The sequence below is a fragment of the Pseudomonas sp. FSL R10-2964 genome (genome assembly GCF_009600035.1).
GTDB classification, from domain to species: Bacteria; Pseudomonadota; Gammaproteobacteria; order Pseudomonadales; family Pseudomonadaceae; genus Aquipseudomonas; species Aquipseudomonas bubulae.
Window position 1 is genome coordinate 1 of the sequence record NZ_WIWH01000038.1, and the last position, 56,280, is coordinate 56,280.

Genomic DNA, 56,280 nt, shown 5'->3' on the forward strand with positions numbered 1-56,280 from the left:
AGGAAGCCTTGGCTATGCGGCATGATGCTCCGGCTTCAATTCAATAACCGTGTTGCACTCAGCTCCTGCAACCGCCCTTGATAAAGATAGAACCAGTGTTCAGTACGCTGGCCCTATTAAGTCAGTCACTAAATCGCTTGAAGGTTATAAGTGGCTTGGTCAATCAGATGACATGAATGGTGGCGTGGTTTTTGAGCCGTATGCAAACCCTGATTTCGGTAAAAATGACACTGAAACGGGGGGTGCAATCATGGTGACCGCTACATTCTATCTTTATGATAAGCCAGTTAAAGAGGCTCTGATGATTGCTCGTCAAAGCGAGATTCCGGGTTTTGTTGAGTTTTACGGGTACGAATCAAGAGAGCTACAATTGCACGTGAGGATGGCTGATGATAATGCATTCCAAGCTTTTTCAAGTGCAGACGAATATCGTAGGCCGGAAAAGTTGATGGCATATAAAAAGGTTGAACAATTTAATAAGAGTAACTATGAGAGCACGTTGAAGTCTGCACTTGATGATGGAACTTTTTTTTAGTAACGGCGTCTAGAGAAAAGGCTGCCTTGGTGGTCTTTTTTATTTTTATGGTTTGGGATTTTTTGAAGTAGGGGGCTTGATCCAGGTTGGGGGATTGAATTGATCAGTTTAAAGTGTGTTTTGAACCGTGGTATAAATCAACTGTCTTAGGTGTTTATCAATTACTGGGGAGTACGCATGGAAAGCATGAGTTGGGACAAGTTGCTGAATAACACCCGTCTTGGCGGTCGTCCTCCTAAATCTGAGCTAGGCCGTTCACCTTTCCACTCAGACCACGACAAGGTTATTTTCTCCGGAGCTTTCAGACGCCTTGCCAGAAAGACTCAGGTTCATCCTCTTGCCACTAATGACCACGTTCATAACCGTCTCACACACAGCTTGGAAGTGGCTTGTGTAGGCCGTACCCTGGGGGTGAGAGTAGGCCAAGAACTTCTGAATGAAAGACTTATTCCTGAGCAACATTCAGCTTCTGATATTGGTGATATTGTCCAGACTGCTTGTCTCGCTCATGACATTGGCAACCCTCCCTTTGGGCATACAGGTGAAGAAGCTATTCGTCACTGGTTCACCAATGATGTTGGGGCGAAGATAATAGAACAATTGCCTTTTAATGAAGCTACTGATTTACGTAGATTTGAAGGCAATGCACAAGGGTTTAGGGTTTTAACGACCTCGGAATATCATCCCTATGAAGGGGGGATGCGTCTTACTTATGCGTCGCTTGGCGCTTTCATTAAGTATCCTTGGCTTGCTGGTGATGCTGTTAATGGGCAAAGACCTATTCAGAACAAATATGGTATTTCTGTTCTGAATTGGGTTTGTTCAATGAAGTGGCGGACGCTACTGGCTTGTTAAAGCTGGGTGATGGTTGGCGGTGTCGCCATCCACTGGCTAACTTGATGGAAGTGTCTGATGATTTTTGCTACGCCATTCTTGATTTAGAGGATGGTGTAGAGATGGGTATCCTTGAGTGGGATAAGGTCTTTGAAATACTGTGCCTTGTCCTTGATGATCACCAGAAGAATCAGTTGGTCAAAGAAATTCAAGGCATGAAGGTTGGCCGTAGGCTCTCTATGATTCGTGGGAAAGTTATTTCAGCTTTTGTAGATGCTGGAGCGACTGCTTTCATGAATAACCATAATGAAATCATGACTGGCAAGGTTCTAGGTATTTTAGAACTTTGTGATAAGAATGTCCGTGAGTGTGTAGCCGCCGCCAAAGGTCTTGCTCGCGATGAAATCTTCCAGCATCCCAGGAAGGTTGAGTTAGAAATAGGGGCTTATAGCACTATATCTACGCTGCTAAACGTTAGCTGCTCTGCTGCTTTGGAATATGTCAGAAAGGGCGGTGTAGCTGATTCGAAGACGAGAAGGGTGGTAGAGCTTCTTGGGCTGGACTTGAATAATTTAGACGCCAGTGGGGGTGTTTCCAAGGAGTACGGTGCAATGATGCAGGTTCTGGATTACGTGAGTGGCATGACCGATAACTATGCCATGCACTTGGCTCGACAGTTTAATGGTATGGGCGGGGAGCGTTGAGCCTGCGTGTACATAATAGCCAGCTGTTTTATTATGTGATTGCAAATGTGCTTCTCATTGAAAAGGCCACCTAAGTGGCCTTTTGTATCACAATTCAGCTTTTAATTTGTCGAATTCATTTTTTATTTCACGAAGCATTAACTTGCGTCCCTCATTTGCTTTGGAGTTTCCAATAATGGCAGAGATGGAAAATCCAACGGCAGTAAGGGCTGTTCCTACTACATAGCCAAACCATCCTTTGGCAATGTATACGCTAAGGGCAGTAACTGCGAGTCCGGCGGCGACAACAATTTTGTTGCCGTTATAGGTTTTGAATTCCCCGTGCTCGTAATACGTTTGCGTAACTGCAAGTGAGGCCAGGCTAAAAAAGGTGCCTACGCCCGGCAATGCAAACATTATAAAGTCTTGAAAAGTAAAAGTTTCTCTTTCGCTAATATACCCGAGTGTGTAAATCTCTCCATTCGGGGTCACTTGATAGGCGACGGGTTCACCACTTTTAAAAGCCATTAGAATTTTTTTGCCAACAGGAGCATGTAAACTCTCGTCAATGAGGATCGCTGGCAGCAAGTCACCGTTCTGAAACTCAAGCAATGCCTCAAGCTTGACATGAGTTCCTATATTGTTACTGACTGAAACGTTGTTGCCTTGCTTAGTGGTTGTAACTGAGCCGCTTGTGTGGGAGGTGACTGTTTTGTCCCTTAAAATGACTGCTGCACAATCGAACGCGGGCCTTCTACTCATGGCTATTCCTTAGCTTGCTAACAATAAAAACGACTAACTCAAAAAATTAAGCGGGAGGCTGGCATAATGCCATTATTTGATGAGGGCCAGGAACTTATCAAATTTCCAAAGCCTGATCAAGCGGCTGTAGAGGCTTCATTCTTTTATGCGTTCGTTAGAGGCTAACAGGATAGGGTTTCGCTGCTGCGCCAGAGGCGTAGAGCAGGTGACTTATAGGCAGGCGATGGCTAGTGTCTTTGTTTTGCTGGTGATGCAAACAACCGTAAATCCCTAGTCAGTTCGAACGGGCTGTTCGAAGGGTGGTGTATCGGCTCTATAATTGTCCTGACAAAAACCGAGGTTATTCCTAAGTGGTACAATTTCGTCTTCTTGTTCTTATATATTCTTATTTGTAACTAGTTGGCTGTTGACCCTGTAATAAGGTCGTTTTTGGCTGCGGAGCCTAAATACAGTTCGCTCGGTAGCCGCCGAACCGGTGCTTCTTGTCACCCAGGGAGCGGCCGACGCAACTGACTTCGAGGGAGTGGGTGAGGCGGGTGTGGATATGGTCGTTGCTGTTGACCGGATGGACCTGTGTTTTGCGCCCCAGCAGCTTCTCGTTTCAGAACGGATGACGCAAGTGGAGGCATGATCAGGGGCGCCATCTGTGGCAGCGGGCTTGCTCACGATGCAGGCAGCGCGGTGTTTCAGTCAAACCGCGTCGATGCCATCGCGAGCAAGCCCGCTCCCATAGAAGGAGGGGGGGCTTTCAGTTCAGGGCTTGCGCGAGGCCTGGATCACCATCTTGATCAGTGGTATCAAGCCAGTGGTCAAGCTGATCCAGCGTGACGTGCCCCCGGTATTTTTGCTTTTGGCGCCTCTGCCGGTCAGGAACCCGAGCAGGGTGACAATCCCCACACCCCACAAGGGTGCATGCTTGATCCCCAGGGTTTCCTGCCAGTTGCTGGTCATCCCGCGCATTTTTTGCAGGGGTTGCAGCAGTTGTTGCGACTCATGACGAATCTCCTGCCGGTGCATTTCCATGCGCAGGCGGATCAAGGTTTTGCGCAACTCCTGGCGTGAAGCATTTTTCGGCAATTCAGGCAGGCTCATGGCAACAAACGCTCGCGGTCTTTGGCCAGCTCTTCAAGCGTGGCATTGAAAGGAGAGGATTCATCGAATATCGCGGCGTTGAGGCGCAGCCCGCAGAACACCGCGGCCAGCGTATAAAACACACAAAGCCCGATAATGCCGGGGATGCGGTAGCTGTCCCAGAGCAGGATCATCACCAGCGCCGACAGTCCGATCAGCAGCAACAGCGCGAACACCAGTGCCAGCCCGGCAAACAACAACAGGCTGACGGTGCGTGCCTTCTGCTCTTGCAGTTCGATGCCCAGCAATTCGACATGGCTGTGCAACAGACCCAGGAATGCGGCACCCAAGCGCCGCGGTGAGGAACGGGGGGAACCGGATTCGTCTGTCATATCAGCGCCGGGTTGCCAGCAGGCCCAGAACAAAGCCGATACCGGCCGCGATGCCCACAGACTGCCAAGGGTTTGCCTGCACATAATCTTCGGTGGCCACCACAGCCGCCTGACTGCGGTCTTTCAACGATTCCTTGGTTTCTTCCAGGGTTGCGCGAGCCTTGAACAGGCTGTCCTTTATCTGGGCGCGCAGTTCTTCAGCCTGGTCACCGGCCAGGGACGCGGTGTGTTCCAGCAACTTTTCGGCATCGAGTACCAGCGTCTGGAAATCGGCCATCAGGATTTCTTGAGCATTCTTTGCTGTTTTACGGGCCATGATTCACTCCATTAGTGGCTTGATAATCGTTCGAGTGTAGGCCTTCGGTGAAGGTTCACTCGTTTCCTTGGCATTGCTTACGCGGTTGGATGGGCAATGCCAGAGATGTCTTTTGTGTACAGAGGCAAAACCTTACCTTAAATCAGTCGTTTTCGCGGGGGATTGCAGCTTCCCGCGCGTCTTCGCTTTCAAAACAGCCTTCGAGCAGGTGATAGCGGTCATGGCGTACCTGGTCGACCCGGCGTTGCACGATTTTTTCTGACAGGCCCAGCAAAATCAAGGCATGGGAGGCGAGCATCAGGCTCGACTCGAGCAATTCCGGTACCACTTCAGTTGCCCCGGCGGCCTTCAGCTCGGTGAGCTGGCTGTCATCGCGGGTCCTGACCAGGATAGGCACTTCGAGGGTAATCAGCCGGGCTTCCTTGAGTACGCTCATGGCCACCTCGGTGTTGTCCACGGCAATCACCAGCAGTCGCGCACGATCCAGGCCTACAGCGCGCAGCAGATCACCCCGGCGGGCGTCGCCGTAGTGCACGCAGCTGTCCGCTTTAGCTGCTTCCTCAATGCGATCGGGGTCGTAGTCCAGCGCGACAAAGTCCTTGTGTTCGCTGCGCAGGAAACGGCCAATGGACTGGCCCACGCGGCCATAGCCGCACATCACCACGTGCCCGTGCAGTTCGGCGTTTTGGCTGGCGATTTCTTCCAGCTCCGCCTCTTCATAGGATTGCCGGTGCAGGCTGGCTGCGATAAGTGGCGCGGCGCGCAGCAGCAGGGGCGTCAGCAGCATCGAGCAGAACGTGGCGGCCAGCAGATAGGCAGCCATATCCGCCGGGATCAGCGAGTTGCTCTGCATCTGCGCCATCAGGGCAAAGCAGAACTCACCGCCCTGGGCCAGGGCCAGGCCACTGCGCCAGGCGGTTTCTCCGTCGCTGCCACGCAACTTGACCAGAATCGCGACCACGGCACCCTTGATCAGCATCAGGACCAGGGTCAGGCCTAAAATCAGGAAACCGTGGTGAATGAAAAGCTGCAGGTCGATCAGCATGCCGATGCTGACGAAAAACAGACCCAGCAGAATGTCCCGGAAAGGTCGGATATCGGCTTCAATCTGATGTCGATAGTGGCTTTCACCCAGTAGCATGCCGGCCAGGAAGGCGCCGAGCGCAGGGGACAGGCCCAGCAGGTGGGTGAGCCAGGCGGTGAGCAGCACGATCACCAGCGCCAGCAACACAAACAGCTCTGCCGAACGCGACGCGGCCACCTCGTGGAACAGGCGCGGCAGCAGGAAGCGACTGGCAAACAGAAGCCCCAGAAACAGGATCACAGTCTTGCCCAAGGTAACCGGCAAGGCCCAATACCAGGCCTGGTCGCTGCTGCCGGCGAACACCGGCACCAGGGTCAGCAACAGTACCGCGACCACGTCCTGAAACAGCAGTACGCCAATGGCATTCTGCCCGTGACGACTGAAGATTTCCCCCAGGCTAGTCAGCTCTTTACTTACGATCGCCGTGGATGACAGGGCGAGTCCGGCACCGAGCAGGAACGCGCCGTTAAGGCTCATGCCAAAGGCATACAGCAGGCCGCCCAGCGCCACTGCCGAACACAGCACTTGCAGGCTGCCCAGGCCAAATACCACCCGACGCAGCTTGAGCATCTTGGGCAGCGAGAACTCCAGCCCCAGGGAAAACAGCAAAAACACCACTCCAAGCTCTGCCAGGTCAGGCAGATCGGGGCTGTCATTGATCCAGTCGAGGGCGGTGGGACCTACAAACAGGCCGACACACAGGTAACCCAGCACCGGCGGCAGCTTCAGGCGCCGGAACAGGGCAATGACCACCAGTGACGAGGCAAGGATGATTAACAGATTGGCAAACACGAAAGGCTTCCTTGGCAGGTCGGGAAAAAGGTCGCGAGCATCCGGCAAATACGAAGGTCTGTCGCTGATGTGGGTCAAGCGTAGTCGCAAGCAGGGGAATAGAGCGATTGTATTGGCAAATCAGGCATACGGCTGCGGCTATCTGCTACGGGTCGACGTCACCGGGCCAGGCTCTTAAGATAAACACTTTATTTCTAAGGTCGTTATTTATGCCTCCCGAATGCCAATTGTTCGGCACCCTGGGTTGTCACCTGTGTGAACTGGCCGAAGCGGTTTTAATGCCCTTGGTCGAGCATGGGTTGATGGTCGAGCTGGTCGATATTGCTGACAGCGACTCGTTGTTTGAAAGCTACGGCTTGCGTATTCCGGTATTGCGCCGGGTCGATACGGGCCAGGAGTTGGGCTGGCCGTTTGATACTGCGCAGGTGGTCAATTTTCTTGGATAAACCTGCATAATCACCGGCTGCATTTTCCGCTCGAGACCCTTTATGTCGTCCCAGCCTTTCATCGCCGCTGAGCATCAAGCCAGTACCTTGCACCTGCCGCCAGGCAGATGGTTGACGGTGCTCGACTGCCTGAGTGAACACTTCAGTGCCATCAGCCGCGAACAGTGGCTTGACCGTATCGCCCGTGGCCGGGTGCTGGATGCCGACGGTGCGCCTATCAGCCCGCAGCTGGCGTACCGGGAAGGCCTGCGCATTCATTACTTTCGCGAAGTGCCCAACGAAACGCCCATTCCGGTGCAGGAAACCATCCTGTATGCCGATGAGCATCTGGTGGTGGCGGACAAACCGCACTTCCTGCCGGTGACCCCGGGCGGTGAGTATGTCGAGCAAACACTGCTGCGGCGCTTGATCCGCACCCTGGGCAACCCCCATCTGGTGCCCCTGCACCGTATCGACCGGCACACGGCGGGCCTCGTGCTGTTTTCTGCCAATCCGGACACTCGTTCGGCGTATCAGTCGTTGTTTCCCACGCGCAAGATCGACAAACGCTATGAGGCCATTGCTCGCGCATTGCCTGAACTTGAGCTGCCGCTGGTGCATAAAAGCCGCCTGGTGGAGGGCGAGCCTTTTTTCCGCATGAAAGAAGGGTCGGGCGCCAGCAATACCGAGACCCTGGTCGACGTTTGTGAGAAAAACGGTGAGTTGTGGCGTTATGCGTTGTACCCCGTCACCGGGAAAAAGCATCAGTTGCGGGTGCATATGGCGGCGCTGGGGGCAGGGATATGCAATGACCCGTTCTACCCGGACGTGATCAGGGACGCTGTCGATGACTACGCCGAGCCGCTGAAACTGCTGGCCCAGAGTTTGCGCTTTGTTGATCCGCTCACGGGAGAAGCACGCTTTTTCGAGAGCAGGATTCATCTGGACTGGTAAAACAAAACCCGCACTAGGCGGGTTTTGTTTTAAGACCAGAGAGCGGTATTACAGCTCTTTAACGGTACGAATCTGGTCTTTGTTGATGCGGGTTTCTTTACCGTCCAGTTGCTTGAACTGGTAGAAGCCTGAGTCGTCATCGTATTTTGGCGCGTCGACAGTCTGGATTTCGCGACCGTCGTTCAGGGTGATCACCGAAGGCGAGGAGCAGCCGGCAAGGGCGGCCATGCCAGCAGCGAGCATCAGGGCGGCGAGAGTCCGGTGAGTCATTGTGTATCTCCAACAAGTGAATGTGCTGTTAATGATTACTGTCCTTGAGACGTATACATCGTCTGCAAGTTCCATTGCTAGCCCCAGGCAGACACTGGCGCGGATTATTTCAGCCAGTCCGGGGTATTGAAATTGGCCAGCCGCGGGTCATTTTCGGCGCATTGCCAGGCCCGTGCATTGAGCTGGAGCATGATTTTGCGCGGGCTGCGTTCACCTGCCTGCCAGGCGGCCTCGAATACATCTTTCAGTGCTGTGGGGATCACGCATAACAGCGGTTCCCAGTGCTCCCCGTGGCGCACCATCAGCGGCTGATCGGGATGTTGAGCGGCAGCGCCCAGCAGGGCATCGAGCAACCCGCGGTCGATTTTCGGTACATCGCAGGGCAACACCAGCAAGTGTGAGTGGCGGGCCACGGCCAGCCCGGCGCGGATCCCCGCCAACGGCCCGGCAAAGTCATCATTGCCATCACTGACCAGTTGATCGGCCAGGCGGGTGTACTGTTCGTGGTTGCGATTGCACGAAATGATCAGGTCATCGGTCAGCGGGCGGGTGACGCGCTGGGCATACGCGATCAGCGGCTGACCCTGCCATCTCACCAGCCCCTTGTCCTGACCGCCCATGCGCTGGCCACGGCCACCTGCCAGCAGCAAGATGGAGCATTGAAACCGGTTCATATGGAACTCCGCGCAACCAGGCAAAAGAAGCGCTGTGATATAACACCGGGCTGTTTCTCCTACAACTGGACCTCGTCTATGAAAGCCAAGGTTGATGCACCTTTCGTACCTTTGAATATCGCCGTTCTTACCGTCAGTGACACTCGAACCCTGGAAACGGACACTTCGGGTCAGGTTTTTGTCGATCGCCTGCGTGATGCCGGGCACAACCTGGCGGCACGGGTGTTGCTCAAGGATGACCTGTATAAAATCCGCGCCCAGGTCGCCACCTGGATCGCCGACGATGGGGTGCAGGTGGTGCTGATTACCGGCGGCACAGGTTTTACTGCACGCGACAGCACGCCAGAAGCCGTCAGTTGTCTGCTGGACAAGCAAGTAGATGGCTTTGGTGAACTGTTCCGCCAGATCTCCGTGGCCGATATCGGCACTTCGACCGTGCAGTCCCGTGCTCTTGCCGGCTTGGCCAACGGTACGCTGGTGTGCTGCCTGCCGGGTTCGACCAACGCTGTACGCACCGGTTGGGACGGGATATTGGCCGAGCAACTGGATTCCCGTCATCGCCCCTGCAACTTCGTCGCCCACTTGAAGCAGGCACCGGCCTGTGAAACCCGTGGATAAGCCGGGCCGAACTGGCGCGCTGATGCCCGTCGAGGTGGCACTTGAGCGTTTGCTGGCACTGGCTGAGTCGGCGCCGATCCTTGATACCGAATCGGTTCCGGTGGGCGCAGGGGATGGCCGCGTACTGGCCCACGACTTGATTGCAAGCCTTGATCTTCCCCCTTGGCCCAACAGTGCAATGGACGGTTATGCGTTGAACCTGGGCGACTGGTCCGGGGAACCGCTAACCGTTAGCCAGCGAATTTTTGCCGGTACTGCCCCGGAGCCACTGGCGCCAGGCACCTGTGCACGCATTTTTACTGGTGCCCCGGTACCTGCGGGCGCGGACTGCGTCGAAATGCAGGAAAATGCCGTGGTGCAAGCTGACGGACGAGTGGTATTTACCCATGCCTTGCGTGCAGGTCAGAACATTCGTCCTAAGGGGCAGGAAACCACCATTGGTGAGGTAGTCCTTACTGCGGGGACGCGCTTGGGGCCGATCGAGCAGGGGCTGGCAGCATCCCTGGGCTGCGCCGAGCTGCGAGTCATGCGACGGGTCAAGGTGGCGGTGTTATCCACTGGCGATGAACTGATCGAGCCCGGGCAGTCGTTGGGCCCGGGGCAAATCTACAACAGCAACCGCATAGTGCTGTGCAGCTGGTTGGCGCGCATGGGGTGTGAAGTGGTCGATGGGGGGATTCTGCCTGATGACTTGCCCGCCACCCGCCAACGCTTGGGTGAGTTGGGAACGGTTGACCTGATTTTATCCACCGGCGGAGTGTCGGTCGGTGAGGCAGACTTTTTGGGCATTGCGTTGCGCGAAGAGGGCGAGCTGGCGCTGTGGAAGTTGGCAATCAAGCCGGGCAAACCCCTGACCTGCGGGCATTTTCGCGGTGTGCCGGTGATCGGCCTGCCAGGTAACCCTGCCTCGACTCTGGTGACGTTCGCGTTGCTGGCACGGCCTTATCTGCTGCGCCTGCAAGGCGTGCAGGCTGTCGAACCGCTGAAGTTCCAGGTGCCTGCAGGATTTGTCTGGCCCAAGCCGGGCAATCGTCGCGAGTACCTGCGCGGGCGTTTGGAGCAAGGGCGTGCGGTGATTTACAAAAACCAGAGTTCAGGCGTGTTGCGCAGCGCGGCATGGGCTGAAGGGCTGGTGGAAGTCCTTGAGGATTGCACCCTGGCCGAAGGCGACCGGGTGGGGTTTATCCCGTTGAGTGAAGTGCTGGGCTAGCACTGTTGCGTCACCCGTGGGAGCGGGCTTGCTCGCGATTGCGGGTGATCGCCATCGCGAGCAAGCCCGCTCCCACAATGATCTCAGACAGGCGCGCGCCCATAGATATCAGTCAGGCGCACGATGTCGTCTTCGCCCACATACTCGCCGCTTTGCACTTCGATCATGACCAGTTCAGCCTCCCCGGTGTTGCCCAGCCGGTGTGGGCTGCCGGGTTTGATAAAGGTGGACTCGTTGGTTTCGAGGGTGAAGTCCAGGCCATCATTGTTCACTTCGGCCCTGCCACTGACCACAATCCAGTGTTCGCTGCGCCGTTGGTGCACCTGCAGGGACAGCGCGGCTCCGGGCTTGACCACGATGCGTTTGATCTTGAACCCCGGACCTTCCTCCAGCACGGTGTAGGTGCCCCACGGGCGGGTGACAGTGCGGTGCAGGCGATAGGCGTCGTGGCCCTGGAGTCTGAGTGTTCGGGCGATGTGCCTGACGTCCTGGCTGCGTCGGGCGTCGGCCACGAGCAGAGCATCCGGCGTATCGATAATGATCAGGTCGTTTAGTCCGACCCCGCCCACCAACCGTTTCGGCGAATCGATGTAGCAGTTGTGTACATCGTGCAGTACGTTTTCGCCAGTACACTGGTTGCCATTGGCGTCGGCCGGGGTCAGCTCGCGCACCGCCTGCCATGAGCCTATATCACTCCAGCCCAGCTGGCAGGGCACTACGGCAACTTTTTGCGAGCGCTCCATCACGGCGTAGTCTATGGAGATATCGGGCACCAGGGCGAAACTCGGGCTGTCCAGTTCGAGGTGGCGTTGTTGTTTGCCCTCAAACATCTGGCTGTGATCAAGGCAGTGGGTCACGGCATCCAGTACCAGAGGCGCATGGGCCCTGAATTCTTGCAGTACGCTGTCGGCGCGCATGCAGAACATGCCGCTGTTCCACAGATGCAGGCCGCCGTCGAGGTAGCCCTGGGCCGTTTTGGTGTCCGGTTTTTCAACAAACTGCGCCACTTCAAAGCCATCCTGGTTCAGCTTCTGGCCTTTTTCTATATAACCAAAGCCGATTTCGGCCCGGGTTGGCAGTATGCCAAAGGTCACCAGCCAGCCCTCGTCGGCCAGTTTGCGGGCGTTGTCGACGGCCCGGCCGAAGGCGGCAATATCGGTGATCAGATGGTCGGCGGGGAGCACCAGCAACTGCGTATCACCGCCGTAGCGCTGCGCAATCTGCAAGGCGGCTGCGGCAATCGCCGGGGCAGTATTGCGGCCAAATGGCTCGAGGATAAAGTCCAGCTCGATGCCGTCCATGCACTGTGCGCGGTAATCATCAAGCGTGCGAAAAAACACCTCCCTGTTGGTTACGGTCAGCAACGGGCCAACGTCACGCAGGCCGGTTGCGCGGGCAAAGGTCTTTTGCAGCAGGCTCTGACCATCGGGCAGGCACATAAAGGGTTTGGGCATGGCCTCGCGCGACACTGGCCATAGCCGGGTGCCAGCGCCACCGGCGATGATGCAGGGAACCAGTGTGCTCATACAGAACGCCTCTAGAATCATTGGACAACTTACAGGGGTTGAAGTCTGACCGGTTCTGCGCTTTTGATCGAGCCGTGAAGGTTAAATCACGGGTGCATGGGCCTTTTCGGTCTGGCTGTTGTCCAAGCAATCAGACCGTTATGTCGAGGGATGGAATATGAGTGCAGGTAAGGCTTTTTTGATTTTGCACGGCAAGCAGGCGCTCAACGAAGACGTGCGCGCTGCCGTTGAGCAGCAGCGGGCGGCGGGGTGGGAACTGGCGGTGCGGCTGACCTGGGAGGCCGGGGATGCGCAGCGTCTGGTACGCGAGGCGCTGGAGGGCGGCTACACCCGGCTGATTGCCGGTGGCGGCGATGGCACTTTGCGTGATATTTGCGAGGCGATGGCACTGGCCGATACCGAGGCCAGCCTGGTGCTGTTGCCGTTGGGCACCGCCAATGACTTTGCCCGGGCGGCCGGTGTGTCCCTGGAGCCCGCTCAAGCCCTGGCCTTGCTCGATGTGCCAGCCTGTCCCATCGATCTGGGTGAAGTCGACGGCCAGTTGTTTTTGAACATGGCCACCGGTGGCTTTGGTAGCCAGGTCACCGCCAATACCTCCGAAGACCTGAAAAAGGTACTGGGCGGCGCTGCCTATCTGTTTACCGGGCTGTCGCGCTTTACTGAGCTGCACGCGGCCTATGCCGAGCTACAGGGGCCGGACTTTCACTGGCAAGGCGAGTTGCTGGCGCTGGGCATCGGCAACGGTCGTCAGGCCGGGGGCGGGCAAGTCCTGTGCCCTGAGGCGCTGGTCGATGATGGCATGCTGGATATCAGCATTTTGCCTGCACCCACGGAAATCGTCGGCACGCTCAAAAGCCTGATGACCGAAGGCTGGGGGCTGGATAACCTGTTTGTCCGCGCGCGTTTGCCCTGGGTCGAGATCAAGGCCGCCGAAGGGCTGGCGATCAACCTCGATGGTGAGCCGCTTGCGGGCGATGCGATGCGCTTTGCCGTGCGCAAGGGCGCTTTGAAGGTCCACTTACCCCAGGGGTCGCCTTTGCTGGGCCAGTCAGAACTGCGGGTTGGTTGATAGCTAAACGATATCAAGGTCCTGGGAATCCGGCCGATAAGGTCAGGCATCAAGTACCTACCCCAGGAGTTACTCATGGCCGGCATTCTCGACACGGTAGACCAGCGCACTCAACTGGTCGGTGAAAACCGACTGGAACTTCTCATGTTTCGTCTGGCCGGCAGGCAGTTGTTCGCGATCAACGTGTTCAAGGTGCAAGAAGTCCTGCAATTGCCAAAACTGACCTTGATGCCGCACCGCCATCCCCATGTGTGCGGCGTGGTCAACCTGCGCGGTAAAACCCTGCCGGTGATCGACCTGTCCCAGGCCATCGGCATGCGTGCGCTGGTGCCGGGCCCGGACAGCACCATTATCGTCACCGAGTACAACCGCTCGGTGCAGGCCTTCCTGGTGGGCGGGGTTGACCGTATCGTCAATATGAACTGGGAGGCCATCCTGCCTCCACCCGCCAGTGCCGGGCGCAGTCATTACCTGACGGCCATCAGTAAGGTCGAGGAGCAATTGGTCGAGATCATCGACGTGGAAAAAGTTCTTGCCGAAATCGTGCCGTACAACGCCAAAGTCTCGCGCGAGAAGCTTGCCGATCCGATCTTCGAGCAAGTGCGCGGGCGTGAAGTGCTGCTGGTCGACGATTCCAGTGTAGCGCTGGCGCAACTGCGTGAAACGCTTTCGCAACTGGGGGTCAAGATGCATATCGCCAGCGATGGTTTGAAGGCGCTGAACATGCTCAAGGGCTGGGCCGATACCGGGCAGGTAATGACCGACAAGTTGCTGATGATCTTCACCGATGCCGAAATGCCGGAAATGGACGGTTACCGGTTGACCACTGAAATCCGTAATGACCCGCGTTTGCGCGCGCTGTATGTGGTGTTGCATACCTCGTTGTCCGGCAGCTTTAACGAGTCGATGGTGAAAAAGGTCGGGTGCGACAATTTTCTGTCCAAATTCCAGCCGGACAAGCTGGTGGATGTCGTACGCCAGCGCCTGATACTGGACCAACAACCTGCTTGAAGTCCCGCACCTTTGCATCAGTGATCGGCTCGTATACTGTGGCTTTTTTAACCCCGCAGGGAGCTGAGTCATGCTGCGTCTAAGCGCGCTTTATCGTTTTCCACTTAAATCCGGCAAAGGTGAAAGCTTGCCTCTGGCCACGCTGGACAAGCTGGGGCTGGTGGGCGATCGACGCTGGATGTTGGTGGATGAAGCCAGCGGGCGGTTTCTGACCCAGCGTGCCGACCCCAAAATGAGTCAGCTGTCTGCGCTGTGGAATGTCGCCGGTGGCTTGACCTTGAATGCCGAAGGGTTCGAGGCACTGGAGGTCGCAGTGCCGGATGCCGACACCGACCTGCGTGGCGTGACGATATGGCGCGACACCTTGCGTGTACCGGATGCAGGGGATGCTGCTGCTGACTGGCTAAGCCGCTTTGTAGAAAAGCCGGTGCGGCTGGTGCATGTGCCACTGCAAAGGGCGCGCACCACGGAGTCGGGCTACGGCCGGGATGATGACCAGGTTGCGTTCGCCGATGGTTATCCGCTTTTGCTGATTGGCCAGGCATCGCTGGATGATATTTCGCACAAGATCGGCCGGCCGATGGACATGCTGCGCTTTCGCCCCAACCTGGTGATCGAAGGCAGCGAAGCCTTTGCCGAAGACGGCTGGAAGCGTATCCGCATCGGCGATGTCGAGTTCCGCGTGGTCAAGTCCTGCTCGCGCTGCATCCTCACTACTGTTGATCCGCATACAGGGGTGCGTGATGAACAGCGCGAACCGCTGGCGACCCTGATGACCTACCGCAAGCAGGAAAACGGCACCATGTTCGGTCAGAACCTGGTTAACGAGGGTAATGGCGTTCTGGAAGTCGGCATGCCGGTAACAATCCTGGAGTAGCCAAGCCCTGTAGCAGCTGCCTCGTTCCTTCGGCAGCTGCTACAGGCTACCTGTCACTGATCATCAAAATAGCGCTCATGCCAGTCCACTACAGGCTGTGGCGCATTGAGCTTTTGCCCGTAGATCACCGAATAAGACAACACGTTCTGCACGTACTGGCGGGTTTCGTCGAACGGGATGCTCTCGATCCACACGTCGAAGCCCAGGTGGTTGGCACCCTTGAGCCACTGGCGCACACGTCCCGGCCCGGCGTTGTAAGCCGCTGAAGCCAGCACCCGGTTGCCGTTGAACTGGCCATGCACCTGGCTCAGGTAAGCAGCACCCAGCTGGATGTTCTTGTCGGGGTTAAGCACTTGCTGCGGCGAGGCCAGCGGGATGCTGAATTTTCGTGCGGTCTCTTTGGCGGTGGCGGGCATCAACTGCATCAGGCCGCTGGCGCCAACGCCGGAGCGGGCGTCATCCATAAAGGCACTTTCCTGACGGGTGATGGCGAATACCCAGCTGGAGTGCAAGCCGCGGAGTTTGGCTTCGCGCACCAGAGTATCGCGGTGGGCCATCGGGAAGCGAATGTCCAGGTCATCCCAGTACTGGGCCTGGCTGATGGTGCGGATAGCCGGGAAATACCACTTGAGGTCGTAAGCCAGCTTGGCCTGGGCGACCATTTCGTCACGGCTGAACAGGCGACTGACGTAATACCACTCACGACGACCATCGACCACCTGGCCGCGGTCATGGAATTCAAGTGCGCGCTGCACGCCTGGCGTATTGCGCACTTTTTTGATCAGTTGCGGGCTGAGCACCAGCGGCCGGTTGTTGAGTTGATAAGGGGTTTGCGCCCGGTCAGCGGCCAGGAACCCGTAGAAATCACGTTCGTTGGCGACTTTTTTGAACAGGACCTGAGCTTGCGGGTTTTTGGGTTCGGCCAGTTCAAGGCTGCGGGCCTGCCAGTAGCGCCAGCGGCTGGTGGTTGCCAAGTCTTGTGGGAGTTTGCGGGTGAGCTGGTAGGCATCTTCCCAGCGGCCCAGACGCAGCAGCAGACGCAGGCGCCACTCGGTGACGGTATTGTCCCGCAGTTCGGGGTCGTACTGGGTCATGATGTCCAGGCCGCGGCTGTCGTAGCGGCGGGCGAACGTCAGGCCGATTTCCCGGGCGATGGCGACTTTTTCATCGCGGGAAAAATGCATGTTGGTGGCGTAGGTGTCGAGCAGGGACGCGGTTTTTTCCGGGTCCTGACGTGCCAGGCGGCGCAGGCCCAGGCCTACGGCGTCAGACATGGCCTCGCTGGCCGGGGCAAAACGTGACGGCTGGCTGAGCATGTCGGGTTTTTGCGCCACGTCAATCATCAGCCGGGCTTGTGGGCCAAGCGTATTGAGGCCGTTGGCGAGTTGCGTGGCCAGGGCGTAATTACGTGCTTCAGCGGCCAGTTTGACCCGCTGCCAGCGTTTTTGCTCGGTCAGCTGGCCTGCCGCGGCCCATTGGCTGAACAGGGCATCGCAGGCGGCCGGTTGCGCCTTGCCGACCATCCAGAGTTTTTCTGCGCTGGCATAACCCTCGGCCTTGCGGTTGTGTTGCAACTCATATTGGCCGTTGAGGCAGTCCAGCTCGGTGAAGTTGAGCTTGGGGTCGTAGTACTTTGCGAAAGTGGCCCAGTCGCCACGGTCTGCCAGCCAGCGCAGCCAGCGCAGTTTCATCCAGTTGGCTTGCGGCAGGTCGCCATGTGCGGCGAGAAACTGTTCGATTTCTGTGTTGCTTGCGGACTTCAGGCGTGCGGTCAACTCGTCATAGGCCAGATACGGCGTAAGCGGGTAGCTGCGCAAGGCTGCGGAATTTTGAAAGTAAGGGCCGGAATCGCCTTTGGCCAAGGCGCGCTTGGCCTGGTCGTAGAGCTGGCGTTGTTGGGTCAGGTCTGCGCCATGGGCGGCTTGCACGGCGCAGCTGGTGAGAAGCAGGCAGGATAAAAAGTTGAAGAGACGACTGCGCATGAGGCTTCCGTACTGATAAAAAACGTGACGAGCGCAGGCCGAACCTGCACTGATTATTTCGTAGCTTAGCCTTTTGCCAGCGACGCGTGAACGTCTTGGCGGCCAACCATAGCAACTTGGCACTAAATGAAGGCAAGACGGCACCGTACAAGAAATACCCGGCCGCCCGGGGGTTCAAATCAGGTAGAATGCGCGCCCAGTTTTTGGAGAAGCTCATGACCCTGCTCAAATTCAGCGATGTGTCCCTTGCTTTCGGCTCTATGCCGTTGTTGGACAAGGTGTCCTGGCAGATCGCCCGTGGAGAGCGGGTGTGCATCATCGGCCGCAACGGTACCGGCAAGTCCAGCATGATGAAGCTGGTTAAAGGTGATCAAAAACCCGATGACGGCTCTGTTTGGCGCGCGCCCGGCCTCAAGATTGGCGAGTTGCCGCAAGAGTTGCCGGTTGCCGACGAGCGGACTGTATTCGACGTTGTGGCCGAAGGCCTGGACGGTGTTGGCGAGTTACTGGCCCAGTACCATCACTTGAGCCAGAACATCGTCACCGATGCTGACCTGGACAAGCTGATGCACGTCCAGCAAGACCTCGAAGCCCGTGATGGCTGGCGCTTGCAGCAATTGGTGGACAGCACCCTGAGCCGCCTGCAATTGCCTGCCGACAAAACCCTGGCCGAATTGTCCGGCGGCTGGCGTCGTCGCGTCCTGCTTGCACAGGCTCTGGTTTCCGAACCGGATCTGCTGCTGCTCGACGAACCGACCAACCACCTGGATATCGGCGCAATCGCGTGGCTGGAAGAGGCCCTCAAGGACTTCCAGGGCGCGGTTCTGTTTATTACCCATGACCGTTCATTCCTGCAGAACCTGGCCACCCGGATTCTGGAGCTGGACCGTGGCGGCCTGATCGACTGGAATGGCGACTACGCCAGTTTCCTGGTGCACAAGGAAGCTACCCTGGCCGCGGAAGAAACCGCCAATGCGCTGTTCGACAAGCGTCTGGCTCAGGAAGAAGTCTGGATCCGCCAGGGCATCAAGGCCCGCCGCACCCGTAACGAAGGCCGCGTGCGCGCCCTGAAAGAACTGCGCGTAGAGCGCAGCGAACGTCGCGAGCGTACCGGCAAGGCGAATATCCAGCTGGACACGGCAGACAAGTCCGGCAAGCAAGTGATGGTGCTGGAAAACGTCAGCTTTGCTCACCCGGGTGGTCCGTTCCTGCTCAAGGACTTCTCGATGGTGCTGCAGCGCGGCGACCGTATCGGTCTGCTGGGTGCCAACGGTACCGGTAAAACCACGCTGCTCAAGCTGATGCTGGGCGGCCTGGTGCCAACTGAAGGTACGGTTGAAGAGGGCACGCGTATCGACGTGGCTTACTTCGATCAGCTGCGCCATCAGCTGGATCTGGAAAAAACCGTGATCGACAACGTGGCCGAAGGCCGCGACTTTATCGATATCGACGGCCAGAGCCGTCACGTGCTCAGCTACCTGGGTGACTTCCTGTTCAGCCCTCAGCGTGCCCGCACGCCGGTCAAGGCGCTGTCGGGTGGTGAGCGTGCGCGTCTGTTGCTGGCCAAGCTGTTCAGCAAGCCGGCCAACCTGCTGGTGCTCGATGAGCCGACCAACGACCTCGACGTTGAAACCCTGGAGCTGCTTGAGGAGGTGCTGCTGACCTTCAAGGGCACTGTGCTGATGGTCAGTCACGACCGGGCATTCCTCGATAACGTGGTGACCAGCACCCTGGTTTTCCAGGGCGAAGGCAAGGTTCGCGAGTACGTGGGCGGTTATCAGGACTGGCTGCGTCAGGGCGGTTCACCGCGCCTGCTGGGCGTGACCGAGAGCAAGTCGGGCAAAGCCGACCTCAACTCGGCCGTGGTCGAGGCTGCACCGGCACCTGTGGCTGCTCAGCCTGCTCCTGCGGCGAAAAAGAAACTCAGCTACAAGCTGCAGCGTGAGCTGGAAGCCCTGCCGGCCGATATCGACGCCAAGGAACAGGCCATTGCTGCGGTTGAAGCAGAAATGGCTGACGCTGGTTTCTATCAACTGCCTGCGGCCAAAACCGCGGAAGTGATTGCCAAGCTTGAAACATTGCAAGCCGAGCTTGAGCAGCTGGTTGAGCGCTGGGCCGAGCTGGATGCCTGATTGACCCCGTGCTGAACTGAAAAAGCCCGGCCCTTTTATAAGGGGCCGGGCTTTTTTGTGGTTGCTGCAGATAAACTCAGTCAGGTTTTTTCAGGCTGACCGCCAGCACGTCGCACGGTGCACCATGCAGTACGTCGTTGGCGGTCGAGCCCAGCAGCAGGGCGAGGCCGTGGCGGCCGTGGCTGCCAACCACGATCAGGTCGCAGTTTTGCGCTTTGGCCAGGGCATGGATTTCCTGGCGCGGCTGGCCGTAGTTCAGGTGGCAGTAGTCCTTGTGCAGCTGCGGGTATTTGGCGATCAGGCGTTCAAGGCGTTCCTTGGCCTGGTCGAATTGTTGCTGCTGCAGTTGCGAGAGATCCATTGGCACATCGCCGCCGAACGCCATCGCCATCGGTTCGACGATATGGATCAGTGACAATTTGGCGCCGTTGGCCTTGGCGCTTTCACTGGCGCGGTTGATCACGGGGTCACATTCGTCGGTCAGGTCGACGGCGACCAGGATATGTTCGTAGGGCATGTGGGGTGCTCCTGTAGATGGCGATTAATTATGAGTATGGCCCTTTTCCAGAGCCTTGGTTCAAGTCTGGGTCATGCGTTTATCAAGCAGTGAGAGTACAGATATGACGGTATGGATAGTGGTGTCAATCCTGGCACTGGTTCTGAGTCCCCTGGCGTGGTTGCGCCCGTCCCGGGGGCAAAGTGGTCGGATGGACCTGCGCATGGAGGCGCGGCGCATGGGGTTGTCCATGCAGCTGGCGCCTCAGGAGTGGCCGCACTGGCTTGAGCCGCAACCGCCCGGTTCCTGCGCGCAGTACCACCGTCCGCGCCGCAGTACTAAACCTGATGTTTGGTGCTATTGGCAATCGGCACCGGGAAAATGGCTCAATCGCTGGCAGGAAGAATGCGAGGACGAGCGCCTGCTGGCGCAGTTTCGCAAGCTGCCAGCCAATGTCTACAAGGTTGAGGCCGATAAACAAATGATTGTGCTGGTCTGGGGCGAGAAGGGCGAGGCTCAGGTGCTCAAGGCCATTGACGAGGTGCTCAAGGCGCTGGCATGACCCTTGTGGGGGCGGGCTTCCCGCGATGGAATCGGCGGGGTGTGGCAGACAAACCGCGGCGTCTGAATCGCGAGCAAGCCCGCTCCCACACTTTTCACCTGCAAGGCGCCGCAATGGTTTCGGGCGCTCATAGCGCAGGTGTCTAAACTGACTGCCGGGTCGTTTTGTCATCATTGTTTTGGACAATTGACAATCGATCGCTTTTCCGTGAAGGTGTCGACACCCAAATCAAACGGGCGTATGAATTGAGTGTTTGTCGTGTCGGACGATGCTTGTTCAATCCCGATTATCGCGTTGGCGGGTGTGCCTGGCGGATTGGCAACAGCATTGACGCAAAGGTCAGTGACAGCCAGACGCTAGCTTCTGACGTGTACTGTTCAGCTTCCATATCCTGGAGATCAGTTGATGATTTACGAAGGTAAAGCCATCACGGTTACGGCTCTTGAAAGTGGCATCGTCGAACTCAAGTTCGACCTCAAGGGTGAGTCCGTCAACAAGTTCAACCGTCTAACCCTGAACGAATTGCGTCAGGCAGTAGATGCGATCAAGGCAGATGCTTCGGTCAAGGGTGTCATCGTTTCCAGCGGTAAAGACGTGTTTATCGTCGGCGCCGACATCACCGAATTCGTTGAAAACTTCAAATTGCCGGATGCCGAGCTGATTGCCGGCAACCTGGAAGCCAACAGAATCTTCAGCGATTTCGAAGACCTCAACGTACCTACCGTCGCTGCCATCAATGGCATCGCGTTGGGCGGCGGTCTGGAAATGTGCCTGGCAGCCGACTTCCGGGTCATGGCTGACAGCGCCAAGATCGGCCTGCCGGAAGTCAAGCTGGGTATCTACCCGGGCTTTGGCGGCACCGTGCGTCTGCCACGCCTGATCGGCGTTGATAACGCGGTTGAATGGATTGCCTCCGGCAAGGAAAACCGCGCAGAAGACGCTCTGAAAGTAGGTGCCGTTGATGCTGTGGTCACCGCTGACAAGCTGGGCGCAGCTGCCCTGGACCTGATCAAGCGCGCCATCAGTGGTGAGCTGGACTACAAGGCCAAGCGTCAGCCGAAGCTGGAAAAGCTCAAGCTCAACGCAATCGAACAAATGATGGCGTTCGAAACCGCCAAAGGTTTCGTGGCTGGCCAGGCCGGCCCGAACTACCCGGCCCCGGTTGAAGCGATCAAGACCATCCAGAAAGCCGCGAACTTCGGTCGTGACAAGGCGCTGGAAGTGGAAGCTGCAGGTTTTGCCAAACTGGCCAAGACCTCCGCTTCAAACTGTCTGATCGGCCTGTTCCTGAACGATCAGGAACTGAAGAAAAAAGCCAAGATCTACGACAAAATCGCCAAAGACGTGAAGCAGGCCGCCGTTCTGGGTGCAGGCATCATGGGTGGCGGTATTGCCTATCAGTCGGCCTCCAAAGGCACGCCGATCCTGATGAAGGACATCAACGAACACGGCATCGAGCAAGGGCTGGCTGAAGCCGCCAAGTTGCTGGTGGGTCGCGTTGATAAAGGTCGCATGACTCCGGCGAAAATGGCCGAAGTACTGAACGGTATTCGTCCTACTCTGTCCTACGGCGATTTCGGCAACGTCGACCTGGTGGTCGAAGCGGTAGTCGAGAACCCGAAGGTCAAGCAAGCGGTACTGGCGGAAGTGGAAAACCATGTTCGCGAAGACGCCATCCTGGCTTCCAACACTTCGACCATTTCCATCAGCCTGCTGGCCAAGGCCCTCAAGCGTCCGGAAAATTTCGTCGGCATGCACTTCTTCAACCCGGTGCACATGATGCCGCTGGTTGAAGTGATTCGTGGCGAGAAGTCCAGCGACCTGGCTGTTGCCACCACCGTTGCCTACGCCAAGAAAATGGGCAAGAACCCGATCGTGGTCAACGACTGCCCGGGCTTTTTGGTCAACCGCGTATTGTTCCCGTACTTCGGCGGTTTTGCCCGTCTGGTCAGTGCCGGTGTCGACTTTGTGCGCATCGACAAAGTAATGGAAAAATTCGGCTGGCCAATGGGCCCGGCGTACCTGATGGACGTGGTCGGCATCGACACCGGCCACCACGGTCGCGACGTGATGGCTGAAGGCTTCCCGGATCGCATGAAAGACGACCGCCGCTCGGCGATCGACGCTCTGTACGAGGCCAAGCGCCTGGGTCAGAAAAACGGCAAGGGCTTCTATGCCTACGAGGCTGACAAAAAGGGCAAGCAGAAGAAAGTCGTTGATTCCAGCGTACTTGAAGTGCTCAAGCCAATTGTTTACGAGCAGCGCGACGTGACCGACGAGGACATCATCAACTGGATGATGATTCCGTTGTGTCTGGAAACCGTACGCTGCCTGGAAGACGGCATCGTTGAAACCGCAGCCGAGGCCGATATGGGTCTGGTCTACGGTATTGGCTTCCCGCTGTTCCGTGGCGGCGCACTGCGCTACATCGATTCGATCGGTGTTGCAGAGTTCGTGGCCCTGGCCGATCAGTACGCTGAACTGGGCGCGCTGTACCACCCGACTGCGAAGCTGCGTGAGATGGCCAAGAACGGCCAGAGCTTCTTCGGTTAAGCGCCCCATTAGAGTGAGAGTGAAATTATGAGCTTGAATCCTAGAGACGTGGTGATTGTAGACTTCGGTCGCACCCCGATGGGCCGCTCCAAGGGTGGCATGCACCGCAACACCCGTGCTGAAGACATGTCTGCGCACTTGATCAGCAAAGTGCTGGAGCGCAACAACAAGGTTGACCCGAGCGAAGTGGAAGACGTGATCTGGGGCTGTGTGAACCAGACCCTGGAGCAGGGCTGGAACATCGCGCGCATGGCGTCGCTGATGACCCAGATCCCGCACACCAGCGCTGCACAGACCGTAAGCCGCCTGTGCGGCTCGTCCATGAGTGCCCTGCACACGGCTGCGCAAGCGATCATGACCGGCAACGGTGACGTTTTCGTGGTTGGCGGCGTCGAGCATATGGGCCGCGTGAGCATGATGCACGGCGTTGACCCTAACCCGCACATGTCGCTGTACGCGGCGAAAGCCTCGGGCATGATGGGTTTGACCGCTGAAATGCTGGGCAAGATGCACGGCATCACCCGCGAACAGCAGGACGCATTTGCAGTGCGCTCGCACCAGTTGGCGCACAAGGCGACGATTGAAGGCAAGTTCAAAGACGAAATCATCCCGATGCAGGGATATGACGAAAACGGCTTCCTGAAGATTTTCGACTACGATGAAACTATTCGTCCAGATACCACCCTGGAAAGCCTGGCGGCGTTGAAACCTGCTTTCAACCCTAAAGGCGGTACAGTGACTGCGGGCACGTCGTCGCAGATCACCGATGGTGCTTCGTGCATGATCGTGATGTCGGCTCAGCGTGCAAAAGACCTGGGCCTGGAGCCTTTGGCCGTTATCCGCTCCATGGCCGTTGCCGGTGTGGATCCTGCGATCATGGGCTATGGTCCAGTACCGGCTACGCAAAAAGCGTTGAAGCGTGCGGGCTTGAATATGGCTGATATCGACTTCATCGAGCTTAACGAAGCTTTCGCTGCACAGGCCCTGCCAGTGCTGAAAGATTTGAAAGTGCTCGACAAGATGAATGAGAAGGTTAACCTGCACGGCGGTGCCATCGCTCTGGGTCACCCGTTTGGATGTTCGGGCGCTCGTATCTCTGGCACTTTGCTCAATGTAATGAAGCAAAATGGCGGCACCTTCGGGTTGTCCACCATGTGCATTGGTCTTGGCCAGGGCATTTCCACCGTCTTCGAACGCGTCTAAGCGTTGCGATGATGGAAGCCGGGGCCTTGTGCCCCGGTTTTTGTTTTTAAGCGTTTTTATTTTTTTATTTTGCAGAGGGGCCGCAACATGCCGCTACAACCCGGGCTCTATCAACATTACAAAGGCCCTCAATATCGGGTATTCAGTGTGGCTCGCCACTCCGAAACCGAAGAGGATGTAGTGTTCTACCAAGCCCTGTATGGCGATTACGGCTTTTGGGTGCGCCCGCTGAGCATGTTCCTGGAGTCAGTCATTGTCGAGGGCGAACAGGTCCCGCGCTTTGCCCTGATTCAGGCCGAACCCAGCGTTTTTTCCCGGCCATAAGGCATGGTCGCGCAGAACCCTGTGCTTGACCTCACCTTGTAGCCACTATATATAGCGGTGCCGCGTCAGGCGCGAACCGCCTTTCACTTCTAGAATTCAGGAATTTTCTGATCCATGGGCAAATCGCTGGTCATTGTGGAATCCCCGGCTAAGGCCAAGACCATCAACAAGTACTTGGGTAACGAGTACGTGGTGAAGTCGAGTATCGGCCATATCCGAGACCTGCCCACCAGCGGTTCGGCTAGCGCCAGCAAAGAACCTGCTGCCAAGCGTGGTAAGGCTGCGGCCGGCGAGGCGCCGGCCCTGTCGCCAAAAGAGAAAGCTCAAAAGCAGCTGATCTCGCGCATGGGCGTCGATCCGGAACATGGCTGGAAAGCCAAGTACGAGATCCTCCCGGGCAAGGAAAAGGTCATCGAAGAGCTGCGCCGGCTCGCCAAGGATGCTGACACCATCTATCTCGCAACCGACTTGGATCGCGAGGGGGAAGCCATTGCCTGGCACCTGCGCGAAGCCATCGGGGGTGATGACAGCCGCTACAAGCGCGTGGTGTTCAACGAAATCACCAAAAAGGCGATTCAGGAAGCTTTTTCCAAGCCGGGTGAACTGGATATCAACCGGGTTAACGCTCAGCAGGCACGCCGTTTTCTCGACCGTGTAGTGGGTTACATGGTTTCGCCGCTGCTGTGGGCCAAGGTTGCCCGTGGCCTGTCGGCAGGCCGTGTGCAATCGGTGGCGGTGAAGCTGGTGGTGGAGCGTGAGCGCGAAATTCGTGCGTTCAACCCCGAAGAATACTGGGAAATTCACGCTGACCTTGGCACCGCCAAGGGTGCCAAGGTGCGCTTCGACGTTGCCCGCGAAAAAGGCGAGGCGTTCAAGCCGCTGAACGAAACCCAGGCCATGGCTGCCCTGGAGAAGCTCAAAGCTTCCAGCTACAGCATCGTCAAGCGTGAAGACAAACCGACCAGCAGCAAGCCGTCGGCGCCGTTTATCACGTCCACCCTGCAGCAGGCAGCGAGCAATCGCCTGGGCTATGGGGTGAAGAAAACCATGATGATGGCGCAGCGCTTGTATGAAGCGGGCTACATCACGTACATGCGTACCGACTCCACCAACCTGTCGGCCGATGCGGTCGAAATGGCACGCACCTACATTGAAGGCGAGTTCGGCGCGGACTACCTGCCGCCGGCAGCCAACGTGTACAGCAGCAAGGAAGGCGCACAGGAGGCTCACGAAGCGATTCGTCCTTCCGACGTCAACATGCACCCGAGCAAGCTGACGGGCATGGAGCGCGACGCTGAGCGCCTTTACGAGCTGATCTGGCGCCAATTCGTGGCATGCCAGATGCTGCCGGCCAAATACCTGTCGACCACCGTCACTGTGGCGGCCGGTGATTTTGAGCTGCGTGCCAAAGGTCGCATCCTCAAATTCGACGGTTACACCCGTGTGATGCCGCAAATTGCCAAGCCGGGCGACGACGATGTGCTGCCGGACATGGCCCAGGGCGATAAGCTCAAGTTGATCGAGCTTGATCCGAGCCAGCACTTCACCAAGCCACCTGCGCGTTACTCCGAGGCCAGCCTGGTAAAAGAGATGGAAAAGCGTGGCATCGGTCGTCCTTCGACCTATGCAGCGATCATCTCGACCATTCAGGATCGGGGGTACGTGGCGTTGCACAACCGCCGTTTCTACTCCGAAAAAATGGGCGATATCGTTACCGAGCGCCTGTCTGAAAGCTTCTCCGACCTGATGGACTACGGTTTTACCGCCGGCATGGAAGAGAACCTCGATGACGTTGCGCAAGGTGAGCGCGACTGGAAAAACGTCCTGGACGAGTTCTACGGCGACTTCAAGAAGAAGCTTGAAGTTGCTGCTGCGCCGGAAGGTGGTATGCGCGCCAACCAGCCAGTCATGACAGATATTCCGTGCAAGGAATGTGGTCGTCCGATGCAGATTCGTACGGCATCGACCGGCGTATTCCTGGGTTGCTCGGGCTACAGTCTGCCGCCGAAAGAACGCTGCAAGGCCACGGTCAACCTGGTGCCGGGCGATGAAATTGCCGCCGACGACGAAGGTGAATCCGAGTCGCTGGTACTGCTGGGCAAGCACCGTTGCCCGATTTGCAGCACGGCCATGGACGCTTACCTGCTGGACGAGAAGCACAAACTGCATATCTGCGGTAACAACCCGGATTGCGTTGGCTACGAGATCGAGGAAGGCAACTACCGGATCAAGGGCTACGAAGGGCCGAGCCTTGAATGCGACAAGTGCGGCAGCGAGATGCAGCTCAAAACCGGTCGTTTCGGCAAGTTCTTCGGCTGTACCAATGCCGAATGCAAAAACACCCGCAAACTGCTGAAAAGCGGTGAAGCGGCGCCGCCGAAAATGGATCCGGTGAAGATGCCGGAGCTCAAGTGCGAGAAGGTCAACGACACGTATATCCTGCGTGACGGCGCTTCGGGGTTGTTCCTGGCGGCCAGCCAGTTCCCCAAGAACCGCGAGACCCGAGCGCCGCTGGTGATTGAAATCATTCCGCACAAGGACGAGATCGATCCCAAGTACCATTTCCTGTGTGAAGCACCGAAGAAAGACCCGGATGGTCGCCCGGCGGTGATTCGCTACAGTCGCAAAACCAAAGAGCAGTACGTACAGACCGAAGTGGATGGCAAGCCGACTGGCTGGCGTGCGTTCTACGATGGCAAGAGCTGGAAGGTTGAAGACAAGCGTAAAGACAAAGACGCCTGATCCGAGCTGATAGCTGAATAAAAAACCGCGCAAGGGCTGCATGCCTTGCGCGGTTTTTTTTTGCCGGTTCCGGGCGTGGTTGTCGCCGCTGGAGCACTTTTTGTGGGAGCGGGCTTGCTCGCGATGGCATCGACACGGTATGACTGGAACACCTCAGCGCCTGCATCGCGAGCAAGCCCGCTCCCACACGTGACGTTAGGGAGCGTGGGCCTTGCGCCAGCACGCCCTGATCCCTGAGACTGCACGACCTGCCTTTACCCATCCGCTGTGGAGCGCCCGCATGGCTCACGAACTCTATACCCGCACCAATCAGAAGATCTATTTCGCCGGTCTGGCCCTGGAGGCCATGAACAAGGCGAGCGAAGGTCGGGCCATGAATGCCCAGGCGCTGGTTCAGGCCGAGCGCGAGGCGGCGGTATTCCATTTATATGGTGCCTTGCTAGGCCTGTGTCATGAAATTGCAGGCTTTTATCGCCTGTCACAAGCCAGCGCACCACGGGTTGAGTTGTTGCTCACCCGGCAGGTGCTGGACGAGAAAGCCATCCCTGAACTGGCAGAGCTGGTCGAGCTGGCTTGCGCGCCGCAAACCTGGCTGGCGCAGCTGATGGCCACCCATGCAGCGCTGTATCAGCCGCTGCAGGCGCCGAAAAAGGTCAAGGCAGATGTATTCCAGCCTTTGATCGATACGGTCAGCCTGGAGGACGAGGCGCCACATGAGCTAAGCCGCGAAACCATGGAAGAGTGGCGCCAGAATCTCAAGGCGCTGGCCATTCGGTTCCGTGATGGACTCAATGAGTGCTGAGGGTCATAAGCGAAACGGTACAGTCATTCATCAGTCTGTAGTACAAAGCGCACAGATCCTGGGAATTTCCCATAGGATGGCTGATATACTCCCACGCTTTCGTGGAGAACAAATTTATATGCCAACGTCCTTTCTAGAAATTGTCGAGTTGCCAGACGGCCGCATCGAGTTGCGCCGTGCTGAGGACGAAGGGTCTTTGGTCACGCTGAATTTTTCTGAAGATGCCAAGGCTTTTCTTCAGGGTCAGCACGTAGAGGTGGCCAAGGCCATGCTCAGCGTCGGCGTGCAAATGGCGGGTCGGCTGGCAGAAGGCGAGCTGGAAAAAGACGACGGGCCGCGCATTCTTCATTAATCGCCCCGCAACCCTGTGCCGCAGCCAGGCAAGTGCATTCTGCACTGGCCCTGTGGCAGCGTTGGTTGTTTAGCCCAGGCGAATATTCAGGCTTTGCCCGTGACCGGTGCGGGCTGCGCTGATCAACTGTTGGCGTGCAGCGCTGTTCAGCGGGTTGATCCAGCTGACAACGGTGTGGCTGCGGCCCAGGCGTAGCGCTTCGCAGGTGAGCTGCAACGCGCTTTTATTGCCGTTGGGCTGCAGCAGCAAAATTCGCTCGCGGTTCAGCCCTGCATCGCGCAGCCAGCTTTGGGTCAGGCTGGCCGGTGGTGCGATAAGGGTCAACCAGCGGGCGTTTTGCTGCTCGCTCAGTTCGCGCAGCATGGGGGTAAGCAGGTTCAGGCAGTTTCCGGCAGCACCGCGTAGCGACAGCTCACTGAAGACTTCAGGTTCGGCGCTCCAGGGTGATTCGAGCACGTCCTTGATCGCAGGGGCCATGGGCTGTGCCATGAACGCCTCGAACAGGGTCAGTTGTGCGGGCAGCGGTGTGTGGGGGAACTGCATGACGCCTCCTATTAGCGGCGAATAACGCCGACGCTCAGGCCTTCAATAACCAGTTCCTGCTCCTTGAGATTGACTTCAATAGGGGCAAAATCCGGATTTTCAGCGATAAGCCAGACTTTGCTGCCTTCACGCTTGAAGCGTTTTACGGTCACTTCGTCGTCGATGCGGGCTACCACGATCTGGCCGTTGCGCGCTTCGCGGCAGGTATGCACAGCCAGCAGGTCGCCATCGAAGATGCCGACGTCCTTCATGCTCATGCCCTGTACGCGCAGCAAGTAATCAGCTCGCGGATGGAAGAAGGTCGGGTTGATGTTGCAGGACTCTTCAACGTGTTCCTGCGCCAGGATCGGCGCACCGGCAGCAACCCGGCCGATAATGGGCAGGGTGGATTCGTCAGCCTTGGCTTCGAAGCCGGGAATGCGAATGCCTCGTGAAGCGCCAGGGGTCATCTCGATGGCACCCTTGCGGGCCAGGGCCTTGAGGTGCTCTTCGGCAGCGTTGGGTGACTTGAAGCCCAGTTCCTGTGCGATCTCGGCACGGGTGGGCGGGTATCCGTTGTCATCCAGGCATCGCTTGATGAAAGCCAGGATCTCAGCTTGGCGTGGCGTCAGTTTTAACATGATGATCGCTCTGTCTTTTTATACAGTGACTGGGATTATATACAGTGAAGGCGTATTGGCAATCATCCATTTCCGGCAGTCCGCTGGACGGTCGTCGATAAGCGCTGTGGTCCGTACCTTATCAGTTGGGGCCGGGCTGGCCGAGGCTGTGGTTAAATGCGAAACCGACCGGTCGCAAAACGAATAGGTCATCTTGACTTTTGACTGGCTGAAACGTATGTTTCAAACAAGTGTTTAAATGTTTGTCAGGCGGAGTAGTCATGGCCCAGTCGGAAACCGTTGAACGTATCCTTGATGCTGCCGAGCAGCTGTTCGCGGAAAAAGGGTTTGCTGAAACTTCATTGCGGCTGATTACCAGCAAGGCCGGGGTCAATCTGGCGGCGGTCAATTACCATTTTGGTTCAAAGAAAGCGCTGATCCAGGCGGTGTTCTCACGCTTCCTGGGGCCTTTCTGCGCCAACCTGGACCGTGAGCTGGAGCGCCGTCAGGGCAAGCCGGAGAATCGCCCGACTCTTGAGGAGTTGCTGGAGATGCTGGTCGAGCAGGCGCTGGTGATTCAGCCACGCAGTGGCAACGACCTGTCGATCTTCATGCGTTTGCTGGGTCTGGCCTTCAGCCAGAGCCAGGGCCACTTGCGCCGCTATCTTGAAGACATGTACGGCAAGGTGTTCCGCCGCTATATGCTGCTGGTCAATGAAGCGGCTCCGCAGATCCCGCCCATCGAGCTGTTCTGGCGCGTGCATTTCATGCTCGGCGCGGCGGCCTTCAGCATGTCGGGGATCAAGGCGCTGCGTGCCATTGCCGAGACCGATTTTGGCGTTAACACCTCGATCGAGCAGGTGATGCGCCTGATGGTGCCGTTTCTCGCCGCCGGCATGCGTGCCCAGAGCGGCGTCAGCGATCCGGCCATGGCCAGTGCGCAGATGCGTCCTCGCAGTAAAACTGCACCGGTCAGCGTCAAGGTTTGACCCGCTGCGGGTGGGCGCGGCAGCTTTGATCCGCTAAGCTAGCTGTCATGCCCAGCCCTGTCTTGTTCCCGTCTGCCAATTCGCCGCCGCCTCTCTGGAGTGCGGTGCGCAGGCCCGTGCCTGCGTATCCGGACCGGTTAACAAGCGCTCTCTCTTTCTAAAGGATTTCCCATGAGTTCTGCCTTGCAAGGCTCCTTGATGGTGGACGTCGCCGGTACCTGGCTGACGGCTGAAGACCGGCAATTGCTGCGCCAGCCTGAAGTGGGCGGATTGATCATCTTTGCACGCAATATCGAGCACCCGCGCCAGGTGCGTGAGTTGAGTGCTTCTATTCGGGCCATACGACCGGACCTGCTGCTGGCGGTCGATCAGGAAGGCGGCCGCGTGCAGCGCCTGCGTCAGGGCTTTGTGCGCCTGCCTGCCATGCGCGCCATTGCCGACAACCCCAATGCCGAGTACCTGGCCGAGCAATGTGGCTGGATCATGGCCACTGAAGTGCTGGCGGTGGGGCTGGACTTGAGCTTTGCCCCGGTTCTGGACCTGGACTATCAGCGCAGTGCTGTGGTCGGCAGCCGCTCGTTCGAGGGTGACCCCGAGCGCGCCGCTGTATTGGCCGGGGCATTCATTCGCGGGATGAACGACGCGGGCATGGCTGCCACCGGTAAGCACTTTCCGGGGCACGGGTGGGCTGAAGCTGACTCTCATGTAGCCATCCCTACGGATGAGCGCAGCCTGGAGCAGATCCGTGCCCATGACCTGGTGCCGTTTGCCCGTTTGAGCAAGCAACTGGCGGCGGTCATGCCGGCCCATGTGATCTATCCGCAAGTCGACAGCCAACCCGCAGGTTTTTCCCGGCGCTGGCTGCAGGACATCCTGCGCGGTGAACTGCAATTTGATGGTGTTATTTTCAGTGACGACCTGTCGATGGCTGGTGCTCATGTGGTGGGTGATGCCGCCAGTCGTATCGAGGCCGCCTTGTCGGCCGGTTGCGACATGGGCCTGGTATGCAACGACCGCGCCGCGGCAGAGCTGGCACTCAGTGCTGCGCAGCGCTTGAAAGTTACGCCATCGCCACGGATTGCGCGCATGCGTGGCCAGGCCTGGGCCAGTACCGATTATCGCCAGAGCCCGCGCTGGCTGGTGGCGATGGGCGCACTCAAAGATGCTCAATTAATTGATTAAGGGATCTGCCTCAATGACGGTTTACGCAATTATCGGCGGTACGGGCCTTACCCAGCTGGAAGGGCTGACCATCAGCCGCGCGCTGGCGCTGGACACGCCCTACGGGCCGACCTCGGCAGATATCCAGATCGGTGAGTTTGGCGGCCGCGAAGTGTTGTTCCTGGCCCGTCACGGCCATCCGCACCGGGTGCCTCCGCATCAGGTCAACTACCGCGCCAACCTGTGGGCGCTGAAGCAGGCCGGGGCCGAAGCGATTCTCGCGGTAAATGCCGTGGGCGGGATTCATATGGCGATGGGCACCGGGCATTTTTGTGTGCCTCATCAGTTGATCGACTACACCAGTGGCCGCGAGCATACTTTTTTTGCCGGTGATCTGGAGCAGGTGACCCATATCGACTTCAGCTATCCCTACACCGAATCGTTGCGCGAGCAATTGATTGGCGCATTGGCGGCCGAGGGCTGCTCCTACAGCAGTCATGGTGTTTATGCCGCTACTCAGGGCCCGCGTCTTGAGACAGTGGCAGAAATCGCCCGTCTTGAACGTGACGGTTGCGACATCGTGGGCATGACCGGCATGCCGGAAGCGGCACTGGCCCGCGAGCTGGAACTGGATTACGCGTGCCTGGCGCTGGTGGTCAACCCGGCAGCGGGCAAGTCGACAGCGATTATCACCATGGCCGAAATCGAGCAGGCGCTGCATGAGGGTATGGGCAAGGTAAAAGCGACGTTGGCGCGGGTGCTGGCGGGCTAATCAAGTCCGTAGCAGCCGCCGAACGCAGCCTCGCGGAGCTCGGCAGCTGCTACAGAATCAAGCCGCAAGTTGCGTCAATTTTCAGCGCTTTTCAGTTTTAGGCGGCAACGGCGCAAACAATGCGTCGATGTCGTCATCCTGCAGTTTCCAGTCCCCTGCGACGCGTCCGTCCAGTACGCCTGCCGCCAAATCTGACTTTTCCTGCTGCAAATGCTGGATTTTTTCTTCCACAGTGCCGCGGGCAATCATTTTGTACACAAACACCGGTTTTTCCTGTCCTATACGATAGGCGCGGTCAGTGGCCTGGTTTTCTGCCGCCGGGTTCCACCAAGGGTCGTAGTGAATCACCGTGTCGGCCTCGGTAAGGTTCAGGCCTACACCACCCGCCTTGAGGCTAATCAGAAAAATCTGCAGCTTGCCGCTCTGGAAGTCCTTGACCGGTGTACGTCGGTCCCGGGTTTGCCCGGTGAGGATGGCGTAGGGCACCTTGCGCTTTTTCAGCTCGGCCTCGATCAGCCCCAGCATCGAAGTGAACTGCGAAAACAGCAGGATGCGTCGGCCTTCGGCAAACAGCTCTTCGAGCATCAGCATCAGGCTGTCGAGCTTGCCCGAGGTGCTGCCTTTTTTCGGCGGGGTGTCGCTGACCAAGCGCAGGTCGCAACATACCTGGCGCAGTTTGAGCAGCGCTTCGAGGATAATTATCTGGCTGCGTCCCACGCCCTTGCGGGTGATTTCGTCGCGGACTTTTTTGTCCATCGCCAGGCGCATGGTTTCGTACACGTCGCGCTGGGCTTCGTTGAGGTCCACCCAGTGGATGATTTCGGTCTTGGGCGGCAGTTCGGTAGCGACCTGCTCCTTGGTGCGGCGCAGCAGAAACGGTTTGATTCGCGCATTGAGATGCTGCAGGCGCTCGTTGCTGCCCTGGCGTTCAATGGGCACCCGGTAGTCGCGATTGAAAGTCTTGACGTCGCCCAGCCAGCCGGGCAGCAGGAAGTGGAACAGTGACCACAGCTCACCCAGGTGGTTCTCCAGCGGGGTACCACTCAGGCACAGGCGCTGGCGGGCAACCAGCTCGCAGGCGGCCTGGGTGGCCTTGCTGCCGGGGTTCTTGATGTACTGTGCTTCGTCCAGCACCAGCAGGTGCAGCGGCAGTTTTGCCAGATGCTCGATGTCCTTGGGCAGCAAGGCGTAGGTGGTCAGGATCACGTCGTAGTCGTTGAGGTGCGCGAAATATTTTTTGCGTGTGGCGCCATACAGCGCCAGTACCTTGAGCTGCGGCGTAAAGTGCGCCGCTTCGTCGAGCCAGTTGGGGATCAGGCTGGTGGGCATCACAATCATGGCCGGGCGATCAAGGCGGCCGGCATTTTTTTCGCACAAGATATGCGCCAGGGTCTGCAGGGTTTTGCCCAGGCCCATGTCATCGGCCAGCACGCCGCCCACTTCCAGCTGACGCAATGACTGCATCCAGCTCAGGCCTTCGAGCTGATAGGGGCGCAGGTTGGCATTGAGCCCTTCGGGGGCTTCGACGCTGAAATTCTTGATATCTCGCAGGCGCTGGGCGAAGCCGCGAATCTGCTCGCCACCTTCCCAGCGCAGGGGGAGTGCATCCAGGGCGTTGAGCCGCGGCGCGTCAGCACTTTTGATCCGCAGAGAAGTGGCGTCCGGCTCGCCCAGATAAAACTCGTCCAGAGTGGCCAGTACCGGTTTCAGCCGCCCGTACGGCAGCGCAACCTGCAGCGGACCATGGCCGCTGGCAGGGTTGGCCGGAATATTCACCAGGATCAGTTCGTCGTCCCTGCGCCGGGCGAGTTTTTCCGGGTTGAGGATGTCGCTGTGGGAGCGCATCAGGTTGAGCAGTATCGGCAGCAGGCTCAGGTGCTGGCCGTTGACGATAATCCCCAGCTCCAGGTCAAACCAGTCGCGCTCCGGGGCTTCGTCGACAGTGGCATACCAGTCTTCTACCGGGGTCAGGTCAAAGCCGAAACCTTCATCGATCTGCAACTCCCAGCCCTTTTCGGCCAGGCCTTGCAACTGGTTGAGGGTGAAATTCAGCCAGGCACTGTCATTGACCAGCTCAAACAGCTCGCCGGCGCTTTCCGGTAGTGCCTTGCTCTGGCGCGTGGCAATTTTAAAGCCCAGGCTGCGCAGTTGTTCGCGGTAAAGGTTTTCGACCTCGGGCTTGCGCTTGATGCGCAGGGTTTGCTGTTCCTGGCGCAGCAGGATGTCAGCGTTTTTTTGCCCGCTTACGTACTGGTCCAGGTAGTTGAACGACAGGGCGGCGCGGTGCTGGATATAGCGCTGCATTTTGCCGTTGCGCGGCTCGAAAGCGCTGAATTCGGCACTGGCCAGCCACAGTCGCGGTACTGGCTGGACGTCCTCGACCAGCTGTTCTGGCAGATTGTTGGGGCGACGTGAGTCGAGTACGGCCTGGAGTTTTTCCAGAAGCTCGGCATCCTGAGCAGCGGCGGGGTAGTTCAAGGTTTCTTCAATCTTCAGTAAGACGGCTGCGGTGTGCTTGCAATTAACCCGCACCGGGCAGGTACAGTGGGCGCTGACCAGCAGCAAGGTGCTTTTGGCCGACTCACGCAACTGAATGGTCTGTCGGTAGATGTTTTCGCCAGAGCCCTGACAGCTGGCAGTAATCAGCTTGTCGCCGATCTGGGCGATCCTGACCCGATTTTCCTTGGCGTAGCGGCGGCCACGCTCAAGGCTTTGTTCCTTGAAGCGACTGACCCAGCTTGGTGCCAGCGGCTGGGTCAGTCGGTCGGTGGGGTTCAGGGGCATGGGTTTTTCATTCAGGAAGACTTCGGCGTCAGGCGCTCGAACAGCGCTTCAATGGTATTGAAGCGTTCTTCCGGGCGCTCCATGGGTACCATGAATTTGAACAGGGTCGCGCCTTCGAATTTGTAGCGGTTGGGTTGGCCCTGGATCAATTTGATCAGCACCATCGGGTCAACCGGGGTGTCGGCGGCAAACTCGATGCGCCCGCCCTGCGGGCCGGCGTCGACTTTTTTGATGCCTAGTTGCTCGGCCTGCAATTTGAGCAGGGTGATGCGTACCAGGTTCTTGGTCGGCTCGGGGAGCAGGCCGAAGCGGTCGATCATCTCGACCTGCAAGTCCTTGAGGCCCTCTTCATCGGTTGCCGAGGCAATACGCTTGTAGAGGATCAGTCGCGCATGCACATCCGGCAGATACGACTCGGGAATCAGCGCAGGTACTCGCAGGTTGATTTCCGGGCCGCCGCCCAGCGGCTGGTCGAGGTTGGGTTGCTCGCCCTTGCGGATCGACTTGACCGCACGTTCGAGCATTTCCATGTACAGGGTAAAACCAACCGCCTGAATCTGGCCGCTTTGACCATCCCCCAGTAACTCGCCCGCGCCACGGATTTCAAGGTCGTTGGTGGCCAGGACAAAGCCGGCACCCAGGTCCTGGGTGTTGGCGATGGCTTCCAGGCGTTTTTGCGCGTCCCCGGTAATCTGCTGGCGCGGTGGCGTCAGCAGGTAGGCATAGGCCTGGTGGTGACTGCGTCCGACGCGGCCGCGCAACTGGTGCAACTGTGCCAGGCCGAACTTGTCGGCGCGCTCGATGATGATGGTGTTGGCGCTCGGCACGTCGATCCCGGTCTCGATGATGGTCGAGGCGATCAGGACGTTGAAGCGCTTGTGATAGAAGTCACTCATCACCTGTTCGAGTTCGCGTTCGCGCATTTGCCCGTGACCGATGCCGATCCGTGCTTCAGGCACCAGCTCGGCCAGTTCGGCCGCACATTTCTCGATGGTTTTAACGTCGTTGTGCAGGTAGTAGACCTGCCCGCCGCGCAGCAACTCACGCAGCAACGCCTCTTTGACGGTGCTTTTGTTCTGTTCCATGACGAAGGTGCGCACCGACAGCCGGCGCGCCGGCGGCGTGGCGATGATCGACAGGTCGCGCATGCCTGACACGGCCATGTTCAGCGTACGCGGGATCGGCGTGGCGGTGAGGGTCAGGATGTCGACTTCACTGCGCAAGGCCTTGAGCTGTTCTTTCTGGCGCACGCCGAAGCGGTGTTCTTCGTCGATGATCACCAGGCCCAGGTTTTTGATTTTGACATCGTCCTGCAGCAGCTTGTGGGTGCCGATGACGATATCGATCTTGCCTTCGGCCAGATCGGCGACTGCCTGGTTGATCTCTTTGGCCGACTTGAAGCGGCTCATCACCTCGACCGTTACCGGCCAGTCGGCAAAACGGTCGCGGAAGCTGTTGTAGTGCTGCTGGGCGAGCAGGGTGGTGGGTACCAAAATGGCCACCTGACGGCCGCCATGCACAGCAATAAAGGCCGCGCGCATGGCCACTTCGGTCTTGCCGAAGCCCACGTCGCCACACACCAGACGATCCATGGGCTTGGGCGACAGCATGTCGGCGCGTACGGCTTCGATGGTGGTTTGCTGGTCCGGGGTTTCTTCAAACGGGAAGCCGGCACTGAACGTTGCGTAATCCGCTTTCGGATCGGCAAATGCATAACCTTCGCGGGCTGCACGACGAGCGTAGATGTCGAGCAGCTCGGCAGCCACGTCACGCACTTGTTCGGCGGCCTTGCGCTTGGCCTTTTGCCAGGTTTCCGAGCCCAGGCGGTGCAGCGGCGCCAGTTCATCATCGCTGCCGGTATAGCGGGCGATCAGGTGCAGGTTGGCCACCGGCACATAGAGCTTGGCGCCTTCGGCGTATTCCAGGGTCAGGAACTCGGCCACCTGATTGTCGACTTCAAGTGTGGCCAGGCCCTGATAGCGACCTACGCCGTGGTCGATATGCACAACGGGTGCGCCTTCGCGCAACTCGGTGAGGTTCTTGATCACCGCATCGTTGTTGGCATCGGCGCGTTTTTCCCGGCGCCGGCGCTGCATCACGCGCTGGCCGAACAACGGGCTTTCGGCGATCAGCGCCAGCGCCGGATCCTCCAGCAGCAGGCCTTCATCCAGCGGGGCGATAGTAATCGCCAGGCGGTGCTTGCTGGCGACGAAGTCCGGCCAGCTGTCGACTGTTTTGGGTCGCAGCTTCAAGCGTTCCAGCAGTTCGAGCAGTACTTCGCGGCGACCGGCCGATTCGGCGGTAAACAGCACGCGGCCATCAAACTGCTCAAGGAAACCGGACAAAGCCGCCAATGGCTGGTTGGCCTTGGCTTCGATGGCCAGGTTGGGCAGCGGTTGCGCCGGGAAGCGTTCACGGCTGCTGCCGGTGTCGATGTCATCCTGGCTGGCGACCACCCGCGGCCAGTTTTTCAGGCGGGCGAAGCAGTCTTCAACCGGCAGGAACAGCTCGGCAGGCGGTAACAGTGGCCGCGACGGATCGATACGGCGCTCTTCGTAGCGGTTGCGTACGTCAGACCAGAAATTCTCGGCGGCCTGCTCGATGCCTGGCAGCGAGAACACTTGCGTGTCAGCCGGCAAATAGTCGAACAGGGTCGAGGTTTCATCGAAAAACAGCGGCAGGTAGTACTCGATACCCGCAGGGGTGATGCCGCTGCTCAAGTCCTGAAAGATCGGGCAGCGACGGAAGTCGACATCAAAACGCTCGCGAAAGCGCGCCTTGAACCGGGTCACCGCGTCTTTTTGCAGCGGGAACTCACGTGCCGGCAGCAGGCGCACCGACTCAACCTTGTCGATCGAGCGCTGGGTCTCGGGGTCGAAGGTGCGCAGGGTCTCGATTTCGTCGTCGAACAGGTCGATCCGGTATGGCAGTTTGCTGCCCATCGGGAACAGGTCGATCAACGCGCCGCGCACGGCGAACTCGCCATGCTCATACACCGTATCGACGCAGCGATAGCCACTGGCCTCAAGCCGGGTACGCATTTGTTCCACATCCAGCTTCTGGCCGATGTCCAGCACCAGGCTGCTGCCGAGCAGGAACTTGGTCGGGGCCAGGCGATGTAGGGCGGTGGTCACCGGCACTACCAAAACACCATGACTCAGTTCCGGCAGCCGGTACAGGCTGGCGATACGCTGGGAGATGATGTCCTGGTGCGGCGAGAACAGATCGTAAGGCAGGGTTTCCCAGTCGGGAAAATGCAGTACCGGCAAGTCAGGGGCAAAGAATCTCAGTTCCTGCTCAAGACGCTCGGCGCTTTGGCTGTCAGCGGTCAGGAGCAGGGTGAAGCGCCTGGCGGCGCTGGCGGCCTCGGCAATCGCGAGGCTCAGGGCGGCACCGGGCAGATTGCTCCAGTGCTGTTTACCTGCCGTGGCAGGGAGTTTCGGTAGACGCAGGACGGGCACGGAAGGTTGAGCTCCAAGCGTTGCGACAAAGTTGGCGATTGTAACGGGCCAAGGGGCTGGCTGTCAGTTGCAGCCTTTAACAGCGGCGCAAATCAGCGCATAACACTGACATGGGGGTGCCAAAGGGGCTGTGCAAGGGCAGCAGACTGATGAAATGGCAGTTGTTATAAAATTTTTCGCCTATATTTGTTGATGCTTAATCGTTTCAGTAACGGCGTATGACAGGCGTGCATTGCCCCTGCATGGGCGCAGCGGCATAATGTAGCCCCTTTTTTCAGCCCCTACATGTGGAAGGTTCCCGTGACTCAGAAGCCCGACCAGTGTCTTGGTGAATGGATCGACCGTGAAGCACTCGCAGAAGCGATGATTCCGCTTATCGGTCAGCTTTACCGCAATAACAATGTGGTTAGCTCGATCTATGGCCGCAGCCTGATCAACCGTTCAGTCATTGCGATTCTCAAGGCTCACCGCTTTGCTCGCCATCGTCAGTCCGATGATATCGAATTGTCCGTGCACGAAACTTTCCCGTTGCTCAAGGCAATGAGCGAGCTCAAGCTCGGCGCTGCTTCGGTAGACCTGGGCAAGCTGGCCGTGAAGTTCAAGGCCGAAGGCAATGGCCGCACGGCTGAGCAGTTTGTGCGCGAAGAACTGGCCGATGTTGTGGGTCAGCAAAACGCTTCTGCACGTAAAGGTACTGACGTTGTGCTGTACGGCTTCGGTCGTATCGGCCGTCTGCTGGCGCGCATCCTGATTGAAAAAACCGGTGGTGGCGACGGTCTGCGTCTGCGTGCCATCGTTGTGCGCAAAGGCGCCGACAACGATCTGGTCAAGCGTGCCAGCCTGCTGCGTCGTGACTCGGTGCATGGCCCGTTTGATGGCACCATCGTGGTCGATGAAGCCAACAACACCATCACCGCCAACGGCAACCTGATTCAGGTTATCTACGCGAAAAACCCTACCGAAGTGGACTACACCCAGTACGGTATCCAGAACGCCCTGCTGGTGGACAACACCGGTGTATGGCGTGATGCCGATGGCCTGGGCCAGCACTTGCAGTGCCCTGGTATCGATCGCGTGGTCCTGACCGCTCCGGGCAAGGGCAAGCTGAAGAACATTGTTCACGGCATCAACCACGGCGAAATCACCGCAGACGACAAGATCGTTTCGGCGGCATCCTGCACCACCAACGCCATCGTGCCGGTGCTCAAGGCTGTCAACGACAAGTTCGGCATCGTCAATGGTCACGTTGAAACGGTTCACTCGTACACCAACGACCAGAACCTGATCGATAACTTCCACAAGGGCGACCGCCGTGGTCGTAGCGCCGCGCTGAACATGGTTATCACCGAGACCGGTGCTGCTACCGCTGCTGCCAAGGCATTGCCTGAGCTGGCCGGCAAGCTGACCGGTAACGCGATCCGTGTGCCGACGCCGAACGTGTCGATGGCCATCCTCAACCTGAACCTTGAGAAGCCGGCTACCCGTGAAGAAATGAACGAGTACCTGCGTCACATGGCTCTGCACTCCGATCTGCACAAGCAAATCGACTTCGTCAGCTCCCAGGAAGTGGTGTCCACTGACTTCGTGGGTTCACGTCACGCCGGTGTGGTGGATGCTGAAGCGACGATCTGCAATGACAACCGCGTTGTGCTGTACGTGTGGTACGACAACGAATTCGGTTACAGCTGCCAGGTAGTACGCGTGATGGAAGACATGGCCGGGGTCAACCCGCCAGCGTTCCCGCGCTAAGCAACCGCCGCAACTGAAAACGCCCCGACTTGTCGGGGCGTTTTTGTTTGTGCGGGAAACCTGTGGGAGCGGGCTTGCTCGCGATGGGATCGGCGCGGTTGTTCAGTCAGACCGCGTTGCTGGCATCGCGGGCAAGCCCGCTCCCACAGGGGTCAGGCGTTACCCGCCACCGCCGATTGCGCCGTACGCAACTGATGCTGATTGCCACGGAACAACACCACGGTCGCAATCAGGCCCAGTATCGCCGCCCCGGTCAGCCACAGACCGGGGGCGGCCTTGTTGTCCAGGGCATGAATCAGGTAAGTGCAAGCCGCCGGAGTAAAGCCACCGAAAGTGGCGGTCGCCAGGCTGTAGGCCAGGGAGAAACCGGTGGTGCGCACTTCAACTGGCATGATTTCGGTCAGGGCAACCACCATCGCGCCGTTGTACGAGCCATACAGGAACGACAGCCACAGTTCGACAATCAGCAGATGACTGAAGCTCGGGTTGGCCACCAGCCAGGACAACGCCGGGTAGGCGGTCAGGATCGCCAGGATGGTCGCACCCAGCAGCAGCGGTTTACGCCCGATCTTGTCCGACAGCGAGCCCATGACCGGCAGCCAGAAAAAGTTCGACAGGCCAATGCACACTGTGACCAGCAAGGCATCGAAGTCCGACAGATGCAGCTCGGCCTTGCCGAAGGTCGGGGTATAGGCAGTGATCAGATAGAACGACACGGTAGTCATCACCACCAGGGCCATGCCACCCAGCACCAAGCCAAAGTTCTGACCGACTGAGCGAAGGATTTCACGCAGGGTAGGGTGATATTTGCGGGCTTCGAACTCAGGAGTTTCTTCCATCGAGCGGCGGATCACAAAGATCACCGGCACGATCATGCAACCCAGCAGACACGGAATCCGCCAGCCCCATTCACCCATTTCTTCAGGGCTTAGCCAATGGTTGAGACCAACCCCCAGCAAGCCTGCGAACACCACGGCAGCCTGCTGGCTAGCCGACTGCCAGCTGACGAAGAAACCCTTGCGCCCCGGTGTGGCGATTTCTGCCAGGTACACCGACACCCCGCCCAGTTCCACGCCTGCCGAAAAACCTTGCAGCAAGCGCCCGAGCAACACCAGCAGGGGTGCGGCAACACCCAGGGTGGCGTAGCCCGGCACGCAGGCGATGAGTACGGTACCCATGGCCATCAGGGCCAGGGTAATGATCAGGCCCTTGCGACGGCCGTGGCGGTCAATATAGGCACCGAGAAAAATCGCACCCAGCGGGCGCGCGAGAAAACCGGCACCGAAGGTGGCCAGGGCGAGCATCAGTGAGGCAAAAGCGCTATCGGTTGGGAAGAAGGTTTTGGCAATGGCCGTGGCGTAAAAGCCAAAGACCATAAAGTCGAACATCTCTAGGAAGTTACCGCTGACAACGCGAAAAATCGCCTTGCCTTTGCCCGTACTGGAGGCCATCAGAAATCACCCGCTCTTATCTGTTTTTATGCGTTATCCGTGTTTTTACTCGTCCACACTGCCAGGCAATGACCTGCGCCATTGCGCAAAACAGTTTTGTAACCATATGTGTAACAAAGTGTGTAGGCAACATTTCTTGGCGCTACACGGCCGGGCTAGGGCCTTTGCGCAAGCAGGCTCAGGCGCAGAGGGTCGGGCAGACCTTCGGGTGCGAGCCAGATGCCCAGGTAGATTTTGGCCAGTTGATGATTCTGGCTGGTGAAAATGACCTGACCATTGCGCTCCAGCTTCAGCCCGCGTTGCGGGTTGTAGTCCAGGGCGTAGCGATCGCCGCGTTTGATATCGCCAAAACTGGCCTGAAGTTGTTTTAGCGGGGCGTCGAGGCGAGCCAGGGTGGCTGCCGGTTGCTGGCGCTTGAGGATGGTGGCCGAGGCCCGGGTGATATCGCTGTGCTCCAGATCGCGCAGATAAAACAGCTCAAGGCGCAGCTCGCGCTGTTCGACAAAGGCCTGTTGCGGTTGGATGCCTGGCTGGGTGAAAAGGGCTGCGGCATAGATATCGGCCCAGAGGTAGGTCAGCACGATCTGGCCTTTGCGTTCCATGAGTTGCGTGCCATCGCGCCATTGGGCGGGAAAGTTGGCTTCTTTTAGCCGAGCTGACTCATCGGCCAGGCCGGTGGTGGAGTAAAGCAGCAACAATACGATCAACAACTGGCGCATGGTGGATGGCTCTGATCGATGGGTTGTTAGAGGTTATGCCAGTTTTGCTAAGTGTGCGGCAGCTGCTAGGCAGGCTCTCGCGCGCGATGAGATGTAGTGAACACAAAAATAGCCAACGACCAGACCAAGGGTTAATGTTCGCGGCGTTCAGGCTTCTATAGACTGTGCCCCACGTTTTGATCCTTCATGGCGCTGGCCGCGACATGATTTAGCCGTAGGTGCCCAAAGCGGTGCCACGGCCTGTTCTGAGGAGTACGCATGGCTGTCTACAACTACGACGTAGTGGTACTGGGTTCCGGCCCGGCAGGAGAAGGTGCGGCAATGAACGCCGCAAAAGCAGGGCGCAAGGTGGCAATGGTGGATAGCCGGCGTCAGGTTGGCGGCAACTGCACGCACTTGGGCACGATCCCGTCCAAAGCCTTGCGTCACTCGGTTCGCCAGATCATGCAGTTCAACACCAATCCGATGTTTCGGGCCATTGGTGAGCCGCGCTGGTTCTCGTTCCCGGACGTACTGAAAAGTGCCGAGAAGGTTATTTCCAAGCAAGTGGCTTCGCGCACCGGTTACTACGCACGTAATCGCGTCGACCTGTTCTTCGGCACCGGCAGCTTCACCGACGAGCAAACCATCGAAGTGGTGTGCACCAACGGCGTTGTCGAAACCCTGATGGCCAAGCAAATCATTATCGCCACCGGCTCGCGCCCGTATCGCCCGGCTGATATCGATTTCACTCACTCGCGTATCTACGATAGCGACACCATCCTCAGTCTGGGCCACACCCCGCGTAAGCTGATTGTTTACGGGGCAGGCGTGATCGGCTGCGAATACGCGTCGATCTTCAGTGGTCTGGGGGTGTTGATTGAGCTGGTGGATAACCGCGAGCAACTGTTGAGCTTCCTCGATTCCGAGATCTCGCAAGCGCTGAGCTACCACTTCAGCAACAACAACATCACCGTACGCCACAACGAAGAGTACGAGCGGGTAGAAGGCGTCGAAAACGGCGTGATCCTGCATCTTAAGTCCGGCAAGAAGATCAAGGCCGACGCCTTGCTCTGGTGCAATGGCCGTACCGGCAACACCGATCTGCTGGGTCTGGAAAACATCGGCATCAAGGCCAATGGCCGTGGCCAGATCACGGTTGATGAAAACTACCGCACCACCGTGCCGAACATTTTTGCCGCAGGTGATGTAATCGGCTGGCCAAGCCTGGCCAGTGCCGCCCACGACCAGGGGCGTTCGGCAGCGGGCAGCATCGTTGATAACGGCAGCTGGCGCTTCGTCAATGACGTGCCGACCGGCATCTACACCATTCCGGAGATCAGCTCGATCGGCAAGAACGAGCAGGAGCTGACCCAGGCCAAGGTGCCGTACGAAGTGGGCAAGGCGTTTTTCAAGAGCATGGCGCGTGCACAGATTGCCGGCGAGCCCCAGGGCATGCTGAAAATCCTGTTCCACCGTGAAACCCTGGAAGTGCTGGGCGTTCACTGCTTCGGTTATCAGGCATCAGAGATCGTGCACATCGGCCAGGCGATCATGAATCAGCCGGGCGAGCTCAATACCCTGAAATACTTCGTCAACACCACGTTCAACTACCCGACCATGGCCGAAGCCTATCGGGTAGCCGCCTACGATGGCCTCAACCGGCTTTTTTGAGCGGCTCCGGCCGGTGGCCTGAGCCGGCCGGGGAGACCGATTTCAGCTATTCCCGAGGGTGGCAGTGGCCAAACCGGGAAAGTCTGTAATCAGGCTATCTACGCCGAAGTCGGCGAGCCTGCGCATCAGCGCAGGTTCGTTGACTGTCCATACCGACACATGCAAACCCTGACGCTGGGCCTTCTCCAGGCGTTCAGGCGTGCACAGTGTCCAGTTCAATGCCAGCATCTCGCAGCCATAACTCTGGGCGACCTTGATCGGGTCGGGCCAGGCGTATTCGGCCACCAGGCCGCGGGACAGGTCTGGCGTCAACTCCAGCGCAGCCTTGAGCACCTCACGCGAGCTTGACGTGACCGTGACCTTGTCCATCAGCCCGTGACGTACCGCCATTTCGCGGATTGCCAGCACGGTGGTTGCTGCGCGGGTGCGCGAGGCGCTCTTGACCTCCAGCTGCCAGTGCTCGAAGTTGCACTTTTCAAACAGCTCCTCAAGGCGCGGGATCGGGCACGGCTGCATCCAGCCCGGGCCACCCTTGCGCGCGTCATAGGTCACCAGGTCGGCAGCCGTGTGCTCGATAACCTTGCCGCGCCGGTCCGTGGTGCGCTTGAGGGTCGGGTCGTGGATGACCATCAGCTCACCGTCCTTCGACAGGTGCAGGTCGAGCTCACAGCGCCGTACGCCATGCTTGAGGCATTGCTCAAAGCTGGCAAGGGTGTTTTCCGGTGCTTCGCCTTTGGCGCCGCGATGGCCATAAATCAGGGTCACATTTGCTCCTTGTACAGAGTGATCACGGCCCGGTGCTTACTCGGGCGCGGATGTTTGTTGTTCGCGGGCCAGGCGGCGCGCCTGTGCCTGTTTTTGCAAAATGTAGCGCGCCAGCAACTGGCGCTGCGTATCGGTGAGGGATTCAAATTCGGTGTTGATGCGGTAGTCGCCAGCGTGCGCCTGGCAATCGACCACGCGGGCACGCAGCAACAGGCCCAGGGCCTGGGGCATCAATACCAGCTTGACTGAAAGGTGGCTGCCCGCCGGGCAGGGGTGCGGGTGATGGAACTCGATACCGCCTTCGGACAGCATGACCGGCTGCAGTTCACCGATCTGGCCCAGCACCGTTTGCGCAACGATCTGGCTCAGCAGTTCGACACGTTTGTTCAGGGTTTTCAGATAGCTGGAAAGGGTGCGGTCGCGTTCGCTGATCTGGCGCAGCAAGTGCTGGGACTCGAATTCGCTCAGGTGCAATTCGCTGAGCAAATTGAACAGCGGTGACTCATCCTGCAACACTTCACTGCTCGCGGCTTCGAGGGCCGACAGCGGGGTTATTTCCAGTGCGATCATATCCTCGATACGGTAGTATTCGCGGCGATCTGCTTCATCTAATGTCGACATGGCGAACCCATGATGGCGGCTGTGGTCTGAGTGTAAAGCTGCTTATCAGGCCCCGCCACAAGGACGTCTTCTTTTCCCTCGAACAAGCCCCGACATGTTCAGACCTCTCTCTTTATTTATCGGCACGCGTTATACCCGTGCAAAGCGTCGCAATCATTTTGTGTCGTTTATTTCCCTGACCTCGATGATCGGGCTCGCCCTTGGCGTGGTCGTGATGATTGTCGTGTTATCGGTGATGAACGGCTTCGATCATGAGATGCGCACCCGCGTGCTGGGCATGGTGCCCCACGCGACCATCGTCGGCGACCAGCCGATCAGTGACTGGCAAAGCCTGGCGGCCAAGGTCAAGCAGAACCCCAAAGTGGAGGCGGTTGCGCCGTTTACCCAGATGCAGGGCTTGCTGACCAATGATGGCAACGTGCAGAAAGTCCTGCTCAATGCCATTGACCCGGCGCAGGAACGCAATGTCTCGATCATTGACCGGTTCATGCAGCAGGGCCAGCTCGACTCGCTGACCCCGGGCAGCTTCGGCATCATCATTGGCGACAAGGCCGCGAAAAAGCTGGGTGTGAGCGTCGGCGACAAGCTGACCTTCGTTGCGCCGGAAGTCACGGTGACACCGGCCGGCATGTTCCCGCGCATGAAGCGTTTTACCGTGCAGGGCATTTTTCATGTCGGTGCCGGTGAGATCGACGGCTACCTGGGCATCACCAACCTGCAGGACCTGGCGCGTTTGCAGCGCTGGAAACCTGACCAGGTACAGGGCCTGCGGCTGAAGTTCGATGACCTGTTCGAAGCGCCGCGCACTGCCTGGGAAATCGCCCAGCAGCTGGGCGAGAGCCAGTATTACGCCCGTGACTGGACCCGTACCCACGGCAACCTGTACCAGGCCATCCGCATGGAAAAAGCCATGATTGGCCTGCTGTTGCTGCTGATTGTGGCCGTGGCCGCGTTCAACATCATTTCCACGCTGGTGATGGTGGTCAATGACAAGAAAGGCGACATCGCCATCCTGCGTACCCTGGGGGCGACGCCGGGCACCATCATGGCCACCTTTATGGTTCAGGGCACCGTTATCGGTGTGGTCGGGACGGCCATCGGCGCGGTGGTCGGGATGCTTGCTGCGCTCAATGTCAGCGCTGCGATCTCGGCCCTTGAAGGCCTGATCGGGCACAAGTTTCTCAATGCCGACGTGTATTTCATCGACTACCTGCCCTCGCAGTTGCAGGCACAGGACGTGTTGATGGTGTGCGGTGCGGCATTGGTTCTGAGTTTCCTCGCGACCTTGTACCCGGCCTGGCGTGCTGCGCGCACCCAGCCTGCGCAGGCGCTTCGTTATGAGTGAGTTGGGCATGAAAGAACAAGCAGTGTTGAGTTGCCGCGACCTGGGCAAGTCCTACGAGGAAGGCCCGGAATCCGTGGTGGTGCTGTCGGGGCTGCAGCTTGAGTTGCACCCTGGTGAGCGGGTGGCGATCGTCGGGACTTCGGGTTCGGGTAAAAGTACCTTGCTCAACCTGCTCGGCGGGCTTGATACCCCGACCAGTGGCAGTGTCTGGCTGGCGGGTGAAGAGCTATCGGCCCTGGGCGAAAAGGCCCGTGGCCTGTTGCGCAACCGCTCGCTGGGTTTCGTGTATCAATTTCACCACTTGTTGCCCGAGTTCACCGCCCTGGAAAACGTCTGCATGCCGCTGTTGATCGGCAAGACGGCGATCCCCGAAGCCCGTGAGCGGGCCACGGCGCTGCTGACCCGGGTGGGTCTGGGCCATCGCCTGGAGCACAAGCCGGCCGAACTGTCGGGCGGCGAGCGCCAGCGTGTGGCGATTGCCCGGGCGCTGGTCAACAAGCCGGGGCTGGTGATGCTCGATGAGCCCACCGGCAACCTCGACTCGCACACGGCCCAGGGCATTCAGGACCTGATGCTGGAACTCAGCACGTCAATGCGCACTGCGTTCCTGGTGGTAACCCACGACATGAACCTGGCCCGCCAGATGGATCGCGTGTTGCACCTTCAGGAAGGTCGCCTGACCACGATCTGACTGGCCAGCATCTGACGCCTGCAAGCGGGCGTCAGGTCTTCAATTTTTATACGGTGCCCGCGAATGTTCAGACCGTTATCGATTTTTATCGGCACGCGCTATACCCGCGCCAAGCGCCGCAATCGTTTTGTTTCGTTTATCTCCATGACCTCGATGATCGGCCTCGCTCTCGGCGTGCTGGCGATGATCGTGGTGTTGTCGGTGATGAACGGCTTCCAGCGTGAAATGAGTAACCGCATCCTCGGCATGGTGCCCCACGCGACCATCGTGGGCGTCAAGCCCATCGATGACTGGCGCCCGGTGGCCGAGGCCGCGATGAAAAACCCCGAGGTGACGGCAGCCGTGCCGTTTACCGAGCTGGACGGCATGCTGTCCTATAAAGGCTCGATGCAGCCGATCCAGATCAGCGGCATCGATCCGGAGCAGGAAGGCAAGGTCTCGATCGTGACCCAGCACATCGTGCAGGGCAGCCTCCAGGACTTGAAGCCCGACGAATACGGTGTGGTGCTGGGCGATATTGTTGCGCGGCGTTTCCGTCTGGGCGTGGGTGACAAGATCACCCTGATCGTCCCCGAGGCCAGCACCGCGCCTGGTGGCATTACTCCGCGCCTGCAGCGGTTGAATGTGGTGGGTATCTTCAAGGTTGGTGCTGAACTGGATGGCACCATGGGCCTGATCCATATGGCCGATGCTGCAGCCATTCAACACTGGGAGCCGAACCAGGTGCAAAGCGTGCGCCTGGCGGTCAAGGATCTGTACGCGGCACCGCAGGTTTCACAGCAAGTGGCGGCCGGCCTGGGGGATGGTTACAAGGCTGACGACTGGACTCACACCCAGGGCAGTCTGTTCAGCGCCATGAAAATGGAAAAAACCATGATCGGTCTGTTGTTGCTGATGATCGTGGCCGTGGCAGCGTTCAACATCATCGCCACGCTGATCATGGTGGTGAACGACAAGGGCGCCGACATTGCGATCTTGCGCACCATCGGTGCCACGCCGCGGCAGATCATGGCCATCTTTATGGTGCAGGGCACGGTGATCGGTATTGTCGGCACCTTGATCGGTGGCGTGCTGGGGGTGATTGCGGCGTTGAATGTTAGTGAACTGGTGGGCTGGATGGAGCGGGTGACCGGGCAGCATATCTTCAGTTCCGACGTGTATTTTGTCAGCAACCTGCCATCCGAGCTGCAGGGCGGCGATGTGGCGCTGATCTGCGGTGCGGGCTTTGTACTGAGCTTTCTGGCTACGCTGTATCCGGCGTATCGGGCAGCGAAGATTCAACCGGCCCATGCGTTGCGGTATTCCTGATAGTTGAAGAGCAAAAGCCCCTCACCCTAACCCTCTCCCGGAGGGAGAGGGGACTAAAGGCAAAAGCAGTTCTGCGCAGCGCCACAAATCAGCTCCCTCTCCCTCCGGGAGAGGGCTGGGGTGAGGGCAGCTTTGCTGGCAGCTCCACGACAAACCGCGTTACCCCCTCTTTCGACTCACAGCAGATCTGCCCGCCATGGGCACGAATGATCGACTGGGTGATCGCCAGCCCCAGCCCCGCATGCTCACTGCTGCCTTCACGGCGTGCCGGATCTGCCCGGTAAAACCGGTCAAACAGGCGTGGCAGCAGTTCTGCAGGGATTCCCGTGCCCGTGTTCTCGATGCTGATGCGCGCAGTGCCCGGCAAAGCCTCAATCAGCACTTTGATCGCGCCACCCGCCGGCGTATAGCGCAAGGCGTTATCCAGCAGGTTGGAAAGGGCGCGGCGCAGCATGCTGCGGTCGCCTGCAAGAAGTGCATTGCCTTCGCGGGTCAGTTCAATGTGCGAGTCTTCGGCCAGCAGCGCATAAAACTCCAGTAATGCCTCCACTTCCTGACCCAGATCCAGGGCTTCGCGCCGAGGCGTAAGCAAGCCGTGATCGGCCTTGGCCAGATAGAGCATGTCGTTGACCAGTTGCGCCATCCATTGCAGCTCTTCAAGGTTGCTATGCAGTGCCTCGCGGTATTCTTCAATGCCCCGGGGGCGGGTCAGGGTGACCTGGGTGTGGGTCAGCAGGTTGGACAATGGCGTACGCAGTTCATGTGCGATGTCGGCGGAGAATGCCGACAATCGCTGGAATGAATCGTCCAGTCGCGCAAGCATGGCGTTAAAAGCCGTGGCCAGCTCTGCCAGTTCAGCGGGCATTTGTTCCTGGGGCAGGCGGGCGTTAAGCGAGTCGGCCGAAACGCTGGCTGCGATCGCGCTCATGCGGCGCAGAGGGCGCAAGCCGCTGCGGGCTGCCCACGCACCGAGAATCGCCGTGGCCAGTGCCGACAGGCCTACAGTCATCCAGATCAATCTCTGCATGCGCTGCAGGAAGTGCTGGTGGTGGGTGATATCCAGCAACAGGGTCAGATGCGGCGCATCGGGGCTGTCGGTCTGCGGTACCAGAACACGGTAATCGGTGCCGTTTATTTGCAGGCTGCCCAAGCCCGGGCGGGTCTCAAGCTCCAGTGGCAGGCGCGGTGAGCTGTCAAACCATAGATGCCCGTCCGGGCCGCGCACCCGTATCGCCAGGTCCGGCTGGTGGGCCAGATCCTGCATCAGGGCGGGCAGGCGCAGGGTGAAGCGTTCAAGGGTGTCAGCCCCTTGCAGCGTACTGCGTAGTACGGCGAGGCGACTTTCCATCAGTTGCTGGTCGAGCTCGACAAAATGCACCTCGCTGGCGCGCCCGAACAGCACCCCGGCAAACAGCGATACCACGGCGGTACAACCGGCAAACAGCAGCGCCAGGCGGCTGCTCAACGACAGGCGGCGCATCAACTGCTGCGCTCTTCAAGCACATAACCCATGCCGCGCACGGTGTGGATCAGCTTCTGCTCATGGTTGTCGTCGATTTTCAGGCGCAGGCGGCGAATCGCCACTTCGATGACGTTGGTGTCGCTGTCAAAGTTCATGTCCCACACCTGTGAAGCAATCAAGGACTTGGGCAGCACTTCTCCCTGACGGCGTAGCAGCAGCTCCAGCAGGGCGAATTCCTTGGCGGTAAGGTCGATGCGCTGGCCGTTGCGCTCAACACGGCGGCGGATCAGATCAAGGCGCAGGTCGGCCAGTTGCAGGCTGGTCTCCTGGGGAGTGTTGCTACCGCGGCGCAACAGGCTGCGAACCCGTGCCAGCAGCTCGGAAAAGGCGAACGGCTTGACCAGATAATCATCGGCCCCCAGCTCCAGGCCGTGGACGCGGTCAGCGACCGCATCCCGTGCGGTCAAAAACAGCACCGGCATGCTCAGTCCGGCGCTACGCACCGCTTGCAGGATTTGCCAGCCATCACGGCCGGGCAGCATGACGTCGAGAATCAGCAGCGAGTAATCCCCGGTCAGGGCCAGGTGTTGCCCGGTAATACCGTCGGCCGCCAGTTCGGTGGTGAACCCGGCCTCGCTCAGGCCCTGGCGCAAGTACTGTCCGGTTTTGACCTGGTCTTCGACTATCAGCAGTTTCATGGTCGACTCATCATAAAAATTATCCTCAGCCTTATACCTTGGTGCAGGTTATGCAGGGTCAAGCTGACAAAGTTGTAATCTTGCAGTCAGTTGAATGCCAGTGCCGAGACTTTAAAGTAGCGCCAAGCCTGACATTTTTGTTTCTGGGAGTAAGTATGACCGCACGTATCCGTTTGTCGCTTGCTGGCTGTTTTTTGGCCTTGAGCCTGCCGGTAATGGCATCGCCTGCCGGGCATTTTGATTTTGGTCAGCCCGCACCTGCCGCCAGCGCCACGCGCACGGTTGAAATCGACATGACTGATATTGCCTTCACGCCAAAGTCGCTGGATGTGAAAGCCGGTGAAACGGTGCGTTTTGTCCTGGTCAACAAAGGGCAGTTATTGCACGAGTTCAACCTGGGCAATGCCGCGATGCACGCGGCACATCAGAAAGAAATGCTCGAAATGCAGCAAAGCGGCATGCTTACCCCGACCGGTATGGGGCATGACGGCATGGATCACTCGGCAATGGGCCACGGCGCCATGAATATGCCGGGCATGAAGCACGATGACCCCAACAGCGTGCTGGTCGAGCCGGGTAAAACCGCGGAGTTGACCTGGACCTTCACCCGCGCCGACAACCTGGAATTTGCCTGTAATGTGCCGGGTCACTATCAGGCTGGCATGGTCGGCAAGGTGAAAGTTGCGCCTTAAAACGTCCTGATTGTCGGTGAACGCTGAAAGCCTGGCTTAAACCCGATAGAATTACCGGGTTTTTCTAGCCAGGTTTTTGTCATGCATCCCGCCGCCGAACATTCCCCGCTGGGCAAGTCCAGTGAATACATCAGCACTTATACCCCGTCCTTGCTGTTCCCGATCCCGCGCGCGGCGAAATGGGCCGAGCTGGGGCTGAGCGCCGAAACGCTGCCTTATGTCGGCGTGGATTTCTGGACCTGCTTCGAGCTGTCCTGGTTGTTGCCATCGGGCAAACCGGTGGTGGCCATTGGCGAGTTTTGCTTTGCCGCCGATTCGCCGAATATCGTCGAGTCCAAGTCGTTCAAGCTGTATCTCAACTCGCTGAACCAGACGGTATTTGCCGATACCCCGAGCCTTGAGGCTACATTGCGTGCAGATTTGTCGGCCGCATCCGGCAAGCCTGTCAGCGTGCGCGTACGCAGTCTGGATGAAGTTCAGGCTGATGGCGTAGCCGTATTGCCGGGTGTGTGCATTGATGACCTGGATATCACGGTCAGTGATTACGCGCAGCCGCGTCCTGAATTGCTCAAGTGCGACGATTCCCAGGTGGTTGAAGAAAGCGTCTACAGCCACTTGCTCAAATCCAACTGCCCGGTCACCAGTCAGCCGGACTGGGGCACGGTGGTGGTCGAGTACCGTGGGGCGGCGCTGGATCACGCCAGTTTGCTGGCGTACCTGGTGAGCTTTCGCCAGCATTCGGATTTTCATGAGCAGTGTGTGGAGCGGATCTTTCTCGACCTGCAGCGTTTGCTCAAGCCCGAGAAGTTGACCGTGTATGCGCGCTATGTGCGCCGTGGTGGGCTGGATATCAACCCGTACCGCAGCACCGAAGCGGTCGAGTTCCAGAATGTGCGGTTGGTGCGTCAGTAATACGCTGTGACTCATGTGGGAGCGGGCTTGCTCGCGATAGGTCTATGCGGTTTGCCTGACAAACCGCGTCGCCTGAATCGCGAGCAAGCCCGCTCCCACAGAGTTTTGCTTAGCCGTTATTCAGCGCCTTGGCCTGCTCCAGCACTGCCTCGACATGGCCTGGCACTTTCACGCCGCGCCATTGGTGACGCAACACGCCGTCCTTGTCGATCAGGAAGGTGCTGCGATCCACGCCAAGGTACTCCTTGCCGTATAGCTTTTTCAGCTTGATCACGTCAAACAGCTGGCACAGGGCCTCGTCCTTGTCGCTCAGCAACTCAAACGGGAAGCCCTGCTTGGCCTTGAAGTTCTCATGGGACTTGAGGCTGTCGCGGGACACACCAAACACTTCGGTATTGGCCGCCTGGAACTCGGCGTAATGGTCGCGAAAGCCCTGGCCCTCAGTGGTGCAGCCCGGTGTGCTGTCCTTGGGATAGAAGTAGATCACTACCTGCTTGCCCTTGAGCTGCGACAGGCTGACGGTTTTTTCACTCGTCGCCGGGATCTGGAAATCGTCTACGGGTTGGTCAATTGCAACAGCCATTGAGTCGGTTTCCTTACATCGGGTTCTGTGGGCGCCAAGGTTCGATCAGTGCGTCCAGGTTCAACGCGTCGGCGAAGTCGAGGAACTGATCACGCAGCCAGCTGATTTGCACGCCGGCCGGCAAGGTCACGGTGAAGGTGGCGTTGAGCATGGTGCCGCCGGTTTGTGGCGCCTGATAGGTATCGCACGTCAGGTTTTCCAGCTCGACGTTGTGATCCATGAAGAACTGGCACAGCTCGTTGATGATGTCCGAGCGGTAGGCCGAGCTGACATAGGCCACGTACGGCAGCGCCTGCGGGCGGGTTTCAAGGGCCGCACTGCGTACTACATTGACGCTGAACGCGTGCTTTTTGGCCAGCGCAGGCAAGCCAGCTTCAAGGCGTGCCAGGGCGTCCCAGCTACCGGTAACTTCCAGGACCAGGGCACTGCATTCGCCGTGGCGAGTCAGGCGCGAGGTCACGACAGCGCAGCGATTTTCATGGCTGGCGCGGCACAGCACGTTAGTCAGCTCCATTGGGTTGGCGCCAAGGGCACTGATGACAAGGAATTGTTCGCGAACTGTGGGGGTGGACATTCAACCTTCCTAAAACGATGAGCGGTCAGTACGGTCGATGGGAGGCAAGTTGAGTATCAGGTAACACTTGAGCGTCAGAAGCCCGTCAATACTGCGTTCCAGGCGGTTTGCAGGCTCTGCAAAACGTGCTCGGTGGCGTTTGGGCGGGGCTTTTGGCGCTTGCTGAGGGCCTGTGAAACAGACTTGCGCACACATCAGTACCAATCAAAGGCTGAAGGGTAGCGAAAAGCAACGCGAAGGGGAATGCTCATCGGGCGCGCTGTTGCTTGTGCAAGGGTCATGGCGCCAGTACCATTACGGCTCTCTTTTTCCGGCAGGAGCGGTTGCATGATTGCGGGCAGTATGGTGGCACTGGTCACACCTATGGATGCACAAGGTCGTCTTGATTGGGACGCTCTTAGCAAACTGGTGGACTTTCACCTGCAAGAGGGCACCAACGCCATTGTTGCCGTTGGCACTACAGGTGAATCGGCAACTCTGGATGTGAACGAACACATTGAAGTGATTCGTCATGTCGTCAAGCAGGTTGCAGGGCGCATTCCGGTGATTGCCGGCACGGGCGCCAACTCGACGCGTGAAGCGATCGAACTCACCACCAATGCAAAGGCCGCTGGCGCCGATGCATGTCTGCTGGTGACACCGTATTACAACAAGCCGACCCAGGAAGGCCTGTACCAGCACTTCAAGGCGATCGCCGAAGCGGTCGATATCCCGCAGATCCTGTACAACGTTCCGGGCCGTACCGCCTGCGACATGCTGCCGGCTACCGTCATTCGTCTTTCCACCGTGCCGAACATCATCGGCATCAAGGAAGCCACCGGCGACCTGACGCGCGTACCGGCCATTCTGGCAGGGGTGAGCAGCGACTTCCTGGTGTACTCCGGCGACGACGCCACCGCAGTCGAGCTGATCCTGCTCGGCGGCAAGGGCAATATCTCGGTAACCGCCAACGTTGCTCCGCGTGACATGAGCGACCTGTGCGCTGCTGCGATGCGTGGCGATGCCGACACTGCCCGTGCGCTGCACGAAAAGCTGATGCCGCTCAATAAAACCCTGTTTATCGAATCCAACCCTATCCCCGTGAAATGGGCGCTGCATGAGATGGGCATGATGTCGGACGGTATCCGTCTGCCACTCACCTGGCTCAGCGAGCCTTGCCACGAACCACTGCGTCAGGCAATGCGCCAGTCCGGTGTCTTGGTTTAATTGAGGAAGCACTACGCATGAAGCGATTGGCCGGACTTTCCGCACTAGCCGTGATTATTTCCAGCACCAGCGGCTGCGGTTGGCTGTGGGGTCAAGAGGGTTACTTCCGCGACCGTGGCAGCGACTACCTGGAGGCGCGTCAAACCGCTCCAATGCAGTTGCCGCCAGGTGTCCAGACTGACAAGCGCCTTGTGCCGCTGTTGCCGATCCCCAGCAATGTGCCCGACGACAACGTCAAGGGCGAGTTTGAAGTACCGCGTCCACAGCCGTTGGCTGTAGCCGCCAGTGCCAGCGATTTCAGCCTGCAGAAAAGTGGCGACAGCCGCTGGGTCATGGCGCAGCGTTCGCCGTCAGAAGTCTGGCCGGTAGCGATGCAGTTCTTCCAGGACAATGGCTTCCGCATCGACGAACAGCGCCCGCAAACCGGCGAGTTCACCACGAGCTGGCAGCGTGCTGACGAGCTTTCCGCTCCGATCGCCCGCCATGTGGGCAGCAGCGGCCTGGCCTCCGACAGCGAAACCCGCCTGCGGGTACGCATCGAGCCGGGTGTGCAGCGCAATACCAGCGAAATCTACGTGGTCAGTGCCAACCGCCCGGCCGGTAGCAGTGCCAACGTCGACTTTGGCAACCGCTCGGTCAACACCGGTCTGGATGCAGCCCTGGTTGATGAAATGCTGATCAGCATGAGCCGCAACGCCGAGAAGGGCGGTTCGGTTTCGCTGCTGGCTGCCCGTGATTTCGACACCCCTGCGCGTGTGAGCCTGAACGAAGACGGCAGCGGCAACCCGGTGCTGACCCTGACCGAAGACCTCGACCGTGCCTGGTCCAGCGTAGGTCGTGCACTTGAACAGGGCGAATGGCGCGTTGAAGACATCAACCGCACGTTGGGCCTGTACTACATCAACCTCGCCGAAAAAGCCGAGAAGAAGGACGAGAAACCTGGTTTCTTCTCCGGTCTCTTTGGCAGCAAGCCGGACAAGGAAGAAGTTGAAGCCCGTGCCCAGCGCTATCAGGTTCGCCTGAGCAAGGTGGGTGAAAGCGTGCAAGTGACCGTCGAAGAAAACATCAACACCGTTGCCTCGCCAGAAGTGGCGCGCAAGGTGCTGGGCGTTATCCAAGACAACCTGGGCTGATTGTATGCGTTTTGCCGTTCTCGGCAGTGGTAGCCAAGGGAATGGCACGCTGATAGCCAGCGACAGCACCTATGTACTGGTCGATTGCGGTTTCTCGTTGCGAGAAACCGAGCGTCGTCTCGCCAGGCTGGGCATCAGCGCTCACCAGCTGAGCGCGA

Annotated in this window: 53 protein-coding genes and 1 pseudogene (1 of these 54 only partly in view); 31 read left to right on the top strand and 23 right to left on the bottom strand. The window is 58.5% G+C overall.

Annotated elements, in window-relative coordinates:
- The first annotated feature begins 49 nt into the window (after positions 1-49).
- The 3 genes from GHN92_RS19095 to GHN92_RS24245 all read left to right on the top strand — a co-directional run bounded on the left by GHN92_RS19095 (position 50) and on the right by GHN92_RS24245 (position 2,073).
- Positions 50-535: a hypothetical protein gene (locus GHN92_RS19095; protein WP_153380824.1), complete on the top strand. Its 486-nt coding sequence runs from the start codon at positions 50-52 to the stop codon at positions 533-535.
- A gap of 177 nt (positions 536-712) precedes the next feature.
- Positions 713-1,390: a dGTP triphosphohydrolase gene (gene dgt, locus GHN92_RS24240; protein WP_256666509.1), complete on the top strand. Its 678-nt coding sequence runs from the start codon at positions 713-715 to the stop codon at positions 1,388-1,390.
- 44 nt (positions 1,391-1,434) lie between these two features.
- Positions 1,435-2,073 carry a hypothetical protein gene (locus GHN92_RS24245; protein WP_256666510.1) on the top strand — a complete coding sequence of 213 codons (639 nt, stop codon included), beginning with the start codon at positions 1,435-1,437 and terminating at the stop codon, positions 2,071-2,073.
- A gap of 87 nt (positions 2,074-2,160) precedes the next feature.
- On the opposite strand, the gene GHN92_RS19105 is transcribed toward GHN92_RS24245, so the two are convergent.
- From GHN92_RS19105 to GHN92_RS19125, 6 genes and pseudogenes are all read right to left on the bottom strand, one after another.
- Positions 2,161-2,814: a hypothetical protein gene (locus GHN92_RS19105; protein WP_095002231.1), complete on the bottom strand. Its 654-nt coding sequence runs from the start codon at positions 2,812-2,814 to the stop codon at positions 2,161-2,163.
- A 487-nt stretch (positions 2,815-3,301) separates the two neighbouring features.
- Positions 3,302-3,403: pseudogene (locus GHN92_RS24250) on the bottom strand (hypothetical protein); the annotation flags it as partial.
- 164 nt (positions 3,404-3,567) lie between these two features.
- Complete coding sequence (locus GHN92_RS19110; protein ID WP_095002230.1) at positions 3,568-3,906, bottom strand: hypothetical protein; 339 nt, start codon at positions 3,904-3,906, stop codon at positions 3,568-3,570.
- Positions 3,903-4,277, bottom strand: a complete 375-nt coding sequence (locus tag GHN92_RS19115; protein ID WP_095002229.1) for a phage holin family protein — start codon at positions 4,275-4,277, stop codon at positions 3,903-3,905. The genes GHN92_RS19110 and GHN92_RS19115 overlap by 4 nt, the downstream gene beginning before the upstream one ends.
- Position 4,278: 1 nt before the next feature.
- Entirely contained in the window at positions 4,279-4,593 is a 315-nt protein-coding gene (locus GHN92_RS19120; RefSeq protein WP_095002228.1) for a YqjD family protein, read from the bottom strand.
- Positions 4,594-4,735: 142 nt separating this feature from the next.
- The gene (locus GHN92_RS19125; RefSeq protein ID WP_095002227.1) at positions 4,736-6,469 is read right to left on the bottom strand and encodes a monovalent cation:proton antiporter-2 (CPA2) family protein; all 1,734 of its coding nucleotides are present in this window, start codon (positions 6,467-6,469) and stop codon (positions 4,736-4,738) included.
- A gap of 209 nt (positions 6,470-6,678) precedes the next feature.
- On the opposite strand from GHN92_RS19125, the gene GHN92_RS19130 reads away from it, so the two are divergent.
- Both GHN92_RS19130 and GHN92_RS19135 read left to right on the top strand, forming a co-directional pair.
- Complete coding sequence (locus GHN92_RS19130) at positions 6,679-6,915, top strand: glutaredoxin family protein (RefSeq protein WP_095002226.1); 237 nt, start codon at positions 6,679-6,681, stop codon at positions 6,913-6,915.
- Between the two features lie 42 nt (positions 6,916-6,957).
- Entirely contained in the window at positions 6,958-7,848 is an 891-nt protein-coding gene (locus tag GHN92_RS19135) for a pseudouridine synthase (RefSeq protein ID WP_153380826.1), read from the top strand.
- A 48-nt stretch (positions 7,849-7,896) separates the two neighbouring features.
- Here GHN92_RS19135 and GHN92_RS19140 read toward each other — a convergent pair whose 3' ends face one another.
- Both GHN92_RS19140 and mobA read right to left on the bottom strand, forming a co-directional pair.
- Positions 7,897-8,118 carry a YgdI/YgdR family lipoprotein gene (locus tag GHN92_RS19140; RefSeq protein ID WP_095002224.1) on the bottom strand — a complete coding sequence of 74 codons (222 nt, stop codon included), beginning with the start codon at positions 8,116-8,118 and terminating at the stop codon, positions 7,897-7,899.
- 104 nt (positions 8,119-8,222) lie between these two features.
- On the bottom strand, positions 8,223-8,792 hold the full coding sequence (gene mobA / locus GHN92_RS19145) for a molybdenum cofactor guanylyltransferase MobA (protein ID WP_095025147.1): 570 nt from the start codon (positions 8,790-8,792) through the stop codon (positions 8,223-8,225).
- Positions 8,793-8,870: 78 nt separating this feature from the next.
- Between mobA and moaB the strand changes: the two genes are divergently transcribed.
- Both moaB and glp read left to right on the top strand, forming a co-directional pair.
- The gene (gene moaB, locus GHN92_RS19150; RefSeq protein WP_095002222.1) at positions 8,871-9,410 is read left to right on the top strand and encodes a molybdenum cofactor biosynthesis protein B; all 540 of its coding nucleotides are present in this window, start codon (positions 8,871-8,873) and stop codon (positions 9,408-9,410) included.
- The gene (gene glp, locus GHN92_RS19155; RefSeq protein WP_133144895.1) at positions 9,394-10,620 is read left to right on the top strand and encodes a gephyrin-like molybdotransferase Glp; all 1,227 of its coding nucleotides are present in this window, start codon (positions 9,394-9,396) and stop codon (positions 10,618-10,620) included. The genes moaB and glp overlap by 17 nt, the downstream gene beginning before the upstream one ends.
- Before the next feature lie 83 nt (positions 10,621-10,703).
- Here the strand turns inward: glp and GHN92_RS19160 are convergent, their stop codons facing one another.
- Entirely contained in the window at positions 10,704-12,146 is a 1,443-nt protein-coding gene (locus GHN92_RS19160; protein WP_095023997.1) for a mannose-1-phosphate guanylyltransferase/mannose-6-phosphate isomerase, read from the bottom strand.
- Between the two features lie 157 nt (positions 12,147-12,303).
- Between GHN92_RS19160 and yegS the strand changes: the two genes are divergently transcribed.
- From yegS to GHN92_RS19175, 3 genes are all read left to right on the top strand, one after another.
- Positions 12,304-13,215 carry a lipid kinase YegS gene (yegS, locus tag GHN92_RS19165; protein ID WP_095023996.1) on the top strand — a complete coding sequence of 304 codons (912 nt, stop codon included), beginning with the start codon at positions 12,304-12,306 and terminating at the stop codon, positions 13,213-13,215.
- 75 nt (positions 13,216-13,290) lie between these two features.
- Positions 13,291-14,226 carry a chemotaxis protein CheV gene (locus tag GHN92_RS19170; RefSeq protein ID WP_095019373.1) on the top strand — a complete coding sequence of 312 codons (936 nt, stop codon included), beginning with the start codon at positions 13,291-13,293 and terminating at the stop codon, positions 14,224-14,226.
- A 70-nt stretch (positions 14,227-14,296) separates the two neighbouring features.
- Positions 14,297-15,103 (top strand): MOSC domain-containing protein, encoded by an 807-nt coding sequence (locus GHN92_RS19175; protein WP_095002217.1) that lies wholly within the window; start codon positions 14,297-14,299, stop codon positions 15,101-15,103.
- 53 nt (positions 15,104-15,156) lie between these two features.
- Here the strand turns inward: GHN92_RS19175 and GHN92_RS19180 are convergent, their stop codons facing one another.
- On the bottom strand, positions 15,157-17,085 hold the full coding sequence (locus tag GHN92_RS19180; protein ID WP_153380828.1) for a transglycosylase SLT domain-containing protein: 1,929 nt from the start codon (positions 17,083-17,085) through the stop codon (positions 15,157-15,159).
- A gap of 215 nt (positions 17,086-17,300) precedes the next feature.
- Between GHN92_RS19180 and GHN92_RS19185 the strand changes: the two genes are divergently transcribed.
- Entirely contained in the window at positions 17,301-19,217 is a 1,917-nt protein-coding gene (locus tag GHN92_RS19185; protein ID WP_016780043.1) for an ATP-binding cassette domain-containing protein, read from the top strand.
- Positions 19,218-19,293: 76 nt separating this feature from the next.
- Here GHN92_RS19185 and GHN92_RS19190 read toward each other — a convergent pair whose 3' ends face one another.
- Positions 19,294-19,734 (bottom strand): universal stress protein, encoded by a 441-nt coding sequence (locus tag GHN92_RS19190; RefSeq protein ID WP_016780044.1) that lies wholly within the window; start codon positions 19,732-19,734, stop codon positions 19,294-19,296.
- A gap of 103 nt (positions 19,735-19,837) precedes the next feature.
- On the opposite strand from GHN92_RS19190, the gene GHN92_RS19195 reads away from it, so the two are divergent.
- The 7 genes from GHN92_RS19195 (at position 19,838) to GHN92_RS19225 (ending at position 28,251) form a co-directional block, all read left to right on the top strand.
- Complete coding sequence (locus tag GHN92_RS19195; protein WP_088379313.1) at positions 19,838-20,275, top strand: hypothetical protein; 438 nt, start codon at positions 19,838-19,840, stop codon at positions 20,273-20,275.
- A 405-nt stretch (positions 20,276-20,680) separates the two neighbouring features.
- Complete coding sequence (gene fadB / locus GHN92_RS19200) at positions 20,681-22,828, top strand: fatty acid oxidation complex subunit alpha FadB (protein WP_095002215.1); 2,148 nt, start codon at positions 20,681-20,683, stop codon at positions 22,826-22,828.
- A 27-nt stretch (positions 22,829-22,855) separates the two neighbouring features.
- Positions 22,856-24,031, top strand: coding sequence for an acetyl-CoA C-acyltransferase FadA (gene fadA / locus GHN92_RS19205; RefSeq protein WP_133144897.1), 1,176 nt, complete (start codon positions 22,856-22,858; stop codon positions 24,029-24,031).
- 87 nt (positions 24,032-24,118) lie between these two features.
- The gene (locus GHN92_RS19210) at positions 24,119-24,355 is read left to right on the top strand and encodes a DUF1653 domain-containing protein (protein WP_095002213.1); all 237 of its coding nucleotides are present in this window, start codon (positions 24,119-24,121) and stop codon (positions 24,353-24,355) included.
- A gap of 114 nt (positions 24,356-24,469) precedes the next feature.
- Positions 24,470-27,097, top strand: a complete 2,628-nt coding sequence (gene topA / locus GHN92_RS19215; RefSeq protein WP_095019369.1) for a type I DNA topoisomerase — start codon at positions 24,470-24,472, stop codon at positions 27,095-27,097.
- 280 nt (positions 27,098-27,377) lie between these two features.
- Entirely contained in the window at positions 27,378-27,899 is a 522-nt protein-coding gene (locus GHN92_RS19220; protein WP_095023994.1) for a DUF6586 family protein, read from the top strand.
- A gap of 118 nt (positions 27,900-28,017) precedes the next feature.
- On the top strand, positions 28,018-28,251 hold the full coding sequence (locus GHN92_RS19225; protein ID WP_003446620.1) for a hypothetical protein: 234 nt from the start codon (positions 28,018-28,020) through the stop codon (positions 28,249-28,251).
- Between the two features lie 69 nt (positions 28,252-28,320).
- On the opposite strand, the gene sulA is transcribed toward GHN92_RS19225, so the two are convergent.
- Both sulA and lexA read right to left on the bottom strand, forming a co-directional pair.
- The gene (gene sulA / locus GHN92_RS19230; protein WP_153380829.1) at positions 28,321-28,794 is read right to left on the bottom strand and encodes an SOS-induced cell division inhibitor SulA; all 474 of its coding nucleotides are present in this window, start codon (positions 28,792-28,794) and stop codon (positions 28,321-28,323) included.
- A gap of 11 nt (positions 28,795-28,805) precedes the next feature.
- Positions 28,806-29,414: a transcriptional repressor LexA gene (gene lexA / locus GHN92_RS19235; protein WP_029611310.1), complete on the bottom strand. Its 609-nt coding sequence runs from the start codon at positions 29,412-29,414 to the stop codon at positions 28,806-28,808.
- A 260-nt stretch (positions 29,415-29,674) separates the two neighbouring features.
- Between lexA and GHN92_RS19245 the strand changes: the two genes are divergently transcribed.
- From GHN92_RS19245 to GHN92_RS19255, 3 genes are all read left to right on the top strand, one after another.
- The gene (locus GHN92_RS19245) at positions 29,675-30,382 is read left to right on the top strand and encodes a TetR/AcrR family transcriptional regulator (RefSeq protein ID WP_095002208.1); all 708 of its coding nucleotides are present in this window, start codon (positions 29,675-29,677) and stop codon (positions 30,380-30,382) included.
- A gap of 183 nt (positions 30,383-30,565) precedes the next feature.
- Positions 30,566-31,564, top strand: a complete 999-nt coding sequence (gene nagZ, locus GHN92_RS19250; RefSeq protein ID WP_169916728.1) for a beta-N-acetylhexosaminidase — start codon at positions 30,566-30,568, stop codon at positions 31,562-31,564.
- A 13-nt stretch (positions 31,565-31,577) separates the two neighbouring features.
- Positions 31,578-32,315, top strand: a complete 738-nt coding sequence (locus GHN92_RS19255; protein WP_095002206.1) for an S-methyl-5'-thioinosine phosphorylase — start codon at positions 31,578-31,580, stop codon at positions 32,313-32,315.
- An 81-nt stretch (positions 32,316-32,396) separates the two neighbouring features.
- Here GHN92_RS19255 and GHN92_RS19260 read toward each other — a convergent pair whose 3' ends face one another.
- Complete coding sequence (locus tag GHN92_RS19260; RefSeq protein WP_133144898.1) at positions 32,397-35,099, bottom strand: DEAD/DEAH box helicase; 2,703 nt, start codon at positions 35,097-35,099, stop codon at positions 32,397-32,399.
- A gap of 11 nt (positions 35,100-35,110) precedes the next feature.
- Positions 35,111-38,560, bottom strand: coding sequence for a transcription-repair coupling factor (gene mfd, locus GHN92_RS19265; protein ID WP_095019366.1), 3,450 nt, complete (start codon positions 38,558-38,560; stop codon positions 35,111-35,113).
- 285 nt (positions 38,561-38,845) lie between these two features.
- Between mfd and GHN92_RS19270 the strand changes: the two genes are divergently transcribed.
- Positions 38,846-40,309: a glyceraldehyde-3-phosphate dehydrogenase gene (locus tag GHN92_RS19270; protein ID WP_083369829.1), complete on the top strand. Its 1,464-nt coding sequence runs from the start codon at positions 38,846-38,848 to the stop codon at positions 40,307-40,309.
- Between the two features lie 152 nt (positions 40,310-40,461).
- Here GHN92_RS19270 and GHN92_RS19275 read toward each other — a convergent pair whose 3' ends face one another.
- Together GHN92_RS19275 and GHN92_RS19280 are read right to left on the bottom strand one after the other, a co-directional pair.
- Positions 40,462-41,760, bottom strand: a complete 1,299-nt coding sequence (locus tag GHN92_RS19275) for an MFS transporter (protein ID WP_133144899.1) — start codon at positions 41,758-41,760, stop codon at positions 40,462-40,464.
- A 155-nt stretch (positions 41,761-41,915) separates the two neighbouring features.
- Positions 41,916-42,479, bottom strand: a complete 564-nt coding sequence (locus tag GHN92_RS19280; RefSeq protein WP_133144900.1) for a chalcone isomerase family protein — start codon at positions 42,477-42,479, stop codon at positions 41,916-41,918.
- 258 nt (positions 42,480-42,737) lie between these two features.
- Between GHN92_RS19280 and sthA the strand changes: the two genes are divergently transcribed.
- The gene (gene sthA, locus GHN92_RS19285; protein ID WP_095002200.1) at positions 42,738-44,132 is read left to right on the top strand and encodes a Si-specific NAD(P)(+) transhydrogenase; all 1,395 of its coding nucleotides are present in this window, start codon (positions 42,738-42,740) and stop codon (positions 44,130-44,132) included.
- 42 nt (positions 44,133-44,174) lie between these two features.
- On the opposite strand, the gene GHN92_RS19290 is transcribed toward sthA, so the two are convergent.
- Together GHN92_RS19290 and GHN92_RS19295 are read right to left on the bottom strand one after the other, a co-directional pair.
- A complete protein-coding gene (locus GHN92_RS19290) occupies positions 44,175-44,897 on the bottom strand; it encodes a glycerophosphodiester phosphodiesterase (protein ID WP_178102647.1) in 723 nt (240 codons plus the stop codon).
- A gap of 36 nt (positions 44,898-44,933) precedes the next feature.
- A complete protein-coding gene (locus GHN92_RS19295; RefSeq protein ID WP_095002198.1) occupies positions 44,934-45,518 on the bottom strand; it encodes a PilZ domain-containing protein in 585 nt (194 codons plus the stop codon).
- A gap of 94 nt (positions 45,519-45,612) precedes the next feature.
- Here GHN92_RS19295 and GHN92_RS19300 point away from each other — a divergent pair, with 94 nt between their 5' ends.
- The 3 genes from GHN92_RS19300 to GHN92_RS19310 all read left to right on the top strand — a co-directional run bounded on the left by GHN92_RS19300 (position 45,613) and on the right by GHN92_RS19310 (position 48,862).
- Positions 45,613-46,863, top strand: coding sequence for a lipoprotein-releasing ABC transporter permease subunit (locus GHN92_RS19300; RefSeq protein ID WP_095002197.1), 1,251 nt, complete (start codon positions 45,613-45,615; stop codon positions 46,861-46,863).
- A 7-nt stretch (positions 46,864-46,870) separates the two neighbouring features.
- On the top strand, positions 46,871-47,554 hold the full coding sequence (gene lolD / locus GHN92_RS19305) for a lipoprotein-releasing ABC transporter ATP-binding protein LolD (RefSeq protein WP_165446489.1): 684 nt from the start codon (positions 46,871-46,873) through the stop codon (positions 47,552-47,554).
- 63 nt (positions 47,555-47,617) lie between these two features.
- The gene (locus GHN92_RS19310; RefSeq protein ID WP_095020286.1) at positions 47,618-48,862 is read left to right on the top strand and encodes a lipoprotein-releasing ABC transporter permease subunit; all 1,245 of its coding nucleotides are present in this window, start codon (positions 47,618-47,620) and stop codon (positions 48,860-48,862) included.
- Between the two features lie 88 nt (positions 48,863-48,950).
- On the opposite strand, the gene GHN92_RS19315 is transcribed toward GHN92_RS19310, so the two are convergent.
- Both GHN92_RS19315 and GHN92_RS19320 read right to left on the bottom strand, forming a co-directional pair.
- On the bottom strand, positions 48,951-50,342 hold the full coding sequence (locus tag GHN92_RS19315) for a heavy metal sensor histidine kinase (protein WP_153380831.1): 1,392 nt from the start codon (positions 50,340-50,342) through the stop codon (positions 48,951-48,953).
- Positions 50,342-51,022, bottom strand: coding sequence for a heavy metal response regulator transcription factor (locus GHN92_RS19320; protein ID WP_095002193.1), 681 nt, complete (start codon positions 51,020-51,022; stop codon positions 50,342-50,344). The genes GHN92_RS19315 and GHN92_RS19320 overlap by 1 nt, the downstream gene beginning before the upstream one ends.
- A 155-nt stretch (positions 51,023-51,177) precedes the next feature.
- Here GHN92_RS19320 and GHN92_RS19325 point away from each other — a divergent pair, with 155 nt between their 5' ends.
- Positions 51,178-51,714 carry a plastocyanin/azurin family copper-binding protein gene (locus GHN92_RS19325; protein WP_095019362.1) on the top strand — a complete coding sequence of 179 codons (537 nt, stop codon included), beginning with the start codon at positions 51,178-51,180 and terminating at the stop codon, positions 51,712-51,714.
- Between the two features lie 81 nt (positions 51,715-51,795).
- Positions 51,796-52,626: an NADPH-dependent 7-cyano-7-deazaguanine reductase QueF gene (gene queF, locus GHN92_RS19330; RefSeq protein ID WP_095019361.1), complete on the top strand. Its 831-nt coding sequence runs from the start codon at positions 51,796-51,798 to the stop codon at positions 52,624-52,626.
- 109 nt (positions 52,627-52,735) lie between these two features.
- On the opposite strand, the gene GHN92_RS19335 is transcribed toward queF, so the two are convergent.
- Together GHN92_RS19335 and GHN92_RS19340 are read right to left on the bottom strand one after the other, a co-directional pair.
- On the bottom strand, positions 52,736-53,209 hold the full coding sequence (locus tag GHN92_RS19335) for a peroxiredoxin (protein ID WP_095002190.1): 474 nt from the start codon (positions 53,207-53,209) through the stop codon (positions 52,736-52,738).
- 13 nt (positions 53,210-53,222) lie between these two features.
- Positions 53,223-53,783, bottom strand: coding sequence for a glycine cleavage system protein R (locus GHN92_RS19340; protein ID WP_016780071.1), 561 nt, complete (start codon positions 53,781-53,783; stop codon positions 53,223-53,225).
- A 327-nt stretch (positions 53,784-54,110) separates the two neighbouring features.
- Between GHN92_RS19340 and dapA the strand changes: the two genes are divergently transcribed.
- The 3 genes in view from dapA to GHN92_RS19355 are tightly spaced (at most 17 nt apart) and all read left to right on the top strand, a layout consistent with a single transcriptional unit that may run on beyond the window.
- Entirely contained in the window at positions 54,111-54,989 is an 879-nt protein-coding gene (gene dapA, locus GHN92_RS19345; RefSeq protein WP_095002189.1) for a 4-hydroxy-tetrahydrodipicolinate synthase, read from the top strand.
- Positions 54,990-55,006: 17 nt separating this feature from the next.
- The gene (gene bamC / locus GHN92_RS19350; protein WP_095002188.1) at positions 55,007-56,122 is read left to right on the top strand and encodes an outer membrane protein assembly factor BamC; all 1,116 of its coding nucleotides are present in this window, start codon (positions 55,007-55,009) and stop codon (positions 56,120-56,122) included.
- Positions 56,123-56,126: 4 nt separating this feature from the next.
- A protein-coding gene (locus tag GHN92_RS19355) for an MBL fold metallo-hydrolase (RefSeq protein WP_095002187.1) crosses the window boundary here: on the top strand, positions 56,127-56,280 show its 5' end (the start). The gene runs 605 nt beyond the window's last position; 154 of the gene's 759 nt are visible here — the first part of the coding sequence; the start codon lies at positions 56,127-56,129; its stop codon lies off the right edge, out of view.

Bases quoted from the DNA above. Each gene is read 5' to 3' on its own strand.
- dgt (WP_256666509.1), top strand. From the start codon at position 713: ATGGAAAGCATGAGTTGGGACAAGTTGCTGAATAACACCCGTCTTGGC.
- GHN92_RS24245 (WP_256666510.1), top strand. From the start codon at position 1,435: ATGGAAGTGTCTGATGATTTTTGCTACGCCATTCTTGATTTAGAGGAT.
- GHN92_RS19105 (WP_095002231.1), bottom strand. From the start codon at position 2,814: ATGAGTAGAAGGCCCGCGTTCGATTGTGCAGCAGTCATTTTAAGGGAC.
- GHN92_RS19110 (WP_095002230.1), bottom strand. From the start codon at position 3,906: ATGAGCCTGCCTGAATTGCCGAAAAATGCTTCACGCCAGGAGTTGCGC.
- GHN92_RS19115 (WP_095002229.1), bottom strand. From the start codon at position 4,277: ATGACAGACGAATCCGGTTCCCCCCGTTCCTCACCGCGGCGCTTGGGT.
- GHN92_RS19120 (WP_095002228.1), bottom strand. From the start codon at position 4,593: ATGGCCCGTAAAACAGCAAAGAATGCTCAAGAAATCCTGATGGCCGAT.
- GHN92_RS19130 (WP_095002226.1), top strand. From the start codon at position 6,679: ATGCCTCCCGAATGCCAATTGTTCGGCACCCTGGGTTGTCACCTGTGT.
- GHN92_RS19135 (WP_153380826.1), top strand. From the start codon at position 6,958: ATGTCGTCCCAGCCTTTCATCGCCGCTGAGCATCAAGCCAGTACCTTG.
- GHN92_RS19140 (WP_095002224.1), bottom strand. From the start codon at position 8,118: ATGACTCACCGGACTCTCGCCGCCCTGATGCTCGCTGCTGGCATGGCC.
- mobA (WP_095025147.1), bottom strand. From the start codon at position 8,792: ATGAACCGGTTTCAATGCTCCATCTTGCTGCTGGCAGGTGGCCGTGGC.
- moaB (WP_095002222.1), top strand. From the start codon at position 8,871: ATGAAAGCCAAGGTTGATGCACCTTTCGTACCTTTGAATATCGCCGTT.
- GHN92_RS19160 (WP_095023997.1), bottom strand. From the start codon at position 12,146: ATGAGCACACTGGTTCCCTGCATCATCGCCGGTGGCGCTGGCACCCGG.
- yegS (WP_095023996.1), top strand. From the start codon at position 12,304: ATGAGTGCAGGTAAGGCTTTTTTGATTTTGCACGGCAAGCAGGCGCTC.
- GHN92_RS19170 (WP_095019373.1), top strand. From the start codon at position 13,291: ATGGCCGGCATTCTCGACACGGTAGACCAGCGCACTCAACTGGTCGGT.
- GHN92_RS19175 (WP_095002217.1), top strand. From the start codon at position 14,297: ATGCTGCGTCTAAGCGCGCTTTATCGTTTTCCACTTAAATCCGGCAAA.
- GHN92_RS19180 (WP_153380828.1), bottom strand. From the start codon at position 17,085: ATGCGCAGTCGTCTCTTCAACTTTTTATCCTGCCTGCTTCTCACCAGC.
- GHN92_RS19185 (WP_016780043.1), top strand. From the start codon at position 17,301: ATGACCCTGCTCAAATTCAGCGATGTGTCCCTTGCTTTCGGCTCTATG.
- GHN92_RS19190 (WP_016780044.1), bottom strand. From the start codon at position 19,734: ATGCCCTACGAACATATCCTGGTCGCCGTCGACCTGACCGACGAATGT.
- GHN92_RS19195 (WP_088379313.1), top strand. From the start codon at position 19,838: ATGACGGTATGGATAGTGGTGTCAATCCTGGCACTGGTTCTGAGTCCC.
- fadB (WP_095002215.1), top strand. From the start codon at position 20,681: ATGATTTACGAAGGTAAAGCCATCACGGTTACGGCTCTTGAAAGTGGC.
- fadA (WP_133144897.1), top strand. From the start codon at position 22,856: ATGAGCTTGAATCCTAGAGACGTGGTGATTGTAGACTTCGGTCGCACC.
- GHN92_RS19210 (WP_095002213.1), top strand. From the start codon at position 24,119: ATGCCGCTACAACCCGGGCTCTATCAACATTACAAAGGCCCTCAATAT.
- topA (WP_095019369.1), top strand. From the start codon at position 24,470: ATGGGCAAATCGCTGGTCATTGTGGAATCCCCGGCTAAGGCCAAGACC.
- GHN92_RS19220 (WP_095023994.1), top strand. From the start codon at position 27,378: ATGGCTCACGAACTCTATACCCGCACCAATCAGAAGATCTATTTCGCC.
- GHN92_RS19225 (WP_003446620.1), top strand. From the start codon at position 28,018: ATGCCAACGTCCTTTCTAGAAATTGTCGAGTTGCCAGACGGCCGCATC.
- sulA (WP_153380829.1), bottom strand. From the start codon at position 28,794: ATGCAGTTCCCCCACACACCGCTGCCCGCACAACTGACCCTGTTCGAG.
- lexA (WP_029611310.1), bottom strand. From the start codon at position 29,414: ATGTTAAAACTGACGCCACGCCAAGCTGAGATCCTGGCTTTCATCAAG.
- GHN92_RS19245 (WP_095002208.1), top strand. From the start codon at position 29,675: ATGGCCCAGTCGGAAACCGTTGAACGTATCCTTGATGCTGCCGAGCAG.
- GHN92_RS19255 (WP_095002206.1), top strand. From the start codon at position 31,578: ATGACGGTTTACGCAATTATCGGCGGTACGGGCCTTACCCAGCTGGAA.
- GHN92_RS19260 (WP_133144898.1), bottom strand. From the start codon at position 35,099: ATGCCCCTGAACCCCACCGACCGACTGACCCAGCCGCTGGCACCAAGC.
- GHN92_RS19270 (WP_083369829.1), top strand. From the start codon at position 38,846: ATGTGGAAGGTTCCCGTGACTCAGAAGCCCGACCAGTGTCTTGGTGAA.
- GHN92_RS19275 (WP_133144899.1), bottom strand. From the start codon at position 41,760: ATGGCCTCCAGTACGGGCAAAGGCAAGGCGATTTTTCGCGTTGTCAGC.
- GHN92_RS19280 (WP_133144900.1), bottom strand. From the start codon at position 42,479: ATGCGCCAGTTGTTGATCGTATTGTTGCTGCTTTACTCCACCACCGGC.
- sthA (WP_095002200.1), top strand. From the start codon at position 42,738: ATGGCTGTCTACAACTACGACGTAGTGGTACTGGGTTCCGGCCCGGCA.
- GHN92_RS19295 (WP_095002198.1), bottom strand. From the start codon at position 45,518: ATGTCGACATTAGATGAAGCAGATCGCCGCGAATACTACCGTATCGAG.
- GHN92_RS19300 (WP_095002197.1), top strand. From the start codon at position 45,613: ATGTTCAGACCTCTCTCTTTATTTATCGGCACGCGTTATACCCGTGCA.
- lolD (WP_165446489.1), top strand. From the start codon at position 46,871: ATGAAAGAACAAGCAGTGTTGAGTTGCCGCGACCTGGGCAAGTCCTAC.
- GHN92_RS19310 (WP_095020286.1), top strand. From the start codon at position 47,618: ATGTTCAGACCGTTATCGATTTTTATCGGCACGCGCTATACCCGCGCC.
- GHN92_RS19315 (WP_153380831.1), bottom strand. From the start codon at position 50,342: ATGCGCCGCCTGTCGTTGAGCAGCCGCCTGGCGCTGCTGTTTGCCGGT.
- GHN92_RS19320 (WP_095002193.1), bottom strand. From the start codon at position 51,022: ATGAAACTGCTGATAGTCGAAGACCAGGTCAAAACCGGACAGTACTTG.
- GHN92_RS19325 (WP_095019362.1), top strand. From the start codon at position 51,178: ATGACCGCACGTATCCGTTTGTCGCTTGCTGGCTGTTTTTTGGCCTTG.
- queF (WP_095019361.1), top strand. From the start codon at position 51,796: ATGCATCCCGCCGCCGAACATTCCCCGCTGGGCAAGTCCAGTGAATAC.
- GHN92_RS19335 (WP_095002190.1), bottom strand. From the start codon at position 53,209: ATGGCTGTTGCAATTGACCAACCCGTAGACGATTTCCAGATCCCGGCG.
- GHN92_RS19340 (WP_016780071.1), bottom strand. From the start codon at position 53,783: ATGTCCACCCCCACAGTTCGCGAACAATTCCTTGTCATCAGTGCCCTT.
- dapA (WP_095002189.1), top strand. From the start codon at position 54,111: ATGATTGCGGGCAGTATGGTGGCACTGGTCACACCTATGGATGCACAA.
- bamC (WP_095002188.1), top strand. From the start codon at position 55,007: ATGAAGCGATTGGCCGGACTTTCCGCACTAGCCGTGATTATTTCCAGC.